Raw genomic sequence first — 54,068 nt, forward strand, 5'->3', positions numbered from 1 at the left:
TTAAGTGGTAATACATGTATTTACATTACACTTTCATTATATTGAAATAAACTCTCAATAACCTTACTTTTAATCATGATTAATTATTTAACAATAAAAACACGATATCTTTACTTTTATAAACCTTATTTTATTCATTAAAATGAAATAATAATTCATGGAATTTTTATTTCACAACACAACATTAATAAACTTACAAATAACAAATGAAAAGGTATTAACTTTAAATTTCTTCATTTACTAGAACTTCCTCTCATTATTTACCTTCTCTTAATAAAAAATAAAATTTTATTAATTAACACGGAAAAATTGATGTTAACTTAAATAGATAAAAAAATAACATAATAGATTATAACCATAAAAATCAATGTTATGAATAACATCTAATTGAATCATTTGTTTAATTAATACTACCAGCAATATAAGTCATTTTAGTTATGTCGATATTTTATATCAAAAGAGCTAAAAATTTATCTTTATTTCATTGATTTTTAATTTTTTTTCATATTGAGAGTGGCTGATGTTTATTATTTTCAAATTAAAGATAATATAAAAACATTATTTATTATCTTATTATATTTAAGCCATATTATTTATATTTGAATTAATACCTTTATATTGAGGTAAAATGAGAAAAAAAGTTATTTTATTAACACTATTAAGTGGATTTTCAACCAGTGGATTAACAGCAAATGACGCCGGTTATTTAGGCTCGATGGGAGAATCGCGGCGCGCATTACAAGATAGCCAACGTGAAATAAATCAACTTATTGAACAAAATCGCTATCAACAACTTCAACAAAATGCATTAGAGGTTTCACCTACCCCCACACTTATTACTGAATCAGAACATTGTTTACCTATTAATGGTGTTTATATTCAAGGAATTACTTTACTTAATGAAAAAGATCTTGATTCATTAACACCACTACCAGAGCAATGTATAAAAAGTGCTGACGTTAATCAATTAGTCAAAGAGTTAACTCAACGCTATCTTCAACATGGTTATATCACAGCTAGGATCCAATTTTTACGCCCTAATGAAGAACAACAGCTTGGGTTATATGTTATTGAAGGCTTTATTGAAAAAATACGGGGTGGTGACCGAGGTGTTAACACAGCTTTACTTTTTCCTCATGTTGAAGGAGAACCGCTAAAGCTGTCAAAGCTTGATCAGGGACTTGATCAAGCGAACCGTTTACAATCTAATAAAGTCAAACTGGATATATTGCCGGGTACGCAATTAGGTGGCTCTATTATTCAGCTTACCAATCAGCGCCAAGCGCCTTGGCACTTGAATATTTCAAGTGATAACTATGGGCAAAAAAACTCAGGACGCTGGTTAGCTCGAACAAATGCAAGCTTAGACAGTCCCTTGGGGCTATCCGATTTTATCAGCTTAAATGCTAGCATCACCACAGATAATCCAAATACACGTTTTAATCGTGCTTACACTCTACTCTATTCTTTACCTTATGGTGCATTGACATTAAGTACTTTTGGTAGCTATTCGGAGTACGAATTTCATCAAACATTACAAACACGTACCGTACATTTATCCGGCAATACCACACAGGTGGGTTTAAGGGGGGATTACGCTTTTTATCGTAGTCAAAAACAGATAGATACCTTAAACATGCAGGTAACACATAAACGGATACGTAACTATTTCAGCCAAATCCGCTTAGATCTAAGTAGCCCAGCACTCACTACCATAGAGCTAGGCATCAACCATTTACACATTATTCCCAACGGTGTTGTGAATGTTAATTTAAGCGCAGAAAAAGCCATTGGTTGGTTTGGTGCAGACGGTTCACCTCATGTTGCTAATGGTGGTGGTAATGACTATCGCTTTACAAAAGTTAAACTTTTTGCCAATTGGCAACATCGCTTTTCACTATCGAATTCTACATTTTTATTCAATAGCGCTTTCATTGGTCAATATAGTCCTGACACCCTACCAGGGGTTGAATGGCTCAGTTTGACCGATAAAAATGCGATCCGCGGTTTTGATCAAAGCACACTTTCTGGTGATAACGGAGGGTATTTACGTAATACCCTTTCTTATCCTTATCGAATAAATACTTTTTCAATCACCCCTCGAATTGGCCTAGATGCAGGTCGTGTTCAACAACATGGCAACTATGAAGGATGGCGTAGTGGCTATGGGCTAAGTTCTGGCTTAAATCTTCAATATCAAAAAGCACAATTCGATATCGAAGTGGCTAAGGGGCATTTGCTTTACAACCAAACGAATTCCAATAAAACCAAAGACCCTACTCAAGTGTTAGTTAGATTTTCATATTTATTTTGATCCACATTCATAGCAATAAACGGAGAAAACTCTATGAACTCAAAAAATTTTAAGCTCTCTCCTTCGGGTAGGCTTGCTGCATCTTTAGCGATTATTTTCGTATCACTAAATGCATATGCTGGCGGTATTGTTCCTGATTCGGGCAATCAAGGACCAAATGTTTCATCAGTCAATGGTGGCACTCAAGTCATTAATATCGTTACACCAAATAGTGAAGGTATTTCTCACAACCAATATCAAGATTTTAATGTAGGCAAACCTGGGGCAGTATTTAACAATGCTTTAGAAGCTGGGCAATCACAACTTGCAGGGCAATTAAATGCCAACAGTAATTTAAATGGGCAAGCTGCTTCTTTAATTTTAAATGAGGTTGTTAGCCGTAACCCATCATTCTTATTAGGTCAGCAAGAAGTCTTTGGTATTGCTGCGGAATATGTTTTGTCTAACCCAAATGGGATCACTTGTGATGGTTGTGGTTTTATCAATACAAGCCGTTCTTCTTTAGTCGTGGGTAATCCACTGTTTGAAAACGGTGAGTTAAAAGGATATAGCACACTTAACAATACCAATTTACTTTCTATTGGTAAAAACGGTTTATATGCTCCAGGCCTTTTAGATTTAATTGCACCACGTATTGATAGTAAAGGTAAAATAACTGCTGCTGAAATTTCAGCATTAACAGGACAAAATACCTTCTCTCAACGTTTTGATATTCTTTCATCACAAAAACCAACTTCTGCATTAGATAGCTATTTCTTCGGAAGCATGCAATCTGGTCGTATTCGTATTATTAATACCGCAGAAGGAAGTGGTGTTAAGTTAACAGGTAAATTCGTTTCTGATAATGAATTAAGCGTAAAAGCTGATAATATTCAAACGGATAGTCAGGTTCGTTACGATAGTTTTGACAAAGATGGCAGTGAAAACTACCAAAATTACCGCGGTGGTATCGCGGTTAATAACAGTGGTTCAAGCCAAACTCTAACAAAAACAGAGTTAAAAGGTAAAAACATCACATTAATTGCTGATAATAAAAACCAAATCAAAGCCTCTGATTTAATGGGTGATGATATTTTATTACAAGGCGCTCATTTAACTGTTGATGGCAAGCAACTACAACAAAAAGAGACTGATACGGACAATCGCTGGTTCTATTCTTGGCAGTATGATGTCACTAAAGAAAAAGAGCTGGTGCAACAAGTTGGTAGCCATATTGATGCCAAAAACAGTGCCACACTAACAGCAACTCAAGGTGATGTAACACTTGAAGGTGCAAAAATTAATGCGGGTAATACTCTGGCAATTAATGCCAATAAAGATATCAATATCAATGGCTTAATTGAAAAAGAAAATCGCAGTGAAAATGGCTATAAACGTAACCATACTTCTCGTCTAGAGACAGGTAGTTGGAGCAATAGCCATCAAACAGAAACATTAAAAGCCAGTGAACTGACCGCAGGTAAAACTCTGGGTTTAAATGCTGAAGGTTCAGTTACCGCTCAAGGTGCAAAATTACATTCTAATGAGAATGTTGTTGTTAACGCTAAAGAGAACATCAATCTTAATGTTCAAAATACCAACAATGATAAAACAGTAACCGACAATCATGTTGTTTGGGGGGGGATCGGTGGCGGTAATAATAAGAATAATAACAACAAACAAGAAGTCAGCCATTCAACACAATTAACTGCGGATGGCCAACTGTTACTTGCAGCAGATAACAGTGTCAAAATCACTGGTAGCCAAGTTAAAGGCAATCAAGGGGCTTTTGTTAAAACAACCCAAGGTGATGTCGTTATTGATAATGCGATTAGTGAAACCATCACTAAAACAGATGAACGTACAGGTACTGCATTTAACATTACTAAAAACTCCCACAAGAATGAAACTAACCAACAATTTTCAACTGGTAGCGAATTAGTTTCTGATGCAGAATTAACTGTGGTCAGTGGTAAAGATGTCAATGTCATCGGTAGCTTAATTAAAAGTGCTGATGAGTTAGGCATTGAATCTTTAGGTGATATCAACGTTAGATCTGCACAGCAAACCACGAAAATCAATGATGAAAAAACATCATTAGAGATCACCGGTCATGCTAAAGAAGTTGAAGACAAGCAATATAGCGCAGGTTTTCATATCACTCATACATCCAACAAAAACAACAGCACTGAAACTGAACAAGTCGGCTCTACTCTCAGTGGTGGCAGTGTTAAAGTTCAAGCGGATAAAGATGTCACTTTTGCTGGCTCTGATTTAAAAACAACAGCAGGTAATGCCACTGTTTCTGGTGACAATGTTGCCTTTGTTTCAACAGAAAACAAAAAAGAGACTGACAGTACAGATAGAACTATTTCAGGTGGCTTTAGCTATACCGGTGGTGTTGATAAAATCGGTAGTAAAGCTGATTTCCAATATGACAAACAGCATACAACAACCGAGATCACCAAAAATAAAGGTAGCGAAACTCAAGTTGCGGGTGATTTGACTATCACTGCAAATAATGATGTAACACACCAAGGTGCATCACACAAAGTTGATGGTGCTTATAAAGAATCGGGTGAAAATATTAATCACCTTGCCGCCAATGATAGTGCAACATCTAAAACAGATACTTTAAATGTGGGTATCGATGTGGGTGTTAATCTTGATTATAGTGGTGTTACTAAACCAATTAAGAAAGCCGTTGAAGATGGTGTTGATGCGACTAATCCAAACAGCAACAAAGGCATTGATAAAAAAATCACCTTTAAAGATGCCATTAGTAACCTTACTAACTTAAGTAGCTTAGAAACACCTAACGTGGGCGTTGAAGTTGGTGTGAAAGGTGGTGGAAGCCAGAAATCACAAAACGATACCCAAGCTATTTCAACATCTATTACTGCCGGTAAAATTAATACTGACAGCAATAACACCTTACATGACCAAGGAACTCATTATCAATCAACCCAAGGTGATGTTGCACTAACTGCTAACACTCATACTAGTGAAGCAGCGCAAAATAAACACCAAGAGTCCTTCCATGAAACAACGGGAGGTGGTCAAGTTGGTGTCAGTACCAAAACAGGCACTGACATTACCGTAGCAATTAAAGGTGAAGGTAAAACCACTGACACTAATTTAACGACAACAAAAGCCGAAAGTAGCCAATTTAACTCAGCAGGTAATATCAATATTAATGTACGCGAAGATGCACATTATGAAGGTGCTAAGTTTGATGCTGAAAATGGTAAAGCTGTCATTAACGCTGAGGGCGACTTAACGCTTGCGCAAGCAACAGATACCCATACTGAAAGCCAACACACTGTGAATGGTAGTGCAAACTTAAAAGTAGGTACAACACCAGACAGTAAAGATTATGGCGGTGGTTTTAAAGCCGGTGGTGAAAATCATCAAAAAGATCAAACAATGGCACAAGCGGGATCTGTCAATGGCTCACAAGGTATCGAGCTAAATTCAGACCACAATCTGACGTTACAAGGTACACATGTTACCAGTGAAAACGATGTTGCTTTAACCGCAACTAATAAAGTTGATTTCCAAGCAACTGAATCTCAACGTACTGAAACAGGTAAAAATTTATCAGGTGGATTACAAGCAGGATTTGGCCAAAAAACGGGAGAGAAATCATCTTCTATCAATGGCTTAGGTGGCGCTGAATTTGCTATTGGTAAGCAAGATGAAAAAACAGTCTCGCGTGAAGGTGGCACAATCGCTAACCAAGGTAATTTAACCATTAATGGTAGTTCAGTTAATCTTCAAGGTACTAAAGTTAATAGCAAAGATACGCAATTAACGTCTCAATCTGGAGATACTACGCTGACATCAGCACAATCAACTGATTACAAAAACAATTGGGGTACTGATATTTCTTTAAATGGCAAACAAACCAATACCACGCCAAAAGAAGTGACTGAAGAGAACCCAGCAACCTCTATTCATAATATTGGTGGTAAAGTTTTAGTAAACGTTGAAGATCAACAAAAATCTACTCACCAAAATGCCTCAGTAGAAACAGGCACATTAACTGTAAATAGTGATAAAAACCTTGCTCTTTCTGGTGCAAATGTCTCTGCAGATAATGTAACGGGCAATATTGGTGGTGACTTTACAGTGACCAGCCAAAAAGATAGCGATCGTCATGTTAATGTTGATGTAAATGTCGGTTACAACCACAACAATGATCCTAAATCTAGCCAAGTTGATAAAACAGCAAAAGCGGGTGGATCATTGTTAGAAAATACGATCAAAGAGACTATTGATTCAGGAATTAAATCTACAACAGATGTTATTTCTGATAAATACAATTCTCTTTCTTCCACTATTGCAGATAAAACCGGCATCAGTGGTGAGACAAAAGCAAAAATTGATAAAGGTGTTGGCACAATAGGTAACGGTATCAAAAATATCGTTACTGGTGCGGAGGGTCATACCGCTAATGCCGATATCAAAGTCTCTCATATTGATAATGATGCTGTAGCCCAAGCCTCAACCTTAACAAGCAAAAATGACATTTCATTAAATGTAAGTGGCACAACTAAACTTACAGGTGCAGAAGTGAAAAGCGAGCAAGGACAGGTTGATTTAGGCGGTAGTAACGTTCAATTAAATAATATTGAAGGCCATCATTATGAAGCGGGTACAGATCTTGATCTAAAATCATCAGCCGTTGATTTAGTGAAACAACTTGCAGGGGGTGATTTATCATTAAAATCACCCGTTAAAGCTAATGAGACTGTAAACACAAAATCATCTATTTCTGAAAAGTAATAGATACCTGATAAAAAAGTAATGCCTATTCTTTTGTAAGCCAACCTCGCTTATTATAATAAGCGAGGTTTTTATCTCTCCGCATTTTAGTCCTCTCTTCCCTCATAAATTTACATTTTCTAATATTCCAAAAGCCTTTAAAAAAATAATCCTTTGAATTAAAAGTAAAAAATCACCTAAAGCTGTAAAAAACAAATTAACATACAACCCTTGACCTTCCCCTAATGGTAAAGCCTAAGCTTTATTTCATACCATATTTAGGAGGGGAATTTTAATGAATACGAAAACAACGTTATCCTCTGCCAATCGGCTGAGCTTACCTGTGGAAGGCATGACATGTGCTTCATGTGTTGGCCGTGTTGAACGAGCATTAAAAGCGGTACCTGAAATACAAGATGCCGTTGTGAATTTAGCCACTGAACGTGCTGATATTACATTTGCTCACACGCCAAATCCTATCATTGCCGTTACTGCCATTGAACATTCTGGTTATAAAGTATCAGAGGAAATTACCGAATTAGCTATTGAAGAAATGACTTGCGCTTCTTGTGTTGGCCGTGTTGAAAAAGCATTAGCAGAAGTTCCTGGTGTATTAGAAGCCACCGTTAATCTTGCCACAGAGCGTGCTCGTGTACGTCATTTATCAGGTGTCGTATCTATCGCTGATTTAGAAGTCGCTGTTGTACATGCTGGATATAAACCACGTCGTTTATCAGATAATCGAGCTAATATTCGCGACATCAGTGAGGAGCGTCGCCAAAAAGAAGAGCGCTCATTACGTCGTGCATTACTTATTGCCACAATATTCACTCTACCCGTTTTTGTCATTGAAATGGGATCGCATTTTATTCCTGGTGTACATGGTTGGGTGACACAAACACTTGGGCAACAATTAAATTGGTATATTCAATTTATCCTTGCCACCATTGTTATGTTTGGCCCCGGATTACGTTTTTTCCAAAAAGGAATACCTGCATTATTGCGTGGCGCTCCAGATATGAATTCATTGGTATCTGTCGGTACAGTTGCCGCTTACGGATATTCAGTGGTATCAACCTTCATTCCTCAAGTTTTACCCGCTGGTACAGCAAATATCTATTTTGAAGCTGCCGTAGTCATTGTGACCTTAATCTTATTAGGTCGTACACTTGAGGCTAAAGCAAAGGGAAATACTTCCCAAGCAATTAAACGCTTAGTAGGCCTACAAGCAAAAACAGCGCGTGTATCTCGTAACAATGAAACCTTAGAGATTCCACTCGATCAGGTTGTAATGGGAGATATCGTTTTTGTTCGCCCCGGAGAAAAAATACCCGTTGATGGTGAAATTGTTGAGGGTAATTCTTACGTTGATGAAAGCATGATAACCGGTGAGCCCATTCCTGTATCGAAAGAAATGGGCTCTGACGTTGTTGGTGGCACGATTAATAAAACAGGTGCTTTTAGTTTTAAAGTAACCAAAGTTGGCTCAAATACTGTTTTGGCACAAATCATCCGCTTAGTGGAAGAAGCACAAGGTTCTAAACTTCCTATTCAAGCACTTGTTGATAAAGTCACTATGTGGTTTGTGCCTGCAGTGATGTTAGTTGCCACAATTACATTCTTTATTTGGTTAGCTTTTGGCCCAGAGCCTGCATTAACTTTCGCACTAATTAATGGCGTTGCTGTATTAATCATTGCCTGTCCATGTGCGATGGGTTTAGCAACCCCCACCTCCATTATGGTTGGTACAGGTCGTGCGGCAGAACTAGGTATTCTTTTCCGTAAAGGTGAAGCCTTACAAGCCTTACGTGATGTCAATGTTGTCGCACTTGATAAAACAGGCACATTAACTAAAGGCAAACCTGAGTTGACAGATCTAATTCCAGCAGAAGGTTTTGAATATAACGAAGTCTTAAGCCTGGTCGCAGCAATTGAAACATACTCCGAACATCCGATAGCAGAAGCGATTGTAAATGCAGCTAAAGAAGCTGAGTTAATACTCGAAATAGTTGAAAACTTCGAAGCAGTACCCGGCTTTGGTGTCAGTGCAAAAGTGGGAGGAAGAACTGTATCTGTAGGGGCTGATCGCTTTATGAAACAACTTGGGTTAGATGTCAGTCACTTTATTTCATCAGCCCAAAAATTAGGTGAACAAGGTAAAAGCCCACTGTATACAGCGATTGACGGGCGCCTTGCTGCAATTATTGCCGTTGCCGATCCAATCAAAGAGACAACGCCAGAAGCAATTAAAGCCTTACATAACCTAGGCCTTAGAGTAGCAATGATCACGGGCGATAATAAAGCAACAGCAAAAGCGATTGCAAAACAGTTAGGTATTGATGAGATAGCTGCTGAAGTGCTCCCTGATGGAAAAGTAGAAGCATTAAAACAATTTAGTCTTAAAGGTGCCAAAGTCGCTTTTGTTGGTGATGGTATCAATGATGCTCCTGCTCTAGCACAAGCTGATGTTGGATTGGCGATTGGCACAGGAACCGATGTTGCCATTGAAGCTGCAGATGTGGTGCTAATGTCTGGTGATTTACGCGGCGTGGTTGATGCCATCGCCTTAAGCCAAGCAACTATTCGTAATATCAAACAGAATTTATTCTGGGCATTTGCCTATAATGCATTATTAATCCCAGTAGCAGCAGGCATGCTTTACCCTATTAATGGCATGCTACTTTCACCGATTATTGCGGCTGGTGCTATGGCTCTTTCCAGTGTATTTGTATTAGGTAACGCGCTAAGACTGAAAAGCTTTCAAGCACCAATAAGAAATCATTAATAGATAGATTACCTTTATGGCCGGACTCAATATGAGTCTGGCTCAATAATATAAAGCGACTATCCTATACTTATAAAAGCACGCTTCATTATCTAATAAGGAAAATATGATGAATATTGGTCAAGCAGCGAAAAAGTCCGGTATTTCCAGCAAAATGATCCGTTATTATGAGCAAATTGGTTTAATTCCTAAAGCTATTCGTACTGATGCGGGTTATCGAGATTACAGTGAAGCTGATGTGGCTTGCTTTCGTTTTATTCGCCATTCACGGGCACTTGGTTTTTCAACCGAACAAATATCAACGTTATTAGTTTTATGGAACAACAGAGAGCGAGCTAGTGCAGATGTGAAGTCCATAGCCATTTCGCATATTGAAGAGCTTAATCGTAAAATAGCCGAACTTCAGCAGATGACACAAACACTAGAACATTTAGCAAAAGATTGCCAAGGTGACAATAATCCAGATTGCCCGATTATTGCAGGATTAGCAGCGCCCAAAGTGGCTCCTGAAAAGAGCATAACCAAAAGCCCTCTCTCTCGCCTTCGTTCTTCGATCTAATTTATTTTTATTCATTATAAAAAAACCCCGCTTATTACTAAGTGGGGTTTTCTTATTAAAAGTTCGACTAAATAGCTATTATCATCAATTCGTTAATTAACCTAATTGACCATGACAATGCTTAAATTTCTTACCTGATCCACAAGGGCATGGCTCATTACGACCCACTTTTTTACCTGCAGCCACTTGACCATCAACCGCTGACATTTGAGATTCTTTTGTCACTTCATGACTTAACTGCTGTTGTTTTGCTAAACGTTCGGCTTCTTCACGACGGCGACGTTCTAACTCTTCAACTTCTTCTGGTAGACGAACTTGGACTTTGCTTAATGTGCTAATCACTTCATATTTTAGTGATTCCAGCATACTAGCAAACATCGCGAACGATTCACGTTTGTACTCTTGTTTTGGATCTTTTTGTGCATAACCACGTAAGTGGATACCCTGACGCAAATAATCCATTGCTGCTAAATGCTCTTTCCACAGTGAATCTAGCGTTTGTAGCATTACGCCTTTTTCAAAGTTACGCATCATTTCAGCACTAACGATTTCTTCTTTCGCTTTATAGACTTCAATAGATTTTTCTAAAATACGTTCACGTAATGTTTCTTCGTGTAACTCAGGCTCTTTATCTAACCATTCTTTGATTGGTAAATTTAAATCAAAGTCTTTTTGTAGACATGCCGTTAAACCTTCGATATCCCACATCTCTTCCAGTGATTGAGGTGGAATATAGTTGTCAATCATTGTAGTGAAGACATCTTGACGGATACTGTCGATAGTTTCGCTTACGTCTGCCACATCCAGTAATTCGTTACGTTGAGTATAGATTGCACGACGTTGGTCATTAGCTACATCATCATATTCAAGCAATTGTTTACGAATATCAAAGTTGCGGTTTTCTACTTTACGTTGCGCATTTGCAATTGCTTTAGTTACCCAAGGGTGCTCAATCGCTTCGGTTTCATTCATACCTAATTTACGCATCATGCCAGATACTTTATCTGAAGCAAAAATACGCATTAAGGAGTCTTCCATAGATAAATAGAAACGAGAAGAACCTTCATCACCTTGACGACCCGCACGACCACGTAACTGGTTATCAATACGACGAGATTCGTGACGTTCAGTACCAATGATATGTAAACCACCTGATGCTAATACTGCGTCATGGCGCTCTTTCCATTTTGCTTTGATTTCTTCAATTTGCTCTTCAGTTGGCTCTTCAAGTTTAGCTACTTCTGTTTGCCAGCTACCCCCTAACACGATATCAGTACCACGACCCGCCATGTTAGTTGCAATAGTTACCGCTGAAGGTAAACCTGCGTTAGCAATAATATCCGCTTCCATTGCGTGGAATTTCGCATTCAGCACGTTATGGTGAACATTCGCCTTCGTTAACGCATTAGAGATTTCTTCTGACTTTTCAATTGAGATAGTACCAACAAGTACAGGTTGTCCATTCTTGGTACGCTCACGAATATCTTCGATAATGGCAGCAAATTTACCTTGTTCATTCATATAAACTAAGTCAGGTAGATCTTTACGTACCATTGGGCGGTTAGTTGGGATAACAATCGTTTCTAAGCGATAGATAGAATTAAACTCAAACGCTTCAGTATCCGCAGTACCCGTCATCCCTGCTAATTTTTCGTATAAACGGAAATAGTTCTGGAATGTGATTGACGCTAATGTTTGGTTCTCATTTTGGATCTTCACACCTTCTTTTGCTTCAACAGCTTGGTGTAAACCATCAGACCAACGACGACCTTGCATTGTACGACCAGTATGTTCGTCAACAATGATAACTTCGCCATCTTTAACAATGTAGTCAACATCTTTGGTAAACAGTGCGTGAGCACGCAATGCTGCTGTCACATGATGCATTAACATAATATTAGCTGGTGAGTATAAAGACTCGCCTTCTTTCATCATGCCCGCATCTGCTAATAATCCTTCAATTTTAACCAAACCACGTTCTGTGATATTCACTTGACGCGTTTTTTCATCAACAGAGTAATCACCTTCGCCTTGGAAAGTATCTGAATCTTCTTTTTCTTGAGAAACCAAATGAGGGATCACTTTGTTCATTTGGATATAAAGCTCAGAACTGTCTTCTGCTGGACCAGAAATAATCAGAGGTGTACGCGCTTCATCGATTAAGATTGAGTCAACCTCATCCACTAATGCATAGTGTAATTTACGTTGAACACGCTCTTGTGGGCTAAATGCCATATTATCGCGCAGATAATCGAAACCGAATTCGTTGTTAGTACCATAGGTGATATCAGCGTTATAGGCTTCACGTTTTACTGGTGGTGCCATATTCGGTAGGTTGATGCCAACGCTTAATCCTAAGAATTCAAATAAAGGACGGTTATTTTCGGCGTCACGTTGTGCCAAGTAGTCATTGACGGTAACAACGTGAACCCCTTTACCTGATAACGCATTTAAATACGCTGGTAATGTCGCAGTTAATGTTTTACCTTCACCTGTACGCATCTCAGCAATACAACGTTCATTTAGCACCATACCACCGATTAATTGCACATCGAAATGGCGCATACCAAAAACACGTTTACTTGCTTCACGAACAGTTGCAAACGCTTCAGGTAAAATATCTTCTTCTTTTTCGCCCTTCTTTAAGCGCTCACGAAACTCGTCTGTTTTTGCTTTTAATTCATCATCAGTCAGTTTTTCAAATTCTGGCTCAAGTTTATTAATTTCAACGACTACTTTGCGCATACGACGAATTGAACGATCATTACGACTACCAAAAATTTTGGTTACAATTTTACCTAACATAAATCTTTATTCTCATTTATGGCGTGAAAACGCCGAAAAAAGCCTCTGTTTTATGTATTAACAGAGATAATCATAATCTTATTAGATTAAGTGACTCAATTAAGCAGTTAGATAAGGTCCAGCGCGGATCCCACGGATTTGTGCAAGCCATAATCCGGTATGATAAGAAGTAGTGTTCTGTGCTAAAGCATAGCCAGAAAGTGGTAAATGGGTTAATGCTGTTGATGATGTGTCCGTTAGTAACGCATACAGAGTATCAAGCATGACCTCTGCAACATTGGAAACAGGAGACGGCTCATCTTTGGCTTTGACCATCAATTCAGGAGAATTAATGGTGAATGCAAAAGAAAGCTGTTTAATAACATTTTTTACTGCATGTTGTTGCCAGTAATTAAAGGTGAAGGATGAGGCAGGATTCTGTACACTTTGACGTAAGAATAGGTTATCAAACGCAATGAGTGCCTGACTTTGACGATTTTGAGAGGACGGTGTATCTGTTTGCTGTGGATTTTCGGCATGAGCAGACAACAGCGAAGGTATTCCAATACCTGCTGCTACCATCCCTAAAAGCAGATGCGACCAAAAATATCGCCTGCCAAACTGTCGCCAAAAACTTATAATACTCATTAACCTTTGTTGCTCATTAATTTTTATTTTGTGGAGTCAAAATCTATGCGGGATAGTTACCCACAATCATTGGAAAAAATCTTCATTGAACTTGAAGGTTCCAATAAGAACACATTACAACTCATACAACAGCGTGCAACAATTTTACTAAAATTAAATCGCGCCGTCATGGCTCTTTTACCTGTTCCATTACAAGATAAATGCCGTGTCGCAAATTATCGCAGTGCTATTTTAATTATTGAAGTAGCAAACGCAAGTTGGTTAACACGATTACGTTATGAAACTCCATCATTACTTTCTGCATTAAGACAAGAAATTTTACCATCCTTATCCTCAATAGACATCAAAATTAATCCGACTTTAGGGATAAAACCGGAAAAAAGATCTTTAATATCATCATTAAAAGAACAAGAACCTATAAAGAGGCGTCATTTGAGCTTAGAAAGTGCTCAATCATTAAAGTATTTAGCGCAGAAAAGTCCGAAGAAGTTAAGAGAGAAATTAGAACGGTTGGCTGCACTTGCCGGAGAGAGTACAAGTGCAACCAAAGATGAACGCTAATTAGAGGTAATTAACGTGCCTTCCATCGCTGGAATTAAGCAAAAACCATTGAGGGAGCTTTAAATGCTACAGGCATTTGTGCTTCGTCTTCAAATGTGACGAATTCCCACGCAGATTCTTTTGCTAATACAGCTTGGAGTAATTTATTGTTTAATGCGTGACCTGATTTAAACGCGGTGAATTCACCGATAATGTTATAGCCACACATAAATAAATCACCGATTGCATCCAACATTTTGTGACGAACAAATTCATCTTCAAAACGTAAACCATCGTCGTTGAGAACACGATAGTCATCAACCACAATTGCACAATCGAAGCTTCCGCCTAAACACAATCCTTTAGATTGCAGATATTCAATATCACGCATAAATCCAAAAGTACGAGCGCGACTAATTTGGCTCATGAAGGATTCAGCAGAGAAATCTAATTTATAACGCTGTGTACTTGCATCAATGGCTGGGTGATTAAAATCGATAGTAAAATCTAATTTAAACCCATTGTATGGACGCATTTCTGCCCATTTATCGCCATCTTCCACACGTACTGTTTCTTTGATACGAATGAATTTCTTCGCTGTACGAAGTTCTTCAATACCCGCATCAAGTAACAAGAAAACAAAAGGTGCAGCACTTCCATCCATAATTGGAATTTCAGGTGCATTCACTTCAATTACGATATTATCAATGCCTAAACCAGCCAGTGCTGCGTTTAAATGCTCAACGGTTGATATACGCACATCGTCTTCGTTAACTAAGCAAGTACATAGCATAGTGTCACGAACTGATTTTGCGTCTGCTGGAAAATCCACCGGTGGATTTAAATCAGTACGACGGTAGATGACCCCAGTATTTGCTGGCGCCGGACGCATTGTAAGCGTAACTTTTTTACCCGTGTGAAGTCCCACACCAGTTGCTTGTACAATTCGTTTTAATGTCCGTTGTTTGATCATCATTTTATCTCGCAATGTTATCCGTCCTACCAATCATTATACTTATAATTGGCAGGACAGTTTAGCACAAAAAGCGGAGATGCCAATCTTTTTGGCGATTAATCAGCCTGTTTTCTCAGGAACGCAGGGATATCTAAATAATCGGGCTCTTTATTCGCCTGAGTAGATTGTTCGTTAACTGCTTTTGCTGCTGGCTTGCTTTCTTCTACAGCTGTAAAAGAAGACATGCTATTTTGCATTTGCTGATAACGATTCTCCATTGCGCTTTGCTGATTTTGCTTATTCGTTACCAGCGTAATTTCTGGACGTTTGTCCATGCCGATACCTGTTGCAACGACAGTTACACGCAGTTCATCATTCATTTCTGGGTCAAGGGATGTACCGATAACCACAGTCGCATTGTCTGATGCAAATGCACGAATGGTGTTACCCACTGTTTCAAATTCATCAAGACGTAAATCAAAGCCTGCAGTAATGTTGACTAACACACCACGCGCACCGGACAGGTCGATATCTTCCAATAATGGACTTGAAATCGCCATTTCAGCAGCTTCTTCAGCGCGATCTTCACCTTTAGCAGCACCAGAGCCCATCATGGCATAACCCATTTCAGACATCACAGTTCTTACGTCAGCAAAGTCAACGTTCATTAAACCTGGGCGGGTGATTAGCTCAGCGATACCTTGAACTGCGCCTTTTAAGACATCATTAGCCGCGCCAAACGCATCTAATAATGAAATTCCACGACCCAATACTTTTAATAATTTGTCATTAGGTATAGTGATTAATGAGTCAACATGTTTTGATAACTCAGTAATGCCTTGTTCCGCAAATGCCATACGTTTTTTGCCTTCAAAATTAAAAGGCTTAGTCACTACAGCAACGGTCAAAATACCTAATTCTTTAGCAACTTCAGCAACAACGGGTGCGGCACCTGTACCAGTACCACCACCCATACCTGCTGCAATAAAGACCATATCGGCACCTTCAAGCGCAGCACGCAACGCTTCACGATCTTCTTCTGCGGCATTACGACCCACTTCAGGGTTTGCACCTGCACCTAAGCCTTTCGTAATGGCATTACCAATTTGGATAGTTTGTCCGACCGCTGTTTTACGTAGCGCTTGAGCATCCGTATTGACTGCAAAGAAATCTACGCCTTCAATACGTTCACGAACCATGTGCTCAACCGCATTACCGCCGCCGCCGCCAACGCCGATGACTTTGATCACCGCATCGTTGGTTAATTCCATAGGTTCAAACATAATTTCTCTCCGTTTTGTGCCTTCTCAGGGTCGCTTGCTCAAACGACCTCTTTTTAAATTTGTCTGATTATTAAAACTCTCTTTTCAGCCAGCCGGTGAGTTTCTTAAACAAACCACTGACAGCAGAGCGTTTTTCGGTTTCTGTTTCCTCACCAAAGTGGGATTCTTTACCGTAATGCAAGAGCCCAACCGCTGTTGAGTAATAGGGATCCTGCGCATAATCTGTTAGCCCGGTAATATTTAACGGTTTACCGATCCGTACTTGCGTGTGAAAAACACGTTGAGCACATTCAACAAGTCCATCAATCTGTGCAGCACCACCTGTTAGCACAATACCTGCGGCTAAATGATGCTTAATCCCTTGCTGACGTAATTGTTCTTGAACTTTTAAAATCTCTTCATTAACAAGATTGAGCAATTCGGTATAACGAGGCTCAATCACCTCAGCAAGGGTTTGTCGTTGCAGACTTCTTGGTGGCCTGCCTCCGACACTAGGAACTTCGACATTTTCATCTTTACCAACTAAAGAGCCTAATGCACAACCATGGCGAACTTTGATAGCTTCAGCGTCATTTGGGGGTGTACCAAACGCATAAGCGATATCACTTGTTACCACATTGCCAGCATAAGGAATAACGCGAGTGTGTCTTAATGCTCCACCAGTATAAATGGCGATATCCATCGTACCGCCACCAATATCAACAACACACACACCAAGTTCACGTTCATCTTCTGTCAATACAGCGAAACTTGAAGCCAGTCCCGCAAAAATCAGTTGATCCACTTTTAATCCACAGCGTTCAACTGCTTTTACAATATTCTTTGCCATATCGTTATGGCAGGTAATTAAATGAACTTTAGCTTGCATACGTACACCCGATAATCCAACAGGGTTTTTGATCCCTTCTTGATAATCAATGGCATACTCTTGCGGTATAACGTGTAAAACACGATGTTCATCTTTTACTTTGACGGATTTCGCAGTATGAACCACGCTATCAACATCATCTTGAGTCACTTCTTCTTCTGAAATTGGCACCATACCAATCTCATTTTGGCAACTGATATGCTTGCCTGATAACGCCAAATACACTGAAGATATTTGACAGTCAGCCATCAATTCAGCCTGATCTACCGCCCGTTGCACACATTTCACGACGGATTCAAGATCGTTAACGCCACCTTTATCCATGCCTCGAGATGGACAACTTCCCACCCCAATAATATTCACAACACCATCAGGCAGGATCTCACCGACAAGGGTGGCTACTTTGGCCGTACCAATCTCAAGACCAACTACTAATTTTCTGTCCGTCGCTTTGATCATTATTGTTCTGCCTTCGCCTTCATCGTGTCATCTGCCACGTCTTGTTTATTCATTCTCAAGTAATAAAGGAGCCCATCCGACTGCACCACCACTGTCATAACGCAGATCAACATAATCAACTCGTTTATCTGTTTGTTGTTGCAGTATCGGATACAACTCAATAAAGCGAGCAATCCGTTTTTCGTTATCCTTACGACCTAACTCCAATCGGACATCATTGTCTAAAACTAATTGCCATCCTTGACGTGCAGACATTGACGCTGCTTTTAAATTCAGGTTATTTGCAAGAAGTTGATCTCTCATTGCCACATAACCTGATAACACCATTTTTTCACTTCCCTGAGGGCCATATAACAAAGGGTAATTCCCTTTGGTTTCCAATTGCGTTGGCAGACTGAAAACACGCCCTTCTTTATCAAGAAAGTAAGTATCATTCCAGCGGGTAAAGGGAACATACTCTACCAGATGGATTTTAAGCTCATCAGGCCACTGTTTACGCACAGTGACTTGCCTAATCCATGGCATACGTTCTATTTGTTGCTGAATGATATTCACATCCTGTGTCATAAACGTGCCTGGCTGCCCTAAAGATAAAATCGCCTGACGCACATCATCATTCGTTGTGTAATGCCTCTCACCAGTTAATACAAGTTTTGAGATAGGAAGACGATTTGCATCTTTCATCCAGTTAACTACTTGTATTCCACCCCAAACGATAGTGGCAATCACACATAAGAAAAAGATTAATCCTGATAAATAAGTACCATTACTCGGTCTGTCAGAATGCTGTTTCTCTTTATGTTCTTTTATATTTAGCGCTGCTTGTGACATATTAACCCACTAACTCCTGAGCAACGTTTAAACAAGAGAATCGCCCACCCTTTTGTCCGATGTTCCTTCGATTAATACTTTTCCTACATATATATACTTTATGAACACCTTTAGGTTTGATAATTAAATCACTAAATTGTTCAATCTGTTGAGAATTATTTACTTTAAAAGAAGAAATTGCGAATTTTTCTGCGTTTTTCTTGCTTTTTAACTGAAATTTTTTCTCAAAACGATTTTGAGCAAGCGAATTCTCGATCATTTTTTTCGCCAATACAGTGTTATTTTTCTCATAACACCTCATCATTACAGTGAATTTATTACCCATTTCACCATAAATGATGTTCACTTGCTCAAACATCCGTCTTAATCCTCGCTTAAAGATGGCTGTAATTTTGTATCTGCTAAGCGACGCGCTATTTTACCAATATTTCCAGCACCTTGAACTAAAACAAGATCATTATCTGTTAATACACCTGCTAATATTGATGAAATATTATCTACATCAGATACCCAGATAGGATCTAGCTTGCCACGCTGGCGAATTGTTCGACAAAGTGAGCGACTATCTGCGCCTGCAATCGGAGTTTCTCCAGCAGAATAAATGTCTGTTAATAATAAAATATCTACTTGGTTGAGAACAGTAGCAAAGTCCTCATACAAATCACGCGTACGTGTATAGCGATGCGGTTGGAAAATCATTACCAGACGTTTATCTGGCCAACCTGCTCTTGCTGCTTTAATCGTTGCATCAACTTCTGTTGGGTGATGACCATAATCATCGACTAACATCACCTCACCTTCTTGACCGTTAACATGTTCAAGACCGTAATTACCTAAGAAATCGAAACGGCGTCCCGTACCTTGGAAGTTAAGTAATGCAGCTAAAATATGTTCGTCAGCAATACCTTCTTCGGTAGCAACCGCCACGGCTGCGGTTGCATTTAACGCGTTATGACGGCCGGGTGCATTTAATACAACTTGTAAATCAGGCATATCTTCACGAGAAATAGTGAAGAAGCCTTGGGCACCTTTTTGTTCATAATGTGTAATACGAACGTCCGCATCTTCACTAAATCCGTAAGTCGTAATATAACGACCGACTTTAGGGATGATAGAACGAATAACATCATCATCAATACACATCACTGCACGACCATAGAACGGTAAATTGTGCAAAAAGGTAATAAACGTCTCTTTTAAATTGTCAAAATTACCGTGATATGTATCCATATGGTCTGCTTCGATATTCGTAACCACAGCCACCATAGGTTGTAAATGTAAAAACGATGCATCACTTTCGTCAGCTTCGGCGATTAAATAACGGCTACATCCTAAACGTGCATGCGTACCTGCTGATTTAACTAATCCGCCATTTACAAACGTAGGATCTAATCCTGCTTGAGCATAAATATTTGAAATCATTGCTGTCGTGGTGGTTTTACCATGAGTTCCTGCAATCGCCACGCCATGACGATAACGCATTAATTCAGCTAACATTTCAGCACGACGAATAACTGGAATACGTGCCTCTCTTGCGGCAATAATTTCAGGATTTTCAGTACTGATTGCAGTCGAGACCACAACAACACTCGCGCCACGAATATTTTCAGGACGGTGATTAAAATAAACAGTTGCGCCCAAAGCAACGAGCTGTTGTGTAACGGCATTTGGCGCTAAATCAGAACCACTGATTTCATAACCTTCATTCGCCAACACTTCGGCAATCCCACCCATACCGGCACCACCGATGCCAATAAAGTGAATATGCTTAACTTTTCTCATTTCAGGCACAAACGATCTTAATTTTGCCAGTTGTTGTGTATTCACTATTTACTTCTTCACTCTAAGTTAATGGTTACAAGTTACGTTTATTTTTTTGCCACTTCGATTATTACATTCGCTACACGCTCTGTGGCATCCGTAATCGCAACGCTTTTTGCTTTTTCTGCCATCGCTAACAATGTTTCTCTATCCCACTGCTTCAGGGTTTGTGCAATGACTTCTGGAGTTAAATCATTTTGCTCGATAATTCGCGCCGCTCCCGCTTTTTCTAATGGCAGGGCATTCCAATATTGCTGTCTATCTTTGTGCTGGAAGGGAACAAAAATAGCGGGTAATCCCGCTGCGGCAATTTCACTGACGGTTAATGCGCCTGAACGACATACGACAACATCAGCCCATTGGTAAGCTTGCGCTATATCATCAATAAATTCAGTAACTTTGTATTCAGATTTAACTGAATTTTTCGCTAATTCGTTCTGATAGCGTGTTTTTGTATCACTTTCGCCACCTTTTCCTGCTTGATGCCAGATTGTAACATGTTCACCAAGCAAACCTGCGACCACCGGCAAGGTATGATTTAAAATTCGAGCGCCTTGGCTACCGCCAATAATCAACACACGAATGGGGCCGGTTCTCTCTTTTAACCGTATCGATGGTGCTTCAAGCGCTAACACATCTTCACGCACAGGATTCCCAACAACAGGCGCTTTAGGAAATGCGCCCGGAAAAGCCTGTAATACGCGTTTAGCAATTTTGGAAAGCCAACGATTAGTTAATCCAGCAATCCCATTTTGTTCATGTAAAATAACAGGAATGCCACACATCCAAGCAGCCACACCACCTGGGCCAGAGACATAACCACCCATACCAAGTACAGCATCAGGTTGATAACGTTTCATAATGGCACGCGCCTGAAAAATAGCTTTAATAATACGAATTGGCGCTGCTATTAATGCTTTAATTCCTTTACCGCGTAAGCCAGAAATGCGAATAAATTCAATTTCAATACCGTGTTTAGGTACTAAATCAGCTTCCATTCTATCCGCCGTTCCTAACCATCGGATTTCCCAACCTTGGGATTGTAGATAATGAGCAACAGCTAGCCCGGGGAATACGTGTCCACCCGTACCACCAGCCATTACCATTAAACGGCGTCTACGCTCGCTCATTTCGGGCTCCTTACAAACGCCTGAGCTTGTGCTAGACGTGTTTCATAATCTATTCGTAATAACATCACGATGGCTGTTGACATAATAATCAAACTCGAACCACCGTAACTAATAAGAGGAAGAGTTAATCCCTTCGTTGGCAACATGCCGGCGGCTGCGCCTACATTGACCAATGATTGGAATGTAAACCAAATCCCGATTGAACACGCTAAAAAGCCTGAAAAGCGTTGATCGAGTATCAATGCACGTCGCCCTATTTGCATCGCGCGAAAAGCGATGAAGAATACCATTAAAAGCACTAAAACCACACCGATATAACCAAGTTCTTCTGCCAAAATGGAGAAAATGAAGTCGGTATGTGCTTCTGGTAAATATTCCAGTTTTTGTACTGAGTTTCCTAAACCTTGCCCAAACAAATCTCCTCGGCCAAATGCCATCAAAGATTGCGTTAATTGATAACCGCTACCAAATGGATCTTCCCAAGGCTCTAAGAAAGAAGTGATCCGGCGAACACGATAAGGTTCAACAATGATAAGCATAACCACAGCGGCAATACCTGAACCGATAATTGCTAAGAATTGCCAAATTTTAGCACCCGCCAAAAATAGAAGCGCCAGTGTAGTAACAAACAACACGACCACGGTACCTAAGTCAGGCTGCAGTAACAGTAAAACAGCCAGTACTAACATAACGCCCATCGGCTTACAGAAACCCCAAAAGTTGTTTCTGACCTCTTCAACTTTTCGAACTAAGTAACTAGATAAGTAACAAAATAAAGCCAGTTTTGATAATTCAGCAGGTTGAAAGTTTAATGGCCCCACCGCGATCCAACGTGAAGCACCATTAACCGAACTTCCGACGCCCAATACCACTAATAAAAGCAGTATCGAGCCAAACAGCATTAAGCTGCTATAACGTTGCCAAATTGCCATAGGAATACGCATAGTGACTAACGCAATACAAAACGCCACAATAAGGTAAATTCCATCACGCTTTGCAAATAAGAAAGGATCTTCTGCAAGGCGCTGGCCAACAGGCATTGAGGCTGATGTCACCATGACAAAACCGATAACCGCTAATCCGAAAGTAAACCAGAGCAAAGTGCGATCATACGGTACAAACGCCGTATTCTCAGTTTGATAACTGCCCACTAACCACTGTTTTAGTCTTCGCATTGCGAATATGCTCATCAGCCAAGCTCCCTTGCCAAGCGCGCAAATTCATCACCGCGTTGCTCAAAACATTTAAACTGATCTAAACTGGCACAAGCAGGTGAAAGCAACACCATATCCCCTGGTTTGACAGTAGGAGCTAATGCACGCATTGCCTCTTCCATTGTCACAGTTAATAAAGAGACATCTGGTCGTAAACTTGCTAGAGCTTGCCCGTCTTGCCCAAAACAATAGAGACGAATATTGTCGCCACTGATATAAGGCAATAAAGCAGTAAAATCAGCTGATTTTCCATCGCCACCTAATAAAAGGTGCAATGTACCTTCGACGTCTAAGCCACGAAGGGCGGCTTCTGTGCTACCGACATTAGTTGCTTTAGAATCATTTATCCAACGTACATTTTGATGCGAATAAACTAATTGAAAACGGTGAGCCAAGCCGTGATAGTTTTTCAGTACTTCCAATCCCGCTTTACGCGCGATCCCTACAGCATCAGCAAGTGCCAATGCAGCAAGTCCATTGGTATAATTATGCTGTCCTGAAAGATACATTTCGGACGTTGAAAGAACTTTTTCACCATTTACTTTTAAGACGCGATCCCTGTTATCAAGCTGGTAATCGCCCAGTCCTACTCCAAAGCTGACACAACGGCCATCTTTACCCGCTAAAGGTAATGTGAGTATGTCATCTTGGTTATAAACACAGATATTGGCATTATCATAGATACGTAATTTCGCTTCACGGTATTGTTCCAATCCTAATGGATAGCGATTCATATGATCTTCGCTAATATTTAAGACTGTTGCCGCGGCTGCTTTTAAGCTATACGTGGTTTCTAGTTGGAAACTTGATAGCTCTAGTACATAAAGATCATGAGGCTCAGTTAGCAAAGTTAGAGCAGGAACACCAATATTTCCCCCAACACCAACGCGAATACCATCCGCTTTTGCCATTTCACCCACCAGCATTGTGACAGTGCTTTTACCGTTAGAGCCAGTAATAGCCACAATAGGTGCTTTAGCTTCGCGGCAAAACAGTTCAATATCACCCACAATTTCGACACCATGACTTGCTGCTTCAACAAGCTCAGGTGTCGAGAGGGCAATACCAGGACTTGAAACAATTAAATCAGCATCATTAAGCCATGCTTGGTGAAAACTGCCTATATGATATTCAACGTTAACAGGGAGCTTATCTAAGCCTCCTGGTTTTTGGCGCGTGTCAATTACTTTAGGTATAACACCTTGACGGATAAAAAAGTCAACGCAGGAAAGACCTGTTATTCCAAGCCCAACTATAACGACTTTTTTTCCCTGATAATTTGCCATCTTAACGCACCTTTAACGTCGCCAGACCAATAAGCACTAACATCAGTGAAATAATCCAGAAGCGGACAATAACACGAGGCTCAGGCCAGCCTTTTAATTCATAATGGTGATGAATTGGAGCCATACGGAAAATACGTTGACCACGTAATTTAAATGAACCGACTTGCAAAATAACGGAGAGTGTTTCAACAACAAACACACCGCCCATAATCACTAATAAGAATTCTTGGCGTAATAACACAGCAATCGTACCTAACGCACCACCCAATGCGAGAGAACCCACATCCCCCATAAAGACTTGCGCAGGGTAAGTGTTAAACCAAAGGAAACCTAAGCCCGCACCGACAATGGCGGTACAAACAATCACTAATTCGCCCGCATGCATTAAATAAGGAATTTTCAAGTAGCTTGCAAAATTAACGTTACCTGTCGCCCATGCAACTAAAGCAAAACCGGCAGCCACAAAGACGGTTGGCATAATGGCTAGACCATCTAAACCATCCGTTAAGTTAACGGCGTTACTGGTTCCCACAATGACAAAATATGCCAATAAGATATACAGCATGCCTAATTGAGGCATTACATCTTTAAAGAATGGAACGACTAGCTGTGTTGCAGGTGTATCTTTACCAATGGCATACATACTAAATGCAACGACTAACGCCAGCACGGATTGCCAGAAATATTTCCAGCGTGCAATTAAGCCACGCGTATCTTTACGCACAACCTTACGATAATCATCGACAAAGCCGATAACGCCATAACCAATTAAAACCAGCAATACGCACCAAACATATGGGTTGTCTAGTCTTGCCCATAGTAGTGTGGAGATAGAGATAGAGAACAGGATCATAATCCCGCCCATTGTTGGTGTACCACGTTTACTAAAATGAGACTCCGGCCCTTCACTACGAACCACTTGTCCAATTTGCATTTTTTGCAACCAAGCGATGAGGTGAGGCCCCATCCACAAAGCAATAATTAATGCCGTCAATAAACCAACAATCGCCCTGAATGTCAGATAAGAAAATACATTAAAAAATGTATGGTATTTAACCAAATATTCGGCTAGCCAAACTAACATTCAAAGCACTCCTTTAATGCGTTCACAATATCTTCCATCGCGGAGCTTCGTGAACCTTTTACTAAAACTGAAACAACATCATGCTGCTGTAATAATGGAATTAATTGAGCAAGTAAGTCGGCTTTAAATGTAAAATGCTGACCACCTTGGTTTTCATCACTAATAAAGTGGCTGTGATCCCCTACGGTAAATACGCTATTAATCCCTGCATTGTGTGCAAAACGCCCCACATCACGGTGACATTTCTCTGAATCCTTACCTAACTCAGCCATATCTCCCGCAACAAAAATCTTATATCCCGGCAATTGTGATAAAACTTGTAAGCCCGCGATCATCGAACCATCGTTCGCATTATACGTATCATCTAACACCATTTTTCCTGTGGTTAATTCCACAGGATACAATCTTCCTGGCACCGCTTTTAATGTTGATAACCCAAGGCGAACCGCATCAAGCGTTGCGCCTGCTGAAAGTGCCAGCGCACTAGCAGCTAAAGCATTGGCAATATTATGACGTCCCGGCAATGGAAGAGTAACTTCAACACAACCTTCTGGTGTATGTAAGGTGAAGTTAGTGGTGAACTGCTTAACAGCGATATCAGTCGGATAAAAATCAGCATTGCTTTGAGCCGATAAAGAGAACGACCATTGCGTTTGACGCGTATTTAAGTGGTGTTGCCATAGAGGTAAGTCATTACTATCAAGATTAATAATGGCTGTACCTTGCTCTTTTAAATGAGTAAAGATTTCGCCTTTTGCTTGGGCAATACCTTCAAGTGAACCGAAACCTTCAATATGAGCAGAAAAGAGATTATTTACCAAAGCGCTATCGGGTTTAACCATATCAACGGTATAGGCAATTTCACCAATATGGTTTGCACCTAGCTCGATAACGGCAAAACGATGCTCTGGAGTTAAACGAAACAGCGTTAGTGGCACACCAATATCATTATTTAAATTACCGTGGGTATATAAAGTTTCACCACAATGACGCAAAATTGAAGCCGTCATTTCTTTGACAGATGTTTTTCCTGAAGAGCCTGTCAACGCCACAATTTTGGCATTACTCATTGAACGGATATGAGTAGCAATCGCCCCCATTGCCAGACGAGTGTCTTTCACAATAATTTGAGGACAATCAATGTCAATTTCACGGTTAACTAATACGGCAACCGCGCCTTTTTCTTTGACATCAACGATAAAGTCATGCGCATCAAAACGCTCACCCGCTAATGCAATAAAGAGGCAATAGTCATCAATATTGCGACTATCTGTTGAAATTGACTTAATCGTTAGTTGATTGGCTTGGCTTTGAGCAATATGGCTCAACTTACCATCAGTGACTTGTGCAATGATTTCTAGTGATAAAGGGATCATGCTATCACCCCTAATAACCGCGCAACGGTTAATCTATCCGAATAATCAAGGCGACGTGAACCGACTAACTGGTAATCTTCATGCCCTTTACCTGCGACTAAAATCATATCATTCGCGTCGGCTTGCATAATCACATTAGTCACTGCTTCTGCTCGACCTTCAATAGCAATTGCACGACCGGGATCCATTAAACCAGAAAGAATATCTTGAATAATGGCTTGTGGCTCCTCACTACGTGGATTGTCATCAGTGATAACCACTTTATCTGCTAATTCTTCTGCAACTGCACCCATTAGTGGGCGCTTACCTTTATCTCGATCACCACCACAACCAAACACACACCACAATTTACCCGTGCAGTGTAAACGAGTGGCTTGGAGTGCTTTTTCTAGCGCATCCGGGGTATGAGCATAATCGACGATAACGGTAGGACGATTATCAGCACTAAACACCTCCATTCGACCACAAACAGGAGTAAGTGCAGACGACGCCTTAATTACGGCATCCAATGGATATTCCAGTGCTAACAATGTCGCTAAAGCACATAATAGATTACTGACATTAAATGCCCCCATTAACGGGCTTTCAATTTCCCCTTCACCCCAGCTTGAACTAAAGCAAATAGTTGCACCTTCATCATGGTAATTAATGTTTATTGCTTTAACAAAGCGACCTTGCCAATTTACTGGCAATTTATTGTCCATTGTTACTGCAACAGCATCTGGCAAACGTGATAACCATTTTTGACCAACAGTATCGTCCGCATTAATGATTTTCTCACCACTATGATGTGTGGAGAACAGTAACCATTTTGCCTCTTCGTAATTTGCCATATCACCATGATAATCAAGGTGATCACGACTTAAATTAGTAAATACGCTCGCCACAAAAGGTAAAGCACTAACGCGACCTTGTACTAAGCCATGAGAAGAAACTTCCATCGCTGTTAATGTCGCGCCTTGATTTAATAGCTGTTGTAACTCTAATTGAATATCAACCGCAGAGCCTGTGGTGTTCATGGCTGGAACAACGTGACCTAACAGTCCGTTACCTACCGTTCCCATCACAGCACTGCTTTCGCCTAATCCTTGTGCCCACTGTGCTAACAATTGTGTTGTTGTCGTTTTTCCGTTAGTCCCAGTAACACCAATTAGTTTCAATTTTTCAGCTGGTTGATGATAAAAATATCCTGCTAATTTTGATAACGCTGCATTGAGATTATCGATATAAATAACAGGTATGCCGTGGCTTTCACGAATTTCACCATGCGTTGCGACATCTTGTGCTTCCGCTAATACCGCTGAAACACCTTGAGCAATTGCTTGAGGAATATAGCGTCTACCATCAGTTTCATGACCTTTAATGGCAATAAAAAGATCACCGCTTGCCGCTTTTCGGCTGTCGAGTGTCATGTCTTTGAGCATCAATGACGGTGCTTGTATCCCGAGAGCCCCTAATAGGTCACTTAAGTTAGGATCGGCCACTTGTATCCTCTTCTTTTTTAATTACAAATTCATTTTTATCGTCTGGCATCAATGCATCTGGTTCTACGTTCATTGTTCGTAAAACCGCGCCCATGATTGTGCCAAACACCGGTGCAGATACTGCGCCCCCGTAATATTTACCCGCTTTAGGTTCGTTGATTATCACAACCAACGCAAAACGTGGACGACTCGCAGGCGCAACACCCGCCGCATAAGAGATATATTGATTGATATATTTTCCGTCTGGCCCAACTTTTTTCGCCGTACCTGTTTTAATCGCAATGCGATACCCTTTAATAGCCGCACTTACACCACCGCCACCGGGCAATGCAACACTTTCCATCATATGCACGACAGTTTTCATTACAGGCTCAGGGAATACGCGCGTTCCTGGTACAGGTGGATCAACTTTTGTAATTGAAAGTGGACGGTAAATACCAAAACTACCAATCGTTGCATAGACACGCGCTAATTGTAACGGTGTTACCATTAGCCCATATCCGAATGAGAAGGTGGCCCTTTCAAGATCGGACCACCGTTGTTTTTTTATTGGAAATATGCCACTACTTTCACCAACTAGCCCCAAGTTAGTTGGCTTCCCGAATCCAAAACGTGAATAAACATCCACAAGTTCAGATGCAGGCATCGCTAACGCTAGTCGTGAAACACCAACGTTACTCGATTTCTGTAATATTCCTGTTATCGATAACTCATGATATAACGCCACATCTTTTATTTGATGTCCGTTAAGTCGATAAGGAATTGTATTAATAACACTATTTTCTTTAATAATATGATTGTGTAGTGCACTCATCACAACCATCGGTTTTACTGTAGAACCTGGTTCAAAAATATCAGTGATAGCACGATTACGCATCGCATCTTTAGGCGTTCCCGCTAAGTTATTCGGGTTATAAGATGGACTATTCGCCATCGCTAATACTTCACCTGTATTGACGTCTACTAAAACAGCGGTTCCGGATTCTGCTTTATTCTTGATAACAGCATTGGTTAATTCACGATAAACCACAGATTGTAAGCGCTCATCAATACTTAACATCAAGTTATGAGCAGCTTGACTATCTGTTTGAGCAATATTTTCAATGACACGATTGAAACCATCCTTACGAACTACACGTTCACCAGGAGCACCTGTTAGCCATTGGTTAAAGCTTTTTTCAACCCCTTCAATGCCATCACCATCAATATTCGTTACACCAATAATGTGAGCAGTTACTTCACCGGATGGATAATAACGTTTTGATTCTTGACGCATGTTAATCCCAGTAATTTTTAATTTATTAATGTAATCACTAATTTCAGGGTTAACTTGACGAGCGAGATAGATAAAACGTGCGGAAGGTGCTGCTGCAATTTTCTGTTCGATTTGACTGATGGAGATTTTTAGTGCGTCAGCAAGTGCTAACCAACGAGAGTCGGTCATATCTGGATTGGCATCTAATACAACTTTTGGATCTGCCCAAATAGCATACACAGGCACACTGACAGCAAGAGGTCTTCCCATTCTATCGCTGATCATCCCTCTTGCTGTTGGGACTTTTTGTACACGCAGAGAACGCATATCCCCTTCACGAATTAGGGGGTCTGGATTAATAATTTGTAAATAGGCAACACGGATTAATAGCGCGGCTAAAGCGATACCAATGCCTGTGCAAAGCAACGCAAAACGCCAACTCACAAACCCTGTTTTTTCTTCAGGCTTGCGTAATTTGGCATTTGACTTTGTCTTTGCTTTCGCTTTTGCCGAACGTGAAAATTTCATACTTGCCTTAATTATTTAGTAACCACGATGTTCTCTTTTGTTGGATCAACATGAACCATCCCCAAACTATCACTTGAAAAACGCTCTACTCGGCTATGATCGGCCAGTGCATTTTCTTCAAGAATGAGGTTACGCCATTCGATATCCAATACATTTTTTTCCAGCACTAAGCGCTCTTTTTCTGCTGTCAATAAACGTGTCTTATGTGCTGTCGTCACGACATACACTGCAGAAATAATCACCGCTATCAGTAAACATACAGGTAATTTGCCATGACGCAGTAAATCCTGCCCTATAACTCCAGGTAGTGTGTGTCGTTCTGTAGACATTTATTCCTCAATACGTTGTGCTACACGTAATACAGAGCTTCGTGCCCGTGGGTTCTCTTCCACTTCTATACCTGTCGGTTTCATTTTGTGAATACTTGACAAGCGAGCACTTCCTAACTCTTTTATCTGAGCTTCTGTGAGAGGAATACCCGCAGGGACAACTGGCCCTTTGCTCTCATCACGAATAAACCGTTTTACTAATCGGTCTTCTAATGAATGGAAGCTAATCACTGATAAACGCCCTTCTGGCGCTAAAACTGAGACTGCACCTTTTAATGCTTTTTCAATTTCATCTAATTCGCTATTGATATAGATTCGAATTGCTTGAAAGCTTCGTGTTGCTGGATGCTTATGGCGTTCTTTTACTGGGCTTGCTTCACTAATTAAATCAGCTAACTGCTTAGTTCGAGTCAACGGCTCTTCTGTTTTATTACGAGCAACAATGGCGCGAGCAATACGTTTAGCAAAACGTTCTTCACCAAATGTTTTCAATACCCAAGTAATGTCATCTTCTGCAGCTGTCATTAACCATTGCGCAGCGGATTGCCCAGAAGTGGGATCCATACGCATATCTAGTGGTCCGTCTCGCATAAAAGAAAAACCACGCTCTGGATCATCTAGTTGAGGAGAAGAAACGCCTAAATCCAACAAAACACCATCAATCTTCCCCGCTAAACCTAACTCATTAACATACTGTTCAATATTTGAAAAAGGCCCATGAACAATAGAAAATCGTACATCATCTATTTCATTGGCAACTGCAATAGCTTGTGGATCTCTGTCTATCGCTATCAAGCGACCTTGTTCACCTAATTGCGATAAAATTAAACGGGAATGGCCTCCGCGACCAAATGTTCCATCGATATAGATACCTGAAGACTTAATGTTCAGGCCATTCACTGCTTCATCCAGTAGTACACTGGTATGGCTAAAATTATTTGTTGTCATTATTTAAAGTGATAAATCCAATAGTCGTGTCGATAACGGTTCCTGTGAGGTTTGCTCGGCAACAATGTCTTTTTCAATCTGGCTATACCAGACCTGTTCATCCCACAATTCAAATTTATTGAATTGACCGACTAACATGACCTCTTTGGTTAGCCCCGCATGCTGTCTTAGCGTGCTAGCTAACAAAAGACGTCCAGCACTATCCATTTGGCATTCGCTAGCATGTCCTAATAACAGACGTTGAACTCGACGTTCAGCCGGGTTCATGGAAGACAAAGCCGCTAATTTTAACTCAATCTTTTCCCATTCAGGAAGTGTATAAAGCAATAAACACGGCTGATTGAGATCAATGGTACAAACCATTTGACCTTCAGAAATCTCACTCAGCGTTGTTCGATAACGGGAAGGAACTGTTATTCGCCCTTTGCTGTCAAGATTAACGAGTGTTGCTCCACGAAACATCCTCATTACCCTCAGCTTTGTAATTTACACCACATTATCCCACAAATCCCCACAAATAGAGTTTACGGATGGTATGAAAACGTTGTCAAGCCAGATGTAGGAAGCTTTATTTATATTTACAGTAATTTGATGAGCACACCGAAATGTTGAAATTATCGACAAAAAAGAAATAAAAAATATTAACACTATGATTAATAGCGATTATTTTTCATTTTATATTTTTAATCACGAAAAGTAATTATTTATAACGATTACAAGGAAGAAAACCAGATAAAGAAATCATAATGAGTAAATAATAATTTTAATGATAAAAAACTAATTTATTGCAGTTCATTTACCTTTAGCCAACATAATCATTTGAGGATACTTTTGTATAAATAAAAATAGGAAGGTTTAAAAAAATAATTTAATATCATGCAGATAGTTATTTATTTTCTTCTCACTTTCTCTAAAGCAAAATCCATTATTTATTAAAGTTAAGCAATATCACTTATGGGTATATCAAAATTTAATCTATTAACTTAGAAAAATGAGGAAAATAGTAAAAAAAGGCTTAAGATTAATCTCAAATTTAATATTCTCTAAGCTATTCGACATTCTTAAATCAAATAAAGCATCCCCGTTTTAATTTAATAAAACAGGGATGAGTATAAATGCAGGTAATTATGATAAAGCAATATCAAATTAACGTGCGCGTCCTAAACTGCCTCGACGACATAAATCACGACGAATACGTGTAATTCCTGCTTGCGGTTTTTGCTCTTCTTCAAGACTGGCAAGAACAAGTTCTAATACACGTTCTGCGATATCACGATGTCGTTGAGCCACAGATAAAACAGGGCATTCAAGGAAATCCAATAACTCATGATCACCGAAAGTCGCAATAACCAATTGTGTTGGTAAACGGCCACTTCGTTGTAACGTCACATCCATAACCCCTTGCAATAAAGCAAACGAGGTTGTGAATAATGCATCTGGCATTGGATTATTGTTTAGCCATTCTGAGAAAGCAGTTGCAGCGGCTTCTCGTTCATAGCTATTAGCATAAAGGTAGGTTACTTCACGAGGATCATCTTTCCAAACACTACGGAAACCTTGTTCACGTAAAAAGCTCACAGAGAGTTCAGGAAGAGCGCCTAAGTAGAGTACAGATTGCGAAGGAAAAGCTTTCAGTTCAGTTGCCAACATTTTGGCATCTTCTAAATCATCACCGACAACGCTGATAAAATGTTCACTTTCTAATGCCCTATCTAGCGCGATAATCGGTAATGAACGATTAGCCCAACGCTGATAAAAAGGGTGTTCTGGTGGCAATGCCGTTGAAACAATAATGGCATCAACTTGGCGTTGTAATAAATGCTCAACACAACGAATTTCGTTGTCAGGTTGGTCTTCTGAACACGCAATTAGCAACTGATAACCACGTTGTCGTGCTTGTCGTTCAAGGTAATTTGCGATCCTGGTATAACTGGTGTTTTCCAAATCAGGAATAACCAAACCAATAGAACGCGTACGACCAGCACGTAATCCCGCGGCAACAGCGTTCGGGTGGTAATTATGCTCTCTGACCACCGCCATCACTTTTTCAACAGTCTTGTCACTTACACGGTACTGTTTCGCCTTACCATTAATGACATAACTTGCTGTTGTTCGTGAAACACCAGCCAAGCGGGCGATTTCATCCAGTTTCACATTAGCCTCTTTTAATTATTAAATGTGTTATTTATTACATATTGCTATGAATTTCAGTCATTATGCTGATCTGATTTTGCATTTTAACACAATTTACTGATAAAACCGTATGCGTCAACGTTTCCGTTTATGCCTTTTATCAATTATTTCAATCATCATTATCTATCAATCAGTAATTTCACAAGAAAAAGCACCTTAAAAGGTGCTTTTTCTCGATTAAATTTAATCTTGATACATCAATTCAATTTCATTTCGATAACGTTCTGAAATAATTTTACGGCGAAGTTTTAATGTCGGTGTTAACTCACCTGATTCCATTGAAAAACCTTCAGCAAGTAATGTAAAGCGCTTAACCTGATGAAAACTAGAAAAGTTTTTTTGCATTTCACGTAAACGCTCATCAAATAGCTCTTTAATTTTTGTATGACGTAATAATTCGATGCGATCTTGGTATTTTAGATTTAATGCACGAGCATGTTCTTCTAGTGCATCAAAACATGGCACAATCAGCGCAGAAACAAATTTACGTGTATCAGCAATCACCGCAATATGCTCAATAAAACGATCTTGCCCTAAAGTACCTTCGATCATTTGTGGCGCAATATATTTACCATTCGACGTTTTCATTAAATCTTTTAAACGTTCAGTGATAAACAGTACACCATCACTATCAAGCGCGCCGGCATCACCAGTACGTAACCAACCATCTTCTGTAAAGGCAGCCGCGGTATCTTCTGGTTTATTGAAGTACCCTTTCATAACAATACTGCCACGAACTTGAATTTCGTTTTCAGCCCCAATACGGACTTCAACACCAGGTAATGGTGTACCAATAGAGCCTAATTTATACTTATTTTCTTCCCAGCATGAAACAGTGGCACAGGTTTCTGTCATACCATAACCGTATTTAATATTAATGCCTGTTGCTAAAAAGAAACGAATAACAGCGTCATCTAAACGCGCACCAGCGGCTGGTAAAAAGCGGACTCGTCCACCTAAGATTTGACGTAATGGTTTTAAAACTTTTTTATCAGCAAAGCGATAACACAAACGCGCAATGAAACCACGATTACGCTGATTAAGTTGTGCTTCGCGTTGTTTTTCACCCTGCTTGATTGCCCATTTGAAGATAAGCTGGCGTAACACGGAAGCCTGAGACACTTTGTCTTGAATTGCACTATATACTTTTTCATAGAAACGCGGAACAGCACACATAACGGTAGGTTTAACGTCGCTCATTGCTTCTCTAACAGCATGCGTATCCGTTAAATACACATTAACAGCGCCCGTGTGCATGACATAAAAGCTCCATGCGCGTTCGAAAACATGAGAAAGAGGTAAAAAACATAATGAAACGTCTTTATCGGATAATGAGAGACGTTCGTCATGCAGATAAAGTTGGGATGCTAAGCTCGTATAATCAAGCATGACACCTTTAGGTTCGCCTGTTGTTCCTGATGTATAAATCAAGGTAAACAGATCGTCTAAATTGCACTCATTAATGCGTTGTGCTAACACGTCATCATGTTGATATTGAGTGTTATTAATTAAACTCTCAAGATAGCATGAAGGTATATTTGTGTTTAATACGACATCAGAATTAAACACAATAATATGTTCAAGTTGAGGACATAACGCTAATAATTCAGAAGCAATATCGTATTGCTTTTGGTCACCCACAAAAAGAATGCGAATATTTGCATCATTTAAAATATAAGCGGCTTGTTCAACACTGCTGGTTGCATAAAGAGGAACGGTTACCGCACGTAATTGCAAAGAAGCAATATCAGCCAAAGACCAATCAATGGTATTTTGAGAAAAGATCCCAATATTTTCTTGAACCCCCACACCCATTTCTAATAATGCATTTGAGAGCGCGCGTGTTTTCTTTTCAACCTTTTCCCATGACATTTCGATATTGTGCTTAGCATCCCACTGACGATAAGCAATATTATTCCCGCTGTGTAAAAACCGTATCTGTAATCTTCTAATTATATGGTAATCCTGAAGATTATTATTAGTTATCATAATTTTCCTGCTATTTATGGAAAAGCGACCGTGTTATTAAACTAAAATGGACAAAATACGCCACTCATAATTTCAGCTTACACTTGTTCGCTGACTCGGATAAAAGTCTAAGTGATCCGCCAAAATAAAGGAATTCAATTTTACATAAATTTGTAAAATTGTGAGTTATGAAAAGTTTTGTCAAAAGGCGCTATCTCACCTCAGTGAAGGAGCTCGATATTACAATTCTATTTTTTTATGGAAGATAAAGAAGAAAAGTAGATGAATAACAACAAGTAACTGTTATAACGTAATCAGTGACAATATATAGAAAAGAGTATTGTTGTAGAAAATAACTGTTGGTCGAGTAAAAATGCGAACAAGAGTCATTATGATAAATAAAGGGCAAAAATAGTGACAGCAATCCAATTTATTTTATCTAACTACATAAAACCCATTTTGGTCATTAGTCTAATAACTAATGTTATCTGCCACTATTTCTGCATAATTAGAAATAAAAACTAATTATGAGCGAAAACACTCTAGTTCTGACAAACTTCACTAAGTAAATTTTTCATCCATAAGTGACCTTTGTCACGCGCGGTTGATTCATGCCAAATTAAATAACATGGACGCAGTATCTTTTCCCAAGGTAACGAAATGGCTTTGATATCTAATTGCTCAGCGTTGCATTCCACTAACCATTTCGGTGCAATAGCAACTAAATAAGTTCTAGAGACAATATTTAATACGCTGTTTAAATCAGTTCCCTGATAAGTGATAAGATCTTCTAAATGAGTATCTTTATAATAAGGAGCACTAAATGAACCAACATCATCTAAAGAAACAATTGAATGTTGTTCATTTAATAACATCTCTTGTGTCACACTTTCTTTAATACGAGGATGTTTATTAGAAACAACTAAAACAAGCTCATCATTAAACAATGGCTGTGAATGAAATTCTGCTCTATCAAATTGTTTATAATTAATAAAGAATTCGATTTCTTGATATTTTAACTGGTGCTCTATATTACTATTTAAGTAAGATTTAATATTAACATTAATGTTAGGTGTTTTATTTTTAATTTGTTCAACTATTTTTGGCGCTAATTTAATATCTAGCGGGCTACAAATAGATAAATTAAATATACGTTCACTTAGTTCTGGTTCAAACCCAGCCCCAGGAAGTTCATTATGTACTAATTGTAATGCTTGTCTAACAGGGCCAAAAAGCTGTTTTGCTCTTAATGTAGGCTGAATACCGCGACCATAACGAACAAATAATTCATCATTAAACATTACTTTAAGTCGAGATACTGCATTACTAACTGCGGGTTGTGACATGCCAAGAACCTGTGCGGCTCGAGTGACATTTTGCATTTGCATAACAGCATCAAATACCGTTAATAAATTAAGATCAACATTACGTAAATGCATATCTGCTGATTCTTTGCTGGTAACTGTTGCTGATGTGTAATCCGTCATTTCTTACTCCACTATGTTATTATAATAGTTAATTAACCATTATTAACAAAAGTATTATTAATAATAGATATGTCTTAACCATTACTTTAACTATTTATTAAAATTTATTATTCATCGTCCATGCATATAACTAAACATATAAATTTCATATCAATAAAAAAACGTTCTTCATATAAAGATGAAAAGTTGATATTAAAATTACATGTATAGAAAATGATTATATCAATATATATTACAACCTGTTTTACCTTCTGCCTTGCAAATAATAAAACAAAGTATGATAAAAATCATAATAAAATGATGTATTTTCATTCCTAAATTAAGAATTCAAGAGTCATCAATTCTAATAATACAATGATTTTTATGCTTACATTCAAAACCTTGCTTACATTTATCAATCCTTACTATCTCATTGATACTCTTTTTTCATCTCACTTAGCTGATTAAAAAAAAGCAAACAATTGTTTAATTTTTTATTTCACTCTTTTTTAAACAATGTACGGAACATTAACCCAATCAATGATTTGCTGATAGTCATAATCATTAGTAAAAATTTAGATATTAGTCAGAATCACTGTGAAAAATTTATAAATAACACAGCTAAATGATTTTATAAATTCCAACACTTGACATCTTTATTGGTATTAGGTATCAATAAATAAAGATTATTGAGAACTTATCCAAGGGTGTTTCATGTTAAACGCAATTTTACTATCAAGCCTACTACTACTCGCAACTTTTATGCGCGGTCGGCTTATGGGTAAAAAATGAAACACATCTACCCTTAAAGAGAAAACCCGCGCTAGTCGCGGGTTTTTTTATACCTGGGAGAGCGCAAACAGCAAATAAAAAGAGAAAGGAACAGATTATGAGCAACAACGTGATTATTTTTGATACCACATTGAGAGATGGCGAACAGGCATTGCAAGCAAGCTTAAGCGTAAAAGAAAAGCTGCAGATTGCTTATGCCTTAGAACGTTTAGGTGTGGATATCATTGAAGCTGGCTTTCCTGTTTCTTCTCCGGGTGATTTTGAATCAGTACAAACTATTGCACGCGAAATCAAAAATAGCCGTATTTGTGCATTAGCACGCTGTGTTGATAACGATATTGATGTTGCAGCAGAATCTCTAAAAGTCGCAGATGCTTTTCGTATTCACGTATTTTTGGCAACGTCGGCATTACATGCTGAACATAAATTAAAAAAATCGTTTGAAGACATTATTGAAATGGGGGTGAATTCAATAAAACGTGCTCGCCGCTATACCGATGATGTGGAGTTTTCTTGCGAAGATGCGGGCCGTACTCATATTGATAATTTATGTCGGATCGTTGAAAGCGCCATTAATGCCGGTGCAACCACAATTAATATTCCAGATACCGTAGGTTATACAACACCTTACCAATTCGGTGGCATTATCACCAACTTGTTTGAGCGTGTACCCAATATTGATAAAGCGATTATCTCTGTCCATTGTCATGATGATTTAGGAATGGCTGTTGCTAATTCGATTACTGCGGTACAAGCAGGTGCAAGACAAGTTGAGGGGACAATTAATGGTTTAGGCGAACGTGCGGGCAACTGCGCATTAGAAGAAGTCATTATGGCAATAAAAGTCCGTGAACAAATGATGAATGTTCAAACACGTATTAATCACAAAGAAATTTATCGTACTAGCCAGTTAGTGAGCCAATTATGTAATACACCTATTCATGCTAATAAATCGGTGGTTGGCTCCAATGCATTCGCCCATTCATCAGGTATTCACCAAGATGGCGTACTGAAAAACCGTGAAACCTACGAAATCATGACACCCGAATCGATCGGATTAAAAGAAGTGCAATTAAACTTAACGTCTCGTTCAGGTCGAGCTGCTGTCAAGCATCGTATGGAAGAAATGGGATATCGCGAAAAAGATTACAACTTAGATAATTTATATTCAGCCTTCTTACGTTTAGCAGATAAAAAAGGCCAAGTCTTTGATTATGACTTAGAGGCATTAGCATTTATTGGTCAGCAACAACAAGAGCCAGATGAATTTGTTATGAACTATTTCAATACTCAATCTGGTTCATCAACCGTTGCCACTGCCAGTGTCAGCATAACACATGGCGATAAAGAAATTACTGAAGCAGCAACAGGTAATGGCCCCGTAGATGCAGTATACCAAGCAATATCCCGTGCAACAGGTTATCCATTAAAGTTAGTGACTTACCAATTAACAGCCAAAGGCGAAGGTAGAGATGCTTTAGGGCAAGTTGATATTGTCGTTGAATATCAAGGTCGTAAATTTCACGGAATGGGGTTAGAAACGGACATAGTCGGTTCATCCGCCAATGCCATGATCCACGTAATCAATAGTATTTGGCGCTCAGAGCAAGTCGAAATAGAAAAACGCAAACAACATACAACACAAGAAGCGGTTTAATTATGTCAAAAAATTATCATATTGCAGTATTACCCGGAGATGGTATTGGTCCTGAAGTTATGGCTCAAGCACACAAAGTGATGGATGCCATAAGTGAGCGTTTCTCACTCAATATCACCACAAAAGAATATGATATCGGTGGTGTTGCCATCGATAATCATGGCACACCATTACCAGCGAACACCTTAGTGGGTTGCGAACAAGCTGATGCTATTTTATTTGGCTCTGTCGGCGGTCCTAAGTGGGAGCACTTGCCTGCTAATGAACAACCTGAACGTGGTGCATTGTTACCTTTACGCAAACATTTTAAATTGTTCTGCAATTTACGTCCTGCTCGCTTATATGAAGGTTTAGAAGCCTATTGCCCATTACGTGCTGACATTGCACAGCGTGGTTTCGATATTTTATGTGTTCGTGAATTAACTGGCGGTATCTATTTTGGCCAACCGAAAGGCCGTGAAGGTGAAGGCGCACAAGAACGTGCTTTTGATACTGAAGTTTATCATCGTTACGAAATCGAGCGTATTGCCCGTTTTGCATTTGAATCAGCGCGTAAACGTCGCCATAAAGTAACGTCTATTGATAAAGCGAACGTTTTACAAAGCTCTATTTTATGGCGTGAAGTCGTAACTGGCATTGCCAAAGAATACCCAGATGTCGAAATTCAGCATATGTATATCGATAACGCAACAATGCAGTTAATTAAAGATCCATCTCAGTTTGATGTCTTGCTGTGCTCCAATATTTTTGGTGACATTTTATCTGATGAATGCGCCATGATCACAGGTTCAATGGGGATGTTGCCATCCGCAAGTGTTAATGAAGAACGCTTTGGCTTATATGAGCCAGCCGGTGGTTCAGCACCAGATATTGCAGGTAAAAATATCGCTAACCCTATTGCACAAATTTTGTCTGCTGCGTTGTTACTGCGTTACAGCTTTAATGAAGACCAAGCGGCCAAAGCCATTGAAGAGGCTATCACCAAAGTATTAGCAGAAGGCTATCGTACCGCAGATTTAGCGGGGGATGGTAACGCAATCACAACGACAGAAATGGGTGATCGCATCACTCAATATATTCGTGAAGGGGCATAACATGGGTAAAACATTATATCAAAAAATCTATGATGCACATGTTGTCAGAGAAGTGAGTGATGAAACACCAATTTTATATATCGATCGCCATTTAGTGCACGAAGTGACATCACCTCAAGCCTTTGATGGATTAAGAACAAAGGGTCGTCCTGTTCGTCAACCCAATAAAACCTTTGCAACGATGGATCACAACGTATCAACACAAACCAAAGATATTAACGCTTGTGGTGATATGGCGAGGATCCAAATGCAAGAGTTGATGAAAAACTGCCAAGAATTTGGTGTCACTCTGTATGACTTAAACCATCCTTATCAAGGGATAGTCCACGTGATGGGTCCAGAACAAGGCTTGACCTTACCGGGAATGACGATCGTTTGCGGTGATTCACATACAGCAACTCATGGTGCTTTTGGCTCATTAGCTTTTGGGATCGGTACATCTGAGGTTGAACACGTTTTAGCAACTCAGACATTAAAACAATCACGAGCTAAAACATTAAAAATTGAAGTTCAAGGCAAGACCGCCATTGGGATCACCGCAAAAGATATCGTATTAGCCATTATCGGTAAATTAGGTAGTGCAGGTGGCACTGGCTATATCGTTGAATTTGCGGGTGAAGCCATTGAAGCCTTAAGCATGGAAGGTAGAATGACTTTATGTAATATGGCGATTGAAATGGGTGCTAAAGCGGGCTTAGTCGCGCCAGATGACACCACTTTTGCTTATTTAAAAGGTCGTCAATTTGCCCCTAAAGGCCAATCATGGGATGAGGCTGTTGCTTATTGGAGAACCTTAAAGTCTGATAATGATGCAACTTTTGATGCCACCGTCACGATTAATGCTGCCGACATTGCGCCACAAGTTACTTGGGGCACCAACCCAGGGCAAGTTATCGCTATTGACCAAATAGTACCGTTATTAAATAGCTTTAATGATCCCGTTGAACGCGCTTGTGCTGAAAAAGCCTTGGCTTATATGGGGTTGAGTGAAGGCGTCAACTTAACAGATGTCGCTATTGATAAAGTCTTTATTGGCTCTTGTACAAATTCACGTATTGAAGATTTACGAGCTGCTGCTGAAATCGCAAAAGGGCATAAAGTTGCGTCCCATGTGCAAGCCATTGTAGTTCCGGGATCAGGGCCAGTTAAAGCGCAAGCTGAAGCTGAAGGTTTAGATAAAATCTTTATTGAAGCAGGTTTTGAATGGCGCTTACCGGGTTGTTCAATGTGTTTAGCTATGAATAACGACCGATTAAATCCAGGTGAACGTTGTGCATCCACCAGCAACCGTAATTTTGAAGGTCGTCAAGGTCGTGGAGGTCGAACACACTTAGTCAGTCCTGCAATGGCGGCGGCAGCTGCAATCAATGGTCATTTTGCAGATATTCGTACATTTGCCGTGGCATCTTAAAGGAGAACATGATGAATAAATTTACTCAACATACGGGTATTGCGGTTCCTTTAGATGCAGCAAACGTTGATACCGATGCCATTATTCCTAAGCAATTTTTACAAAAAGTCACTCGTACTGGCTTTGGTAAGCACCTATTTCATGATTGGCGATTCTTAGATGATGAAGGCACTCAGCCTAATCCAGCTTTTATTTTGAATCAGCCTATTTACCAAGGTGCTTCTATTTTATTAGCACGAGAAAACTTTGGGTGTGGTTCATCTCGTGAACATGCACCATGGGCATTAACAGATTATGGTTTTCACGCCGTTATCGCCCCTAGTTTTGCTGATATTTTTTACGGCAATTCATTTAATAACCAATTATTGCCGATCAAATTAAGTGACGATGAAGTCTCACAATTATTTGATTGGGTGAAACAACACACAGGTACCCCTATTACTGTCGATTTAGTGGCACAAGAAGTCAGAGCCGGTGAATTATGTTTCTCTTTTGAAATCGATTCATTTTGCCGTCATTGCATGATTGAAGGATTAGACAGTATTGGATTAACACTGCAACACCAAGATGACATTAGCGTTTATGAGGCAAAACAACCTGCTTTTATGCGCTAATAAAGACAATTTCTTACCTTCTTCTACTTTCTGTGATGTTTACTTTGTCATTCTTGCCGTAAATTCATTTACGGCTTTTTTTTACTTCAATACAGGCATTCCATAAATAACCAATAAAAAAAGCCAGTGATCAATTATCACTGGCCGGCAATCACCGAATGCTCAAATGGGGGAGTCTGTCAGTATTCATAATTTGTGATAACTAACATGAGAGCCAACTTTAAACACAAACATTATCGGTCTAATATAAGGAAATTAAAATTGATCACTTTATTAAGGGATTTCCTCTTTTATGACCACACCCCGCTTAGAGTTACAATTTATTCGCCTATGGCAAGCCTTTCAGGGAAAGACTTCTGAAACTACCTTACAAGAATTAGCACAAACGCTTCATTGTACACGCCGTCATGTCCGTTCTTTATTAAATAAAATGCAAGAAATAGGCTGGATAAATTGGCAAGCAGAAGTGGGTAGAGGCAAAAAATCCACACTAAGTTTTTATTCTAATGCGCAAGAAATTCAACAAAATCGCGCTGAGCGATTAATAGAAGAAAACGATATTGAAAAGCTTGTCGCGCTAATGGGGGATAAAGACTCCGTACGCCAAATGGTGCTTTCTCAAATTGAAAAAAGTTTTCATCCTGGTCAACAGTTACTTCGGATTATTTACTATCGCCCTTTTAGAAATTTATTGCCAGGAACGCCTTTAAGACGATCTGAATTACATTTAATGAGCCAAATATTTAATTCTCTGGTGCATTTAAAAGAGGAAAATGGGGAAATCGAAGCAGAATTAGCTCACCATTGGCAAATGATCACAGAGCAACATTGGCGATTTTATTTACGTCCTTCTATCTATTTCCATCATGGTCGCGAGCTCACTCTCGAAGATATCAGCACTTCTTTAATGCGTATGAAACACTGCAATCCACTTTATGCACATATAGAGCATATTTCCTCACCTCAACCTTATGTGCTTGATATTTTCTTAAACGAAGCAGATAAACAATTTGCAACATTATTAGGGAGTCCTCAAGCGGTTATCTTGCCACAGGAATGGGCATCACTCCCAACCTTTGCACAGCACCCAATAGGAACAGGTGCTTATCAAATCATGGCTAATGATCAACATAAACTACAAATCAAAGCCTTTAATCGCTATTTTGGGTTACGTGCATTATTAGATGAAATTGATATATGGGTTGTACCTGAACTGAATAAAAAAATGGTCTGTTCAACCATTCATTTAACAGATGATGATACCAACAAAGATTCACTGGAAAGCCGTAAAGAGGAAGGGTGTTATTTTTTACTTTACGATAGTCGCTCAGCTCAATGCCAACAAATAGAAATAAGGGAATGGTTAAGTAGTGTATTAACGCCAGTTAATATGCTGACACATTGCGATCCTTTCTATCAACGTCATTGGTCTCCTGCTTATGGTTTATTACTTCATTGGCATCACAGTAAATTAATACGTCAACATCCCAAACCAGCATCATTAACCAAACTGACTGTTACATTGTATAAAGAGCATCATGAATACAGCACTATCGCTGAACTCATCAGAAAAATTTTATCTCTGTATGATATTGAGCTCACTATTCAAGTCCTCGATTACGAACAATGGTATTATGGTAAAGCGGAAAGTGATATCTGGTTAGCAACAGTAAATTTCTATAAACCCTTAGCGTTTTCTATTTTTGCCACTCTTTATGAATTACCTCTTTTTCAACTCTGTTTAGGGCGATCGTTTACACACGATCTCTCTTTATGGCATCAAAAAATGCTACCACTAGAAGAGTGGTGTCGTCAGTTAACACACGATATTTGGCTTTATCCTTTATTTCACCATTTACTTGAGTTACAAGGGCAAAGAACCATACGTGGTGTCAAAATGAATACTTTTGGTTGGTTTGATTTTAAATCAGCATGGTTCACACCAGAAATTGAGCCACAGCAACCAGACTAAGAGATAACTAACTTTTCATCATCATGGTTGTGACGATTTAAGTTAATTCACAGAAAACTTGAAAGTTATAAACACCCACATAAATGCTTAGGGGATTTATTCACTTTTTCTGTGGATATCTATGTGAAAAAGAGTGAGATAATCAGGGTATAGTTTTTATATTATAAAAAAGGCTGTTGATATATATTTCAAAATATCACTTATAATTCATATTAATAGCTAGTTTTAAACGCCTATTTCAGCGATTGGATAAAACAATTAAAAGACTCACCGCCTTAAATCGTACAAAAAATAACCACAGAGTGTTTTATCCACAGGTTATGCCGATTAGTTAGACAAAATAGGATAATTTTGAGGAATATCTGCAAAAGTCAAGGCTGTAAATCAGCACAGTGATCTCACTTTCTGTGAGTTATCCCATAAAGCTGTGGATAACCTAGTGTAAAAGCCTGTTTATGATTTCAGGATAACCGTGCACAACTTTAAATTATAAATTTCAATTGAAGGATTAACTCAAAAAAATGATGATATATCATGCTATTATGATTTAAATAAAATAAAGTGAAATACGTTATCAACAACCTTTTTTTTCTGTCTATTTTTTAAACAAGAAGATAATAACTATGTTTACGCCACCTGTAGCACCTGAAAATGAACAGGTTTTATTTGAACGAGCAAAAGCCCTAGCAGGTTATACATTTGGTGAACTTGCTACTTTTGCACAACTGCCTATTCCTGCCAACCTAAAAAGAGATAAAGGCTGGGTAGGAATGTTGTTAGAATATTATTTAGGTGCAAGTGCAGGCAGTAAACCCGAACAAGATTTCAGTGAGTTGGGTATTGAACTTAAAACAATCCCGATTGATAGGCTAGGTATGCCTTTAGAAACCACCTTTGTCTGTGTTGCTGCATTAACAGGAAATAGTGGAATTACATGGGAAAACAGCCATGTTAAACGTAAGCTCTCTAAGGTCTTATGGGTTCCTGTTGAAGGTGAAAGGGATATTCCATTAGCACAGCGCCGTGTTGCCTCTCCACTACTTTGGAGCCCAAATCATACAGAAGAAGAACTGTTACGCCATGATTGGGAAGAATTGATGGACATGATTGTGCTGGGCAAAGTAGAAAGTATTACTGCGCGTCACGGACAAGTGTTACAAATTCGCCCCAAAGCCGCAAACAATAAAGCATTAACTGAAGCTATCGGTGAAAATGGGCAACGTATCATGACATTGCCCAGAGGCTTTTATTTGAAAAAGAATTTCACAGCCCCACTGCTGGCTCGTTATTTTCAGCTCTAATTTTGTGATAAATTACACGTAATAAAATACCCTGTATCATTATTTTAAATCACACAGGGTATTGATAAATGACTCTCTATTTTAGTAATTAACGATAAACAATACCGCCATCAGTTAAAATTGCCTGGCCTGTAATATAGTCAGAATCATCACTCGATAAGAAAGCAACGAGAGCAGCAACATCATCAGGAGTTTGAGCACGCCCCAATGCAATACCTTCAACATATTTCTTATAGGTTTCGCCTTTTGGTGCTCCGGTTATCTCAGCAAAACGTTCATCAATTTCAACCCACATATCTGTGCCTACAATACCTGGGCAGTAAGCATTTACAGTAATACCGGCACTGGCATACTCTTTTGCTGCGGCTTGTGTCAGCGCACGTACAGCAAATTTAGTTGCGGAATAAACACCTAGCATTGCAAAACCATCGTGTCCTGCAATAGAAGATGCATTAATAATTTTACCTTTATGACCTAATGCTTTAAATTTCTCTGATGCTGCTTGGATACCCCACATAGTACCATTTACGTTAATTTTGAAGATCCTATCCATATCTTCAGGTGTCACGTCAGCCAAAGGTTTAACTTGGGCAATACCCGCGTTATTGATCATTACATCAAAGCCACCTAAAGCCTTTTCAGCATGTTCAACAGCAGCAAAAACTTCATCACGATGACTAATATCAGCAGCAAAAATTGTTGTTTTACGTCCTAGTGCTTCAATTTCTTTTGCGACGTCAGCTAATTTATCTGCCTTCAAGTCAACCAGAGCAATATCAGCACCTTCTTTTGCTAAACGCAATGCAATGCCACGGCCAATTCCCTGAGCAGCGCCTGTAACTAAAATTACTTTACCATTCAAAGCCATTGTCTTTCTCCTGAATATTTACAGATGAAAAAGCTCTTCTAAAAAAGAACTTTGTTAATAGATTAACAGTAGCAATTAAACAGGCAGGTGACAAAATAACGATCATTCGCTAGTAAACTCAATAATAGCGATTAAACACTCTGTAAATAATTATCATTTAGAATAAGTTCTCAATAAAAGATAAAATAAGCACTAAAAAGAGCAGAATAGACATTTGAGAAGTGTATTAGTTTATTAGCAAAAAATGCTTAACTCATTCATACATAGCATAAAAATAAAAAAGCGATACCTAAAAAGATATCGCCTTGTTTCTATTTTCTAAGATTAACTGAAATTATTTTTTTGTTGCTTGCAAATATAACATATCAAGTGCAATTGTAGCCCCAGCAAGCGCTGTAATATCAGATTGATCGTAAGCTGGAGAAACTTCAACTAAATCCATACCGACAATATTTAACGGTTGTAATGCACGTAAGATCTTCAGTGCTTTATCGGTCGTTAAACCACCGACAACCGGTGTTCCTGTTCCTGGTGCAAATGCAGGATCAAGACAATCAATATCAAAAGTCAGGTAAACAGGTAAATCACCAACAATTCCTTTGATCTGATCAACAAGATCAGCCACGCCACGATCATTAACTTGTGCTGCATCTAATACAGTAAAGCCGTTATCACTATCATGCTCAGTACGAATACCAATTTGAACAGAGTGATTAGGATCGATTAATCCTTCATTTGGTGCATGGAAAAACATGGTACCGTGATCAAACTTACTGCCATTACCATAAGTATCAGTATGCGCATCAAAATGAACTAATGCCATTTTACCAAAATGTTTAGCATGAGCTCGTAATAAAGGTAATGTGACAAAATGGTCACCACCAAAGGTTAAACATTTTTTGCCTGCAGATAATAACTTCTCTGTATGAGCTTGTAGTTTATCGCTCATATCCTGTGCGTCACCGAAGTTAAAGACTAAATCACCACAATCAACAACGTTTAAGCGCTCACGCATATCAAAATCCCAAGGCCAGCGATTCCCTTCCCACGCTAAATTAGTTGAGATTTGGCGGATAGCGCCCGGTCCATGACGAGTTCCCGCACGACCCGATGTTGCCATATCGAAAGGTACACCCGTAATGACCCAATCAGCATCACTGCTATAAGGTTGAAAATTCAGTGGAAAACGTAAAAAACCAAATGCATTAGAGATCAATGAATTATCAGTCTCATTACCTAACGTACTATTTTTCATGCTATTACCTCTGTCACTTATTAAAAATAAGTAACATACCAATCAATATGATAGATAAAGAGTGATGTTTAATAACATCACTCCTGCATTGGAAAATTAAGAATTACTCTTCTTCTTCCAGATACGTATAACCGTATAAACCACTTTCAAATTCAGTCAGGAATTGTTCTTGCAACGCTTCATCTAACTGTGCATTTTTTACTTGAGTTCGGAAACGATCTAACAGCACCGTTGGATTTAACTTAACGTACTGAAGCATATCGGCAACGGTATCGCCCTCTTCGCTTTGGACGTAAGTAAGATTACCTTTTTCATCAAGATAAACGTCAACAGCTGCAGTATCACCAAATAAATTATGCATATTGCCTAAAATTTCCTGATAAGCCCCAACCATAAAGAAACCAATCATAGGTGGATATTCAGGATCATAAGCTGGCATAGGCATCGTTGTTTCAACGCCATCACCATCAACATAATGGTCAATAATACCATCTGAGTCACATGTAATATCGAGTAGTACCGCACGACGATCTAGTGGTTTATCTAACCCTTCAATCGGTAATACAGGAAATAATTGATCAATACCCCATGCATCAGGCAAAGATTGGAATAATGAGAAGTTAACATAGAACTTATCTGACATGCGTTCTTGTAACTCATCGATAATCGGACGATGAGCACGATTACTTGGATCTAAATCATATTGGATACGACGACAGATATTTAAATATAACTCTTCTGCCCATGCGCGCTCTGTCAGACTTAACATGCCATGAACATATTGAGTATGCACATCATGCAAGTCTAATTGGCTATCATGCAACCATTCACGTAATGAACGGCTATGCCCTTTGGTTTGCATCTCTTCCCATGTTTCCCAAAGGCTAGCAATTGGTCTTGCTGCATCTTCTTCAGGTGGCGTAATCGCGGTAAATTCATTACGCTCAACACCAATGACATTAGAAATCAATACGGTGTGATGCGCAGTTAACGCACGACCTGATTCAGTAATAACAGTTGGATGTGGTAAGTCGTTTTCATCACACGCATCACCAATTGCCCAAATGACATTATTTGCATATTCATTAAGACCATAGTTAACCGAGCAATCAGACTGAGAACGTGTACCTTCATAGTCCACACCTAAACCGCCACCCACATCAAAATATTGAATATTCACGCCTAATTTGTGCAACTCAACATAGAAACGAGCAGACTCACGAACACCGGTCGCGATATCACGGATATTCGCCATCTGTGAACCTAAATGGAAATGCAGTAATTGCAGACTCTCTAAGCGATCAGCTTGGCGCAACATATCAATTAATTGCAGAACTTGTGTTGCGGCTAAACCAAATTTTGATTTTTCACCACCACTTGCCTGCCATTTGCCTGAACCTTGAGAAGCAAGACGAGCACGAACGCCTAAACGTGGAATAACTTCTAAACGTTCAGCTTCTTCAAGTACCATTTTTATCTCAGACATTTTCTCAATCACTAAGAAAACTTTATGTCCAAGCTTTTCGCCTGTGAGTGCTAAGCGAATATACTCACGATCTTTATAACCATTACACACAATCACAGAGCTTGTCATATTGGCATGAGCAAGCACAGCCATTAATTCAGCTTTAGAACCGGCTTCTAAGCCTAAAGGCTCTCCTGCATTGACTAATGACTCAATAACACGACGTTGTTGGTTAACTTTGATTGGATAAACTAAAAAGTAGTCACCTTTATAACCATAAGATTCACGCGCACGATGAAACGCCGCATTAATCGAACGTAAGCGATGCTGTAGAATTTGAGGAAAACAAAAAAGTGCAGGTAAGCGCAGATGTGATTGCTCTTCTTGAACTCGTTTAACCAATTCAGTTAAATCAAAAGTAGCATCAGGAACATCAGGATTAGGGCAAACGCTAATATTTCCCCGATTGTTCGCTAAATAGTAACCGCCACCCCAATATGCAATATTATAGGTCTGCTGCATCTTACGAGCGATGTTATCATTCATGACATTCTCCTTAGGGAGTATGAGTTTATACCTTGCCTGTCACTATAGTAGTCAATAATTTATTGAAAATCTGAAACGACTGATAAATAACAGTTGGAAGTAATGACTCACTATATATTTTTATATGATTATCCAGCTATTCGCGGGACATAATAGTAGAAAGTTCTTGAGTTAACTTATAACGAGTTAACACAATCACCTATTGGCAAGTAACCGACAACTTCGCTCTAAAGAGAAAGAGCTCAGAGAGGAAATCACTCTAGATATACTACGTGTATAGTATTGACGAGTGCTGTTTTGGTTTTTGAAAAGACTAACCTGTAGACAATGGATCATTACCCATTCACTCCACACATGGCTTAAACCTATAAGCCATTTCCCTAACAGAGAAACAGAATTAGAAATTCTGCGGTTTACACTGTGCTCAGATTTCACAGTAACCGCGAGTTTATACCTGTAGTTAACATAAAATGCAAAAGCAAAATGCACAAAAACCTTTTTTTTCTTATTTTCGATCTTTCATCATCAGAAAATAGCACGCAATAAAAAACAAGATTAACTGTTTGATTCTATTTTATCCCTATATTTGATTAAAAAAAGCTGGAATTAAAGAGAGAAGAGTCCTAAAATGGACGTCTAGATGTTAAAACATCCATCCTTAAACCGTTTGTATTAAGGTAACGAGATATAATGACTACACACCTATTTACTTCTGAATCAGTCTCAGAAGGTCATCCAGATAAAATTGCAGATCAGATTTCTGATGCTGTTCTGGATGCAATTTTAGAACAAGATCCAAAAGCACGCGTTGCCTGCGAAACTTACGTTAAGACAGGTATGGTTATGGTAGGCGGAGAAATTACCACCAAAGCTTGGGTCGATATCGAAGAAATTACACGTAATACCGTTCGTGAAATCGGTTATACCAGTTCCGATATGGGCTTTGATGCTAATTCCTGCGCAGTTATCAGTGCGATTGGTAAACAATCACCAGACATCAACCAAGGTGTTGACCGAGCTGATCCTTTAGAACAAGGCGCCGGTGATCAAGGTTTAATGTTTGGTTATGCAACAAATGAAACTGACGTATTAATGCCTGCACCAATTACTTATGCTCACCGCTTAGTTCAGCGTCAAGCACAAGTACGTAAAAGTAGCACTTTACCTTGGTTACGCCCTGATGCGAAAAGCCAAGTTACCTTCCAATATGACAACAATAAAGTTGTCGGTATTGATGCGGTTGTATTGTCAACTCAGCATTCTGAAGATATTTCACAAAAAGACCTGCATGAAGCGGTGATGGAAGAGATCATTAAACCTGTTCTGCCAGCAGAATGGTTAAATGAACAAACTAAATACTTCATCAACCCAACGGGTCGTTTTGTTATCGGTGGCCCAATGGGCGACTGTGGTTTAACGGGTCGCAAAATCATTGTTGATACCTACGGTGGTATGGCGCGTCACGGTGGTGGTGCTTTTTCTGGTAAAGATCCATCAAAAGTAGACCGTTCAGCAGCTTATGCAGCACGTTATGTTGCTAAAAATATCGTTGCTGCTGGTTTAGCAGATCGTTGTGAAATTCAAGTTTCTTACGCAATTGGTGTGGCAGAGCCAACATCAATTATGGTGGAAACATTTGGTACTGAAAAAGTCCCAACCGCACAACTTATTCTGTTAGTGCGTGAATTCTTTGACTTACGTCCTTATGGATTAATTCAAATGTTAGATTTACTGCACCCAATCTACCAAAAAACAGCGGCTTATGGTCATTTTGGGCGCCCTGAATTCCCTTGGGAAGCAACAGATAAAGCTGAAATCTTACGTGAAGCAGCAGGTTTAAAATAATCCTCAGTCAATAACATCACGCTATTGATTGTTTGATAAAACCACATCTTCTGAGATGTGGTTTTTTATTACTCTTTATTTTATTTCTAAATTCATAAAAAAACCCCGCAATCAACACGGGGATCTCAAAAGGAGAAAACGAGAACATAGACTTATGATGAAATGATTTTCTATAACAAGTTAGTTAGGGTAATTAATCCACTCACCTCCATTTAACTTGATATAAGACTGACCTTGATAATCAACCACAATGGTAGCTTGGTTTTCTGCAACATTAGCTGTTTGAGGTAACTCACTGGCTAATGCGTTCCAATCAATAGAAGATTGATTAAAAACATCTCCACTCACATTACGAGAGATAAATTCAGACAAGGCCAAATAGCTACTCGGCTCTTCAACAATTACAGGTGGATAAAATTGTGTTCTATCTTTGATCCCTGTAAAACGAATACCGACAGGTACCGTGGTAATACTTTGGCTAGGAATGTCTCTTAAGCCTGACATCTGTGTTTTATCACCTTGTAAAGCAGCGCCATGTTCCGGCACAATGACTACCATCACTTTTCTTCCTTTTTTATCTAACTCATTCATAAAGTTATCTAAATTGTCTAATAAAGTGCTTGCCCGTTTACCATAATCAGCGGTGTTATTCTCTCCTACAAAACGATTACCATCATGTAATGACACTAAATTCACAAACGTCACACTACGGCTCTCATTTGATTGTTCACGTCCTTGCAACCAACGCATCAACGTCTCTTTGTCGTTATAAATTTTAGTGCCATCAAAAGCTGTTATTTGATGAGAAAGATTTTCTTGATCTTGCAAAGTGATATTAAGATTACCAAGTTGCTGAACTTCTTGAAGATAATTACCAAACTTCCCGTTATGATCGAGTACCAATTTCTTTGCAAATCCTAACGAAGATAAATTATCCATTAACAAGCATTGTGTATCAGCCGGATCATATAAATCAGAGTGGTGACTTTGACCACAGCTAGCACGTAATAATCTTAATGATGCGGGGCCACTATAGGAGGAAACAGTATTAAAGTGACTAAATAGCACATCAAAATTGCCCCAAATAGGATGCTCCTGTAGGCCAACAGCAGCGACATCCGCTGTTGAAAGTGAACAAATATTAATAATTAAGATATCAAAAGGTTGGGCATCTGCAGACAACTGCGCTGGAAATGGCGTGATGCGTTTTTTCTCATAGCCATAAAATTGAGTTAACCAATCATCTAATACTTTATTATTAAACTTATGTTTTTGGGGTGGATAAAGCGTTCCCATTGCTGTTTGTTCTACCGATTTAGTAATAACCTCAGGCACCACAGGCGTGGCAGCTTGAGATCCAACGGATGTCGGTAACACTTCAACTTCACCGACATCGTCACTACTTCTCTCATTATTGACACTGTTTTCTTGCGTAAAGCTATTTGCTGAAACAGTAGGTACCATACCTTGAGAAAAATGGGTGAACCCACCAATATTTAACCAAAGTACACCCGCAATGATAAAGACAGAAACCCTTACCCACTGCTCAATAAACAGGTAGGCCACCAGCAAAATAAAGGCAACACCAATCATTTTAATGTTGATAAAATTAATGGATAATTCGACAAGATAATCAAACGAAAACTGTTTAAGTTGCCCACCTTGCGCTAATACCGTTGAAAAACTGGGCAACCACGTATCATGATAAAATAAAATGGCTCCGATAGGGATAGCAATCCAGTTACGCATTTTATGCCAAATATTTTTAGGTAATGGAAATAATAAAAATGCTAAGAAAAGTAGATTGCTAAAAGCATCAAAATTTAAATAACCATACCAAAGTAAAACAAACTTCAGTAAAAAATAGAAATTCCATGCTCCCAACCCATGCCAGTAATGTAAAAAATCGAATTGGGTTGAATTAGACTTGTTCATTTTGATTTCCTACTTATTAGTATAAATAAATCCAACTCGACAGTTATATGATGATTCATATCTGTCTTTTTATTACTTCTGATATTAAATTAACTACTAAATAAAGATATAAGAGAATATTTATTTAACCCCTTAGTAAAAACCCCTAAATAAAAAAAACAAAAAATAAATTAACCAGACGAATACTGGTCTCTTATATAAAATAAAGAGAATAATAAAAACCAACTTATTTTAGCTGGCATTTAAAAGAAAACACTCAAGCTTCTATTTATATAATAGTCACTATTTTAAAAAACGGTGCATTATTTTCATTAATTAATGAAACACAGAGTTATCTTATTTCTATATTTCGAAACAAAAACAAAACAAACAACACACAAATAACAATTGATAACAATTAAAGAACATTAAAACCAATAAATAAATAAGTTACTTAATATAAAAACATAAATAATCAAA

Annotated in this window: 37 protein-coding genes; 12 read left to right on the forward strand and 25 right to left on the reverse strand. The window is 39.0% G+C overall.

Annotation, left to right across the window (positions count from 1 at the left end; all coding sequences use genetic code 11):
* Positions 1 to 628 precede the first annotated feature (628 nt).
* The 4 genes from JEP40_RS16260 to cueR all read left to right on the forward strand — a co-directional run bounded on the left by JEP40_RS16260 (position 629) and on the right by cueR (position 10,404).
* A complete protein-coding gene (locus JEP40_RS16260; RefSeq protein ID WP_198624401.1) occupies positions 629 to 2,314 on the forward strand; it encodes a ShlB/FhaC/HecB family hemolysin secretion/activation protein in 1,686 nt (561 codons plus the stop codon).
* Between the two features lie 33 nt (positions 2,315 to 2,347).
* Positions 2,348 to 7,081 carry a calcium-independent hemolysin HpmA gene (gene hpmA, locus JEP40_RS16265; protein WP_198624402.1) on the forward strand — a complete coding sequence of 1,578 codons (4,734 nt, stop codon included), beginning with the start codon at positions 2,348 to 2,350 and terminating at the stop codon, positions 7,079 to 7,081.
* A gap of 274 nt (positions 7,082 to 7,355) precedes the next feature.
* Complete coding sequence (locus tag JEP40_RS16270; RefSeq protein WP_198624403.1) at positions 7,356 to 9,845, forward strand: heavy metal translocating P-type ATPase; 2,490 nt, start codon at positions 7,356 to 7,358, stop codon at positions 9,843 to 9,845.
* A 109-nt stretch (positions 9,846 to 9,954) separates the two neighbouring features.
* On the forward strand, positions 9,955 to 10,404 hold the full coding sequence (gene cueR, locus JEP40_RS16275; protein WP_198624404.1) for a Cu(I)-responsive transcriptional regulator: 450 nt from the start codon (positions 9,955 to 9,957) through the stop codon (positions 10,402 to 10,404).
* Positions 10,405 to 10,500: 96 nt separating this feature from the next.
* Here cueR and secA read toward each other — a convergent pair whose 3' ends face one another.
* Both secA and secM read right to left on the reverse strand, forming a co-directional pair.
* Positions 10,501 to 13,209 carry a preprotein translocase subunit SecA gene (secA, locus tag JEP40_RS16280; RefSeq protein ID WP_198624405.1) on the reverse strand — a complete coding sequence of 903 codons (2,709 nt, stop codon included), beginning with the start codon at positions 13,207 to 13,209 and terminating at the stop codon, positions 10,501 to 10,503.
* Positions 13,210 to 13,308: 99 nt separating this feature from the next.
* Positions 13,309 to 13,836, reverse strand: a complete 528-nt coding sequence (secM, locus tag JEP40_RS16285; RefSeq protein WP_115350669.1) for a secA translation cis-regulator SecM — start codon at positions 13,834 to 13,836, stop codon at positions 13,309 to 13,311.
* A 45-nt stretch (positions 13,837 to 13,881) separates the two neighbouring features.
* Here secM and JEP40_RS16290 point away from each other — a divergent pair, with 45 nt between their 5' ends.
* Positions 13,882 to 14,397 (forward strand): DUF721 domain-containing protein, encoded by a 516-nt coding sequence (locus JEP40_RS16290; RefSeq protein ID WP_198624406.1) that lies wholly within the window; start codon positions 13,882 to 13,884, stop codon positions 14,395 to 14,397.
* A gap of 34 nt (positions 14,398 to 14,431) precedes the next feature.
* On the opposite strand, the gene lpxC is transcribed toward JEP40_RS16290, so the two are convergent.
* From lpxC to leuO, 19 genes are all read right to left on the reverse strand, one after another.
* Positions 14,432 to 15,349, reverse strand: coding sequence for a UDP-3-O-acyl-N-acetylglucosamine deacetylase (gene lpxC / locus JEP40_RS16295; RefSeq protein WP_036913397.1), 918 nt, complete (start codon positions 15,347 to 15,349; stop codon positions 14,432 to 14,434).
* Between the two features lie 98 nt (positions 15,350 to 15,447).
* Complete coding sequence (gene ftsZ, locus JEP40_RS16300) at positions 15,448 to 16,614, reverse strand: cell division protein FtsZ (protein ID WP_072069264.1); 1,167 nt, start codon at positions 16,612 to 16,614, stop codon at positions 15,448 to 15,450.
* A gap of 70 nt (positions 16,615 to 16,684) precedes the next feature.
* Complete coding sequence (gene ftsA / locus JEP40_RS16305) at positions 16,685 to 17,941, reverse strand: cell division protein FtsA (RefSeq protein ID WP_006533748.1); 1,257 nt, start codon at positions 17,939 to 17,941, stop codon at positions 16,685 to 16,687.
* Positions 17,942 to 17,986: 45 nt separating this feature from the next.
* Positions 17,987 to 18,772: a cell division protein FtsQ gene (gene ftsQ / locus JEP40_RS16310; protein WP_198624407.1), complete on the reverse strand. Its 786-nt coding sequence runs from the start codon at positions 18,770 to 18,772 to the stop codon at positions 17,987 to 17,989.
* A 1-nt stretch (position 18,773) separates the two neighbouring features.
* Positions 18,774 to 19,130, reverse strand: coding sequence for a hypothetical protein (locus tag JEP40_RS16315; RefSeq protein WP_198624408.1), 357 nt, complete (start codon positions 19,128 to 19,130; stop codon positions 18,774 to 18,776).
* Positions 19,131 to 19,135: 5 nt separating this feature from the next.
* Complete coding sequence (murC, locus tag JEP40_RS16320; protein WP_198624409.1) at positions 19,136 to 20,599, reverse strand: UDP-N-acetylmuramate--L-alanine ligase; 1,464 nt, start codon at positions 20,597 to 20,599, stop codon at positions 19,136 to 19,138.
* Positions 20,600 to 20,640: 41 nt separating this feature from the next.
* A complete protein-coding gene (murG, locus tag JEP40_RS16325) occupies positions 20,641 to 21,723 on the reverse strand; it encodes an undecaprenyldiphospho-muramoylpentapeptide beta-N-acetylglucosaminyltransferase (protein ID WP_198624410.1) in 1,083 nt (360 codons plus the stop codon).
* On the reverse strand, positions 21,720 to 22,913 hold the full coding sequence (ftsW, locus tag JEP40_RS16330; RefSeq protein WP_198624411.1) for a cell division protein FtsW: 1,194 nt from the start codon (positions 22,911 to 22,913) through the stop codon (positions 21,720 to 21,722). Before ftsW ends, murG begins: the two co-directional genes overlap by 4 nt.
* A complete protein-coding gene (murD, locus tag JEP40_RS16335; RefSeq protein ID WP_198624412.1) occupies positions 22,913 to 24,223 on the reverse strand; it encodes a UDP-N-acetylmuramoyl-L-alanine--D-glutamate ligase in 1,311 nt (436 codons plus the stop codon). Before murD ends, ftsW begins: the two co-directional genes overlap by 1 nt.
* 1 nt (position 24,224) lies before the next feature.
* Positions 24,225 to 25,307, reverse strand: coding sequence for a phospho-N-acetylmuramoyl-pentapeptide-transferase (gene mraY, locus JEP40_RS16340; protein WP_198624413.1), 1,083 nt, complete (start codon positions 25,305 to 25,307; stop codon positions 24,225 to 24,227).
* On the reverse strand, positions 25,301 to 26,683 hold the full coding sequence (gene murF, locus JEP40_RS16345) for a UDP-N-acetylmuramoyl-tripeptide--D-alanyl-D-alanine ligase (RefSeq protein WP_198624414.1): 1,383 nt from the start codon (positions 26,681 to 26,683) through the stop codon (positions 25,301 to 25,303). Before murF ends, mraY begins: the two co-directional genes overlap by 7 nt.
* Entirely contained in the window at positions 26,680 to 28,167 is a 1,488-nt protein-coding gene (gene murE / locus JEP40_RS16350) for a UDP-N-acetylmuramoyl-L-alanyl-D-glutamate--2,6-diaminopimelate ligase (protein ID WP_198624415.1), read from the reverse strand. Before murE ends, murF begins: the two co-directional genes overlap by 4 nt.
* On the reverse strand, positions 28,154 to 29,950 hold the full coding sequence (ftsI, locus tag JEP40_RS16355; RefSeq protein WP_198624416.1) for a peptidoglycan glycosyltransferase FtsI: 1,797 nt from the start codon (positions 29,948 to 29,950) through the stop codon (positions 28,154 to 28,156). The genes murE and ftsI overlap by 14 nt, the downstream gene beginning before the upstream one ends.
* Positions 29,951 to 29,961: 11 nt before the next feature.
* Positions 29,962 to 30,279 carry a cell division protein FtsL gene (ftsL, locus tag JEP40_RS16360; protein ID WP_082151795.1) on the reverse strand — a complete coding sequence of 106 codons (318 nt, stop codon included), beginning with the start codon at positions 30,277 to 30,279 and terminating at the stop codon, positions 29,962 to 29,964.
* Entirely contained in the window at positions 30,280 to 31,227 is a 948-nt protein-coding gene (gene rsmH, locus JEP40_RS16365) for a 16S rRNA (cytosine(1402)-N(4))-methyltransferase RsmH (protein WP_198624417.1), read from the reverse strand.
* A 3-nt stretch (positions 31,228 to 31,230) separates the two neighbouring features.
* Complete coding sequence (gene mraZ / locus JEP40_RS16370; protein ID WP_072069274.1) at positions 31,231 to 31,689, reverse strand: division/cell wall cluster transcriptional repressor MraZ; 459 nt, start codon at positions 31,687 to 31,689, stop codon at positions 31,231 to 31,233.
* 684 nt (positions 31,690 to 32,373) lie between these two features.
* The gene (gene cra, locus JEP40_RS16375) at positions 32,374 to 33,381 is read right to left on the reverse strand and encodes a catabolite repressor/activator (RefSeq protein ID WP_198624418.1); all 1,008 of its coding nucleotides are present in this window, start codon (positions 33,379 to 33,381) and stop codon (positions 32,374 to 32,376) included.
* A 222-nt stretch (positions 33,382 to 33,603) separates the two neighbouring features.
* Positions 33,604 to 35,409 carry an AMP-dependent synthetase/ligase gene (locus JEP40_RS16380; RefSeq protein WP_198624419.1) on the reverse strand — a complete coding sequence of 602 codons (1,806 nt, stop codon included), beginning with the start codon at positions 35,407 to 35,409 and terminating at the stop codon, positions 33,604 to 33,606.
* A 521-nt stretch (positions 35,410 to 35,930) separates the two neighbouring features.
* Positions 35,931 to 36,875: a transcriptional regulator LeuO gene (leuO, locus tag JEP40_RS16385; RefSeq protein WP_198624420.1), complete on the reverse strand. Its 945-nt coding sequence runs from the start codon at positions 36,873 to 36,875 to the stop codon at positions 35,931 to 35,933.
* Between the two features lie 868 nt (positions 36,876 to 37,743).
* On the opposite strand from leuO, the gene leuA reads away from it, so the two are divergent.
* From leuA to mutH, 6 genes are all read left to right on the forward strand, one after another.
* Positions 37,744 to 39,303 (forward strand): 2-isopropylmalate synthase, encoded by a 1,560-nt coding sequence (gene leuA / locus JEP40_RS16390; RefSeq protein ID WP_198624421.1) that lies wholly within the window; start codon positions 37,744 to 37,746, stop codon positions 39,301 to 39,303.
* Positions 39,304 to 39,305: 2 nt separating this feature from the next.
* A complete protein-coding gene (leuB, locus tag JEP40_RS16395) occupies positions 39,306 to 40,397 on the forward strand; it encodes a 3-isopropylmalate dehydrogenase (protein ID WP_198624422.1) in 1,092 nt (363 codons plus the stop codon).
* Position 40,398: 1 nt separating this feature from the next.
* Positions 40,399 to 41,808 (forward strand): 3-isopropylmalate dehydratase large subunit, encoded by a 1,410-nt coding sequence (leuC, locus tag JEP40_RS16400; protein WP_198624423.1) that lies wholly within the window; start codon positions 40,399 to 40,401, stop codon positions 41,806 to 41,808.
* Between the two features lie 8 nt (positions 41,809 to 41,816).
* Positions 41,817 to 42,422: a 3-isopropylmalate dehydratase small subunit gene (gene leuD, locus JEP40_RS16405; protein ID WP_198624424.1), complete on the forward strand. Its 606-nt coding sequence runs from the start codon at positions 41,817 to 41,819 to the stop codon at positions 42,420 to 42,422.
* Positions 42,423 to 42,714: 292 nt separating this feature from the next.
* Positions 42,715 to 44,394: an HTH-type transcriptional regulator SgrR gene (gene sgrR, locus JEP40_RS16410; protein WP_198624425.1), complete on the forward strand. Its 1,680-nt coding sequence runs from the start codon at positions 42,715 to 42,717 to the stop codon at positions 44,392 to 44,394.
* A gap of 623 nt (positions 44,395 to 45,017) precedes the next feature.
* Complete coding sequence (gene mutH / locus JEP40_RS16415) at positions 45,018 to 45,695, forward strand: DNA mismatch repair endonuclease MutH (RefSeq protein WP_198624426.1); 678 nt, start codon at positions 45,018 to 45,020, stop codon at positions 45,693 to 45,695.
* Between the two features lie 88 nt (positions 45,696 to 45,783).
* Here the strand turns inward: mutH and JEP40_RS16420 are convergent, their stop codons facing one another.
* The 3 genes from JEP40_RS16420 to speA all read right to left on the reverse strand — a co-directional run bounded on the left by JEP40_RS16420 (position 45,784) and on the right by speA (position 49,829).
* Positions 45,784 to 46,563 (reverse strand): acetoin reductase, encoded by a 780-nt coding sequence (locus JEP40_RS16420; RefSeq protein ID WP_109401529.1) that lies wholly within the window; start codon positions 46,561 to 46,563, stop codon positions 45,784 to 45,786.
* A 334-nt stretch (positions 46,564 to 46,897) separates the two neighbouring features.
* Complete coding sequence (gene speB / locus JEP40_RS16425; RefSeq protein WP_198624427.1) at positions 46,898 to 47,818, reverse strand: agmatinase; 921 nt, start codon at positions 47,816 to 47,818, stop codon at positions 46,898 to 46,900.
* 103 nt (positions 47,819 to 47,921) lie between these two features.
* Positions 47,922 to 49,829, reverse strand: coding sequence for a biosynthetic arginine decarboxylase (gene speA / locus JEP40_RS16430; protein ID WP_109407481.1), 1,908 nt, complete (start codon positions 49,827 to 49,829; stop codon positions 47,922 to 47,924).
* A gap of 690 nt (positions 49,830 to 50,519) precedes the next feature.
* On the opposite strand from speA, the gene metK reads away from it, so the two are divergent.
* Complete coding sequence (gene metK / locus JEP40_RS16435) at positions 50,520 to 51,674, forward strand: methionine adenosyltransferase (protein ID WP_198624428.1); 1,155 nt, start codon at positions 50,520 to 50,522, stop codon at positions 51,672 to 51,674.
* A gap of 180 nt (positions 51,675 to 51,854) precedes the next feature.
* Here metK and bcsG read toward each other — a convergent pair whose 3' ends face one another.
* Positions 51,855 to 53,609 (reverse strand): cellulose biosynthesis protein BcsG, encoded by a 1,755-nt coding sequence (bcsG, locus tag JEP40_RS16440; protein WP_198624429.1) that lies wholly within the window; start codon positions 53,607 to 53,609, stop codon positions 51,855 to 51,857.
* Between the last annotated feature and the right edge of the window lie 459 nt (positions 53,610 to 54,068).

Origin of the sequence: Proteus vulgaris (genome assembly GCF_016239305.1) — a bacterium.
Classification (GTDB): domain Bacteria; phylum Pseudomonadota; class Gammaproteobacteria; order Enterobacterales; family Enterobacteriaceae; genus Proteus; species Proteus vulgaris_C.

Bases quoted from the DNA above. Each gene is read 5' to 3' on its own strand.
- JEP40_RS16260 (WP_198624401.1), top strand. From the start codon at position 629: ATGAGAAAAAAAGTTATTTTATTAACACTATTAAGTGGATTTTCAACC.
- hpmA (WP_198624402.1), top strand. From the start codon at position 2,348: ATGAACTCAAAAAATTTTAAGCTCTCTCCTTCGGGTAGGCTTGCTGCA.
- JEP40_RS16270 (WP_198624403.1), top strand. From the start codon at position 7,356: ATGAATACGAAAACAACGTTATCCTCTGCCAATCGGCTGAGCTTACCT.
- cueR (WP_198624404.1), top strand. From the start codon at position 9,955: ATGAATATTGGTCAAGCAGCGAAAAAGTCCGGTATTTCCAGCAAAATG.
- secA (WP_198624405.1), bottom strand. From the start codon at position 13,209: ATGTTAGGTAAAATTGTAACCAAAATTTTTGGTAGTCGTAATGATCGT.
- secM (WP_115350669.1), bottom strand. From the start codon at position 13,836: ATGAGTATTATAAGTTTTTGGCGACAGTTTGGCAGGCGATATTTTTGG.
- JEP40_RS16290 (WP_198624406.1), top strand. From the start codon at position 13,882: ATGCGGGATAGTTACCCACAATCATTGGAAAAAATCTTCATTGAACTT.
- lpxC (WP_036913397.1), bottom strand. From the start codon at position 15,349: ATGATCAAACAACGGACATTAAAACGAATTGTACAAGCAACTGGTGTG.
- ftsZ (WP_072069264.1), bottom strand. From the start codon at position 16,614: ATGTTTGAACCTATGGAATTAACCAACGATGCGGTGATCAAAGTCATC.
- ftsA (WP_006533748.1), bottom strand. From the start codon at position 17,941: ATGATCAAAGCGACGGACAGAAAATTAGTAGTTGGTCTTGAGATTGGT.
- ftsQ (WP_198624407.1), bottom strand. From the start codon at position 18,772: ATGTCACAAGCAGCGCTAAATATAAAAGAACATAAAGAGAAACAGCAT.
- JEP40_RS16315 (WP_198624408.1), bottom strand. From the start codon at position 19,130: ATGTTTGAGCAAGTGAACATCATTTATGGTGAAATGGGTAATAAATTC.
- murG (WP_198624410.1), bottom strand. From the start codon at position 21,723: ATGAGCGAGCGTAGACGCCGTTTAATGGTAATGGCTGGTGGTACGGGT.
- ftsW (WP_198624411.1), bottom strand. From the start codon at position 22,913: ATGAGCATATTCGCAATGCGAAGACTAAAACAGTGGTTAGTGGGCAGT.
- murD (WP_198624412.1), bottom strand. From the start codon at position 24,223: ATGGCAAATTATCAGGGAAAAAAAGTCGTTATAGTTGGGCTTGGAATA.
- mraY (WP_198624413.1), bottom strand. From the start codon at position 25,307: ATGTTAGTTTGGCTAGCCGAATATTTGGTTAAATACCATACATTTTTT.
- murF (WP_198624414.1), bottom strand. From the start codon at position 26,683: ATGATCCCTTTATCACTAGAAATCATTGCACAAGTCACTGATGGTAAG.
- ftsI (WP_198624416.1), bottom strand. From the start codon at position 29,950: ATGAAATTTTCACGTTCGGCAAAAGCGAAAGCAAAGACAAAGTCAAAT.
- ftsL (WP_082151795.1), bottom strand. From the start codon at position 30,279: ATGTCTACAGAACGACACACACTACCTGGAGTTATAGGGCAGGATTTA.
- rsmH (WP_198624417.1), bottom strand. From the start codon at position 31,227: ATGACAACAAATAATTTTAGCCATACCAGTGTACTACTGGATGAAGCA.
- mraZ (WP_072069274.1), bottom strand. From the start codon at position 31,689: ATGTTTCGTGGAGCAACACTCGTTAATCTTGACAGCAAAGGGCGAATA.
- JEP40_RS16380 (WP_198624419.1), bottom strand. From the start codon at position 35,409: ATGATAACTAATAATAATCTTCAGGATTACCATATAATTAGAAGATTA.
- leuO (WP_198624420.1), bottom strand. From the start codon at position 36,875: ATGACGGATTACACATCAGCAACAGTTACCAGCAAAGAATCAGCAGAT.
- leuA (WP_198624421.1), top strand. From the start codon at position 37,744: ATGAGCAACAACGTGATTATTTTTGATACCACATTGAGAGATGGCGAA.
- leuB (WP_198624422.1), top strand. From the start codon at position 39,306: ATGTCAAAAAATTATCATATTGCAGTATTACCCGGAGATGGTATTGGT.
- leuC (WP_198624423.1), top strand. From the start codon at position 40,399: ATGGGTAAAACATTATATCAAAAAATCTATGATGCACATGTTGTCAGA.
- leuD (WP_198624424.1), top strand. From the start codon at position 41,817: ATGATGAATAAATTTACTCAACATACGGGTATTGCGGTTCCTTTAGAT.
- sgrR (WP_198624425.1), top strand. From the start codon at position 42,715: ATGACCACACCCCGCTTAGAGTTACAATTTATTCGCCTATGGCAAGCC.
- mutH (WP_198624426.1), top strand. From the start codon at position 45,018: ATGTTTACGCCACCTGTAGCACCTGAAAATGAACAGGTTTTATTTGAA.
- JEP40_RS16420 (WP_109401529.1), bottom strand. From the start codon at position 46,563: ATGGCTTTGAATGGTAAAGTAATTTTAGTTACAGGCGCTGCTCAGGGA.
- speB (WP_198624427.1), bottom strand. From the start codon at position 47,818: ATGAAAAATAGTACGTTAGGTAATGAGACTGATAATTCATTGATCTCT.
- speA (WP_109407481.1), bottom strand. From the start codon at position 49,829: ATGAATGATAACATCGCTCGTAAGATGCAGCAGACCTATAATATTGCA.
- metK (WP_198624428.1), top strand. From the start codon at position 50,520: ATGACTACACACCTATTTACTTCTGAATCAGTCTCAGAAGGTCATCCA.
- bcsG (WP_198624429.1), bottom strand. From the start codon at position 53,609: ATGAACAAGTCTAATTCAACCCAATTCGATTTTTTACATTACTGGCAT.